Here is a 55,465-nt window from a genome sequence, read left to right as displayed (position 1 = left end):
TGACCGTCCGGGGCGCCGCGGCGGCCCACGGTGCCAGCGTCGGGGCCGGTGCCGCGGCGGCCCACGGTGCCAGTGCCAATTCCGGTGTCGCGGCCGGTGCCGGGGCCAGTGTCGGGGCCGGTGTCGGGGCCGGTGTCGGAGGGCGGGCGGGACTCGTACGGGCCGCCCTGCGCGGGCACCCCGCCGCCGAAGACGGCGTCCAGCAGCCCTTGGAGCAGCTCACCCAGCTCCCCCGGGCAGCCCGGCTGCTCACGGTCCAGATCGTCGGCCAGAGCGCCCGCGTTCATGCCGCGGCTCTCGGCCCGGTTGGCGAGCAGGGACATGATCATGGGCGCGACGAGGGGCAGCAGCCTCATGATGATCCCCGGGTCGACCCCGGCGAACCGCGCCAGCCCGTCCGCGGCATCCTCCGTTCCCTGGCCGCCCAGGACGTGGCCGAGGATGTTGTGCCCGTCGCGGGTCAGCGAGGCCACGTCGCCGGTGAACGGATCGGTGTCCACGTGGTCGTCCAGGGCCGCGCGCAGGGCGTCGGCGCCGTCCGGGTGACGGGCGTTGCGGGCCATGCCCCCGACGATGACGCCCGACACAGCCTCGACCACGTCGCGGGCCATGGTCGTGTCCGTGCCGAGCATCCCTGCGATCTGCTCCAGCCCTGAGTCTCCGAGCTCGGTGAGGAGCTCGTCCGTCAGTGTCACGACAGTCCCCCGATCGTTGTTCCGGGAGAGCTGCCCTGATCAGGGCCGGAGCAATGCCCGATTTGCGCTAATTCTCGGAAAAGCCGCTCACGGGGACGGGAGTGGCCGACGAGGTCAGGCCCGCCGCCGTGTAAGCGCCGGCCTCGTCGAGCGTCTCGTGTTCGAGCAGGGCCTTCACGATGGCGTCGAGCTTGTCGCGGTTGTCGGTGAGGATCTGGATCGCGCGCTCGTAGCACTCGTCCACGATCCGCCGCGCCTCCTCGTCGACGGTGGCGAGCGTCGCGGGCGAGGCCTGCGGCTGCTGTCCGTCGTTGGGGAGGATGGTCAGCGGACCGACCTTCTCCGACATGCCCCAGCGGCCGACCATGCCCCGGGCGATCATGGTGACCTGTTCCAGGTCGTTCTCGGCGCCCGTGGTGATGACCCCGTACACGACCTGCTCGGCCGCCATGCCGCCGAGCGCGCCGGTGATGCGCCCGCGCAGGTACTGCTCGTCGTAGGCGTACCGGTCGGTGTCGGGGGTGGACAGCGTGACCCCGAGCGCCCGCCCGCGCGGGATGATCGAGATCTTCCTGACCGGGTCGGCGCCCGGCTGGAGCATGCCGAGCAGCGCGTGACCGGCCTCGTGGAAGGCGGTCCTGGTGCGCTCCTCCTCCGGCATCACGATGCTGCGGGCCGCGCCGAGCTGCAGCTTCTCCAGCGCGTCGGCGAAGTCGGACATCGTGACCTTCTCCTTGCCGCGCTTGGCGGCGAGGAGGGCGGCCTCGTTGACCAGGTTGGCCAGGTCGGCGCCGGTCATGCCGGGGGTGGTCTTGGCGAGCTGGTCGGGGCTGACCTCGCCGTCCAGCGGCACGCCCCGCGTGTGCACCTGCAGGATGGCGGTGCGGCCGGCCGCGTCCGGCAGCCCCACCTGGACCGTACGGTCGAAGCGCCCGGGACGCAGGAGCGCCGGGTCGAGCACCTCGGGACGGTTCGTGGCCCCGATGACGATCACGCCCTCGGCGCCGGAGAAGCCGTCCATCTCGGTGAGGATCTGGTTCAGCGTCTGCTCGCGCTCGTCGTGGCCGCCGAGGCCGCCGGCACCGCCGCGGGCCCGGCCGATGGCGTCGATCTCGTCGATGAACACGATCGACGGCGCCACCTTCCGCGCCTCCTCGAACAGGTCGCGCACCCGCGAGGCGCCCACGCCCACGATCATCTCGATGAACTCGGAGGCGCTGGCCGAGAAGAACGGCACCTTGGCCTCGCCCGCGACCGCCCTGGCCAGCAGCGTCTTACCGGTGCCGGGAGGGCCGGCGAGCAGCACGCCCTTGGGCAGCTTCGCGCCGAGACGACGGTATTTCCCGGGGTCCTTGAGGTAGTCGACGATCTCGACGAGCTCGTTCTCGACCTCGTCGATGCCGGCGACGTCGTCGAACGTGACCCGCACCTGCCCGGCCTCGACCGGCTTGGCGGCCTTGGACCTGCCGAGCCCGCCCAGGCCGCCGCCCATCATGCTCGCGCCGCGGCGCATGACCCAGATCCACAGCCCGGCCAGCAGCAGCACGGGCAGCAGCGAGAGCAGCAGGTTGGAGAAGAAGCCACGGGTGATCGGCTTGGAGGTGATCTCGACCTGGCCGGTGGACAACTGCTGGTCGAGCTGGTCGGTGTTGGCGAAGGCCGGGATCTCGGTCGCGAACTTCGTGTAGGACTCGTTGCTCTCGGGGTTCTTCGCCGCCGACCGCAGGTCGCCCTCGACGGACAGGCCCTGGGCGTAGATGTCCTTGACGTTCTTGGAGTTCACCTGCTTGGTGAACTCGGTGTACGAGATCGTCTCGACGGATCCGCTGTCTACGAACGACGACACGACGAAAAAGCCTGCGTACACCACGAGCAAGGTGACGACGAAGCGCCACCAGTTGATCTTGGGCCGGCCTCCGGGTGTGCCGGGCAGGCCCTCCGAACGCCAGGGCGGCTTGCCCTTGCCGTTCTTCGGTGCCTGCGGCTGTCCCGAGCGTTCCACGGCGTCACTCCCCACATCGCCGCATACATGATCCTTTTAGCCTAGAACACGCACCCCGGCGACCACGCGGCTGATGTCACGCCACTGCTTGCGCTGCGAGTCAGGCACTGTGACGAACGCCAGCCCCGGCTTACTCATTCCCCCGTCCATCACGACGACGGCCGCCCGCGACTGATGCTTTCCGTATTCGACGCGATATACGAGCATCCAGCCGCGCTTGACCGGTTGCGAGGCGAGCCAGGTGATCCTGGAGCCTTCGGGGTGGTGGTTGAGCGTCCAGCGGGCCGCGAGCAGCGCCGTGTCACGTGGGGACTTCTGCCGCATGGTCGGGAGCGGACATGTGACGAACATCCCACGCAGGCCGGCGCGCGTCTTGGGGAGCACCTGCTTGGAGGTGAACGGCGCCGCGCCGTACGACTTCCACGGCTTGGAGAGGTTCGGTACGGCCAGCCCGATGCGCCTGTCCTTGACGACCTTCCTGGACGGGGAGGCCAGCGACATCCGCTTGATCCGGCCTGTCAGCTTGGGGACGCGCGGGTCGGCGTACAGGGCCTGCATGGCCGTGTAACCGGGCGCGAGCGACGGGCCGGGCGAGGGCGTCGCCTCCGCTGTGGGAGTTACAGACGGAGGGGCCGCAGACGGAGGAGCCGCGGTGGAAGGCCCAGTGGAAGGCGCGGTGGAAGGCGCGGTGGAAGGCGCGGGGCCGGACGAGGACGGTGCGGCCGGCGGCGCGGTTACCGGCCCCGCCGCGACCTCGTCCGGCCCTGACGGGAGCACCACGGCCAGCGTCGCGGCCGCGGCCACGACCAGGCCGATCGCGGCGAGCCCCCGGTACACCACCCGCATCCGGATATCTCCGATACGGGAGCGTTTGGGCGGAGAAGCAGGGGTTCCGGGCCTCGCCGCGGTCCTCACTTGGGAACCCATGATCTCTTCTTCCCCATCGAGCACGAGCGGAGCGTACGACATATCCAGCCATTGCGCGTCGGAAGCTACCGAAGTGCAATCATGGACGACGTGGAACAGGTTGAGCTGCGATTCGACCATGCCGCGCGAGCGGCCCAAACGCACACGAACCTCTCAGCGATCCGGCAGGGCTCCGCCGGTCTCTGGGTGGCCGGCGACGAGACCGCGACCTTCGAGCACCTGACCTGGCTGGGCGACCATTTCGGCGACCAGCGCACGTTCCCGCTGGCCGACTACGTCGAGCTGCCCGCGGGCCCCGAGGACGAGGCCGACATCGAGGGGCTGGCCCGCGCGAACGGCTATCTCTGGCTGGTCGGCTCCCACAGCCTCAAGCGCAAGAAGGTCAAGTCGAAGGACCCGGAGAAGGCCGCCGACCGGCTGGCCACGGTGGTCAGGGAGGAGAACCGGTTCATCCTGACCCGGCTGCCGCTCCACGACGAGACTCCGGGCCCTGGAACGATCCTCGCCGGCCGGGACAACCTGACCACGCACATGCGCGACGACCGGCACCTGGCGCCGTTCCTGGAGCTGCCAGGCAAGGACAACGGGCTCGACGTCGAAGGCATCGCCGTCGTGTCCGAGCGGATCTACCTCGGGCTGCGCGGCCCCGTGCTGCGGGGCTGGGCGGTGCTGCTGGAGCTGCGGCTCGAGGAGGCGGGCAGGTCACGGCTGCGGCTGCGGGAGCCGTACCGCAAGCACTTCCTGGACCTGGGCGGGCTGGGCGTGCGGGACCTCTGCCCGGACGGGGACTCGCTGCTGATCCTCGCCGGCCCGACCATGGACCTCGACGGTCCCGTACGGATCGTGCGCTGGCGGCCCGGCACCAGGCAGGGGGTCGTCCCCGAAGGGGAGCTGGAGACGGTGATCGAGCTCCCCTACGGCGTGAAGTCCGACCACCCCGAAGGGCTGGCGCTGCTGGACGACGGCAGGATCATGGTCGTGTACGACAGCCCGTCGCCCGCGCGGATCACCCCGGCGGGAGGCGTGCTGGCGGACGTCTTCACGATCTAGCGACGCGTCCGCGCAACCAGGGCGCCTCGGCCACGAACGTGCACGAGCCCGGCTCGATCTCCGTGAACCCGGCATCGCGCACCACGGGCAGCCCCGCGGCGGCCATGGCGTCGAAGTCGCCCTGGGAGGCCGCGGTGCGCACGGACACCGCGAGCCCGCGGGCGCGCCAGGCCTCCCGCTCGGCCGCGTCACTGGCCCACCAGGCGAGCTGGGCGGCGTGCCCGGCCTGCGCCATGGCCTTGCCCGCGGACATGGCCAGGCCCGGATTGGCCCACAGGACCGGCGGCTCCGCGGGCGGCGGATCGGCGGTGTCGCTCAGCTCGGTGCCGCCCACCTGCAGCCGCGCGAGGTCGCGCGGCCAGCCGTCGAGCGGCACGGGCGGATGTACGCGCACCTCGGCCGTGCGGTGCTCGACGGTGCGCCCCGGCAGCGCGACCGCCCTGCGCCACTCGGCGCCCCTGGCCCGGCGGACCACCTTGCGGATCTTGCCGGTGGACTGCCAGGAGTGCAGCTCGGCGGCCCACTCGCCGGGGTCGTCCAGCAGGCTCAGCACGGCCATGGCGGCCGCTTCCAGCGCGTCGGTGCGTTCGGGAGGCGCGGCTCTCTCGATCCTGACGACCAGCGGCAGGACATAAAGCTCAGAATTCATCGCCCTCTAGCATGCACGATGGCCATGGACATGCCCGCGGCGAGGAGGCACAAGGCGCCGGCGCCGTACCAGGCGAGGTCGTAGTTGCCCAGGTGGTCGCGGGTGAGCCCGGCGGCGACGGCGGCGAACGCGGCCCCCACCTGGTGCGAGCCGAACACCCACCCGAACACCACGGCTCCGTCTGCCCCGTAGATCCGCCGGCACAGCGCCACCGTGGGCGGCACGGTCGCCACCCAGTCCAGCCCGTAGAACACGATGAAGATCAGCATGCTGGGCTCGGTCGTGGCCGCGAACAGGCTCGGCAGCACCATCAGAGAGAGCCCGCGCAGCGCGTAGTAGACGCCGAGCAGCACCTTGGGGTCGACCCGGTCGCTGAGCCAGCCGGACGCGATCGTGCCCGCGATGTCGAAGATCCCGATGACCGCCAGCAGGCCGGCGGCCACGGGCTCGGCCATGCCGTGGTCGTGCGCGGCGGGGATGAAGTGGGTGCCGACCAGGCCGTTCGTGCTGGCGCCGCAGATCGCGAAGCCGCCGGCGAGCAGCCAGAACGGCCGGGTCCTGGCCGCCGAGGCGAGCACGGTGACCGCTCTGACCGCCGCGTTCACCTTGCTCGGCGGCGCGGTGCGAACGGCTTCCGGCTCCGCGCCGAGCGCCGTCGTGCCCACGTCGGCGGGGTGGTCGCGCAGCAGCCACCACACGAACGGCACCACCGCCAGCGCCGCACCGGACACGGTCAGCGAGGCGAAGCGCCACCCCGGCCCCTCGGCGAGCTGGGCCAGCACGGGCAGGAAGATCAGCTGCCCGGTGGCGCCGGCCGCGGTGAGCACGCCCGTGACCAGCCCGCGGTGCCGGACGAACCAGCGGTCCACCACGGTCGCGGCGAACACCAGCGCCATCGAGCCCGTCCCGAGCCCGACGAGCACGCCCCAGAACAGCAGGAGCTGCCAGCTCGCCGTCATCAGCACGGTCAGGCCGCTGCCCGCGGCGATCAGCAGCAGCGCGAGGGAGACCACGCGGCGCATGCCGAAGCGGTCCATCAGGGCGGCGGCGAAGGGGGCGGTCAGGCCGTAGAGCACCAGGTTGATGGAGACCGCGAGGGAGATCGTGCCGGCCGACCAGCCAAACTCCTCCTGCAAGGGGGTGATCAGTACGCCGGGGGTGGCGCGGAACCCGGCCGCGCCCAGGATCGCCACGAAGGCGACGGCCGCCACGAACCAGGCCCGGTGCAGGCGGCGCGTGGGGGCGGTGGTGCTCAACGTCATGCGCCAATCCTGCTTTATCTCCTTACAAGGTCACGAGTGGCCGGATGGTCAATATGTGAAAGAATTCGGCCATGACACATCGCGTGGCAGTCGTCGTGCTCAACCACTTCGCCACGATCGACCTCGGCGTGCCCGGCCAGGTGTTCGGGACGGCCGAGACGGCGGACGGCGAGAAGTTGTACGAGGTGGTGACCTGCTCGGAGGGGCGGATGCCGGTCCGCTGTTCGGCGGGCTACAGCGTGCTGCCCGACCACGACCTCGATGTCCTCGACACCGCCGACACGGTCGTGGTGCCCGGCATCCACGCGGGCCGGGCGCTGCTCGACGGGACGATCTCGGACACGCTGGCCGCGGCGCTCCAAGGACGGCGCAGGATCCTGTCGATCTGCACGGGGGCGTTCGTGCTGGCGGCGGCGGGCCTGCTCGACGGGCGTCCGGCCACCACCCACTGGCGCGAGGCCGACCGGTTCGCCCGGCTCTTCCCGCAGGTCAAGCTCGACCCCGACGTGCTGTACGTGGACGACGGCGACGTGCTGACCTCGGCGGGCGTGGCGGCCGGGCTCGACCTGTGCTTCCACGTGATCAGGAACGACCACGGCAGCGAGGTGGCCAACCGCGCGGCCCGCCGCTGCGTCATGCCGCCGTGGCGGGACGGCGGCCAGGCCCAGTACATCGACCGGCACCTGCCGGAGGCGGGCGGCGGCACGGCGGCCACCCGCGACTGGATGCTGGCCCACCTGGAGCGCCCGCTCGACCTGACCGCGCTGGCCGAGCACGCCAGGATGAGCGTGCGCACGTTCACCAGGCGCTTCCGCGACGAGACCGGCGTGAGTCCGGCCAGGTGGCTGAACGGCCAGCGGGTCCAGCACGCCAGGCACCTGCTGGAGACGACCGAGCTGGGCGTGGAGGAGGTGGCCAGGAAGGCGGGGTTCGGGACGGCGGTCTCGCTCCGTCAGCATCTGCACGCGGCCGTGGGGGTTTCGCCGCTGGCGTACCGGCACACGTTCCGGCGACTCTGATTCCACCGGCAAAAGCCGCATTTCGGCCCTACAATCGGCCCCAGGAAGATCGACTAGAAAGGGTCGTCACATGGCCGAGGCGGATCGCGTACCCGCCGGGATCAACCCGAACGTGCCCAGCGTCGCCCGCATGTACGACTACTACCTCGGGGGCCGCGACAACTTCGCCGCCGACCGCGAGGCGGCCGAGAAGATGATGGAGATCGGCCGGCGGATGGGCAACGACGCCCGCGAGATCGCCCTGGCCAACCGCGCCTTCATCGGTCATGCCGTACGCATGCTCGCCGAGGCCGGGGTGCGCCAGTTCGTCGACATCGGCGCGGGCCTGCCCACCCAGGACAACGTGCACCAGGTGGCCCAGCGGCACGCCCCCGGCTCCCGCGTCGTCTACGTCGACAACGACCCCATCGTGCTGGTCCACGCCCGCGCGCTGCTGGCCAGGGACCCGGACGTCCTGGCGATCGAGGGCGACCTCAAGGATCCCGACGCCATCCTGGACGACCCGCGCGTGGCGGAGCACCTCGACCTCTCCCAGCCGTACGCCGTGCTGCTGGTCGCGGTGCTGCACTTCATCCACGACGACGCCGAGGCCGACCGGATCGCCGCGCGCATCCGCGAGCGCCTGCGGCCCGGGGGCCACCTGGTGCTGTCGCACCTGCTGTACGCGGGCCACGACATGGACGACGTCGCGACGGCCGGCCAGCAGGTCTACTCCAGCACGACCTCGGGCGGCCTGGCGCGGCGCGGCTACGACGAGATCGCCTCCTACTTCGACGGGCTGGAGCTGCTCGGCCCGGGTGTCGTGCCGGTGGCCGACTGGACGCCCGACGCCTCCCCCGGCGGCTCGTACGACCTCTCCAAGGGCGGCATCCTGGCCGGGGTGGGCCGCCGCCCGGCCTAGGCCGCCACCTCCAGACCCTCGCCGAACCAGGTCCTCAGGGCCTCGTCGAGGGTCTCGTCGGGCTCGCCCGCCCAGGCCACGTAGCCGTCGGGGCGCACCAGCACGGCGCCGTCGCCCTCGAAGGGCACCACGTGCACGCGCCCGTGCCGCACCCGCAGGCCGCCCGTCCCGTCGAGCAGCACGGGCCACGCGCGGGCGGCCGGCTCGGCCGGCAGGTCGGCCAGGAACCGGCCCGCCAGCGGATGCGCCGGCGCGGGCACCGGGTAGGCCAGGTCCGCTCCGGCCATCATGGCGGCGATGCGGCGGCGGGCGTCGTCGTCGCCCAGCAACTCGCCGAACACCTCACGCAGGGCCGTGATCTCGGGCCCCGGCGCGGCCAGCGCGAGCTGCGCCTGGGTGTGCACGGCGACCCGCAGGGCGGCCGGGCGGCGCTCGGCGTCGTAGGTGTCGAGCAGCCCAGGCGGCGCCCAGCCCCGCACCTCGGCGGCCAGCTTCCAGGCCAGGTTGGCGGCGTCCTGCAGGCCGAGGTTGAGGCCGGGCGCACCCATGGCCGAGTGGACGTGCGCGGCGTCGCCCACCACGAAGACCCTGCCCTCCCGGTAGCGGTCGGCGACGCGGGTGTTGCGGCCATTGAGTCGCCTGAGCAGGTGCGGGCCCTCGCCGGTGGGCTCGGCGAGCGGCAGGTCGGCGCCGAGCACGCGGGCCAGACCGGCGCGCAGCTCGCCGACGGTCATCGGCACGTCGTCGTCGGGCGCGGAGGCGTCCCATTCCATGGCGCTGACCAGCAGCGTCCCGTGGTCCGCGGGGAGGATCGCGTACGCGCCGCGCTCGGTCCTGTGCCAGGCGTACATCACGTACGTGCCCAGCCCCGGCACCTCCAGCTCCACCGTCCCGGGCCGGATCACCGCGCCCGGCACGGTGACGTGGGCGCTGCGGCTCACGACGTCGGTCGAGGTGACGCCGGGGAAGCCGATGCCCGCGAGCTTCCTGACCGTGCTGTGCGCGCCGTCGCAGCCCACCAGGTAGCGGGTGCGCAGCTCGTAGGCGCCCTCGGGCCCCCGGAGCTCCACCGAGACGCCGTGGGGGTCCTGGGTGAAGCCGAGCAGCTCGTGCCCGCGCCTGATCTCCACACCCAGCTCGACCGCCCGCCGCTCGATCAGCTCCTCCAGGGCGGGCTGCTTGATCCCCATCCCGTACAGCGGGTTGTCCTCCAGTCCGGCCAGGTTCAGCGGCAGCGCGCCGAACACGAACCCCGGCATCGGCGCGTCCCCCACGGCGAGGCCGCGCTGGTGGAGCAGCCTGACGACCTGGCCGACGATCCCGTTGGCCTTGGGCTGGTCGCTGCGCCGGGGCAGGCGCTCGACGACGGTCGGGCGCACTCCGGCCAGGGCCAGCTCGCAGGCCAGCATCAGCCCGTTGGGGCCGCCGCCGATGATCACGATGTCCATGCGTTCTCCTCAGAGGGAAGGGTCGGGCAGCCCCGCCGCCAGCGCGCGCAGGGCCTCGCGCAGCAGGGGCACGAGCGGCACCGGCGGGTCGGAGCGCAGCCAGTGGGCGACGGCCGCCTGCACGGCGGAGCCCACGGCGACGGCCACGAGGTGGGGGTAGAGGTCGCGGGCGGCGTCGGTGCCGGTGCGCTCGGCCACGGCCGCGGCCAGCTCGTTGTTCCCGGCGAACACCATCTGCAGCGACTCGGCCCGCAGCGCGGGCTCTTCCGCCAGCATCCTGATGCTCGCCAGCACTTCGGGGTCGGGCGCCACGTCCGTGCGGGCCAGCGCCCAGGGCTCGACCATGGCCTCGGTCAGCGCCTCCCACAGCGGCTCCGCCGGCGGCCGGGCCCGCAGCGCCGCCACCGAACGCGTGATGCGGTCGATGTGGCGGGCGGCGATCGCCTCGTACTTGCTGGAGAAGTAGTTGTTGAACGTGCGGGGCGAGACGCCGACCTCGGCGGCGATGTCCTCGACGCGTACGCGCTCCAGCCCGCGCTCGTGAGCCAGCCGGAGGGCGGCCGTCATCAGCGCCTCGCGCGTGGCCTGCTTCTTCCGCTCTCTCAGTCCGCTCATGGACTCACCGTAGGCAAAAAGTGCGGAGTCCGCAAATTTTCTGACTACGCATGTTTTGGTCTAACGGATGACAGAGTCCAAACGCGTTAGATTGGGAGCATGTCCCTGACCCTCGAATTCGTCAGCACGATCAGGGCCGAGCGGTCCGGATTGGTCGACAGGCTGGCCGACACGGACGGCATGACGGCCTGGGTGCGGACGCACGCGCCCGACCTCGGCGACCTCACCGTCACGGAGGAGCTGCGGCAGGAGACGGTGCGCCTGCGCCAGGCCGTACGCGCCCTGTTCGCCAAGACCGTGGCGCCGGGCCCGCCGAGCCGGGCGGACGCGGCGAGCCTGCCCGGGTTCGAGGAGTCGCTGGCCCTGATCAACGCCACCGCCCTGGCCGCCCCCACCGCACCCCAACTGCACTGGAACGGCGAACCGTCCCTCGCCACCGCGCCCGCGACGCAGGCCTCCCCCGGCACGCGACTGCTGGCCAGGCTCGCCACGGCGGCCGTCGAGTTCCTCGCGGGGCCGGACCGCGTCCTGGTCCGCACCTGCCAGGCCCCGCGCTGCGTGCTCTATTTCGTCAAGGAGCACCCCCGCCAGGAGTGGTGCTCGACGGGATGCGGCAACCGAGCCCGGGCGGCCAGGCACTACAGAGAGCACAAGAAAATCTAACGCTTGCAAGACCGAGTTGCCGTTATAGTGTTTCTAACGGCAACTCGGCCGCGCATGCGTTAGAGGAGTGGGAATGTCCTTCCAGACCGGGCACGTCGGGCTCAACGTCACCGATCTCGACAAGTCCAAAGAGTTCTACACGCGGGTCTTCGGCTTCGCGGTGGCGGGCGAGTCGCACGAGGACGGCCGCCGGTACGCGTTCCTGACCCAGGACGGCACGCTGGTGCTGACGCTCTGGCAGCAGAGCGCGGGCCGCTTCGAGGCAGGCCGGCCGGGCCTGCACCACCTGTCGTTCCAGGTGGCGGACCTCGACGCGGTACGCCGGGCGGAGACGGTGATCAGGGAGATCGGCGCGACCCTCTTCCATGACGGCGTCGTGCCGCACCGCGAGGGCGCCTCGTCGGGCGGCGTGTTCTTCGCCGACCCCGACGGCATCCGGCTGGAGATCTTCGCCCCGGACGCCGCGGGTGACCGGCCCGCGCCCAGCTCTGACGCGCCGACCTGCGGGTTCTTCTAATGAGGCATCCGGGCGAGGTCGCCGTGCAGCGCCGGACGGGGGTGCGGCTGGAGGACCACGGGAGCTCGCGGACACGCCCGGAGATCCCGGAGCCGGCCGCCGAGTTCCTGCGGAACCAGCACATGATCGTCCTGGGCGCGGCCGACGACGGCGGGCGCGTGTGGGCGGGCGTGCTCACGGGCCCCACGGGGTTCGCCTCCGCGGCGGACGACCGCACGATCGTGCTGCACGCCTTGCCGGGCGCCGACGACCCTCTCCACGGGCTGTTCGAGCGGGAACGGGACGTCGGCCTGATCGCCATCGAACCGCACACGCGGCGCCGGATGCGCGTGAACGGCACCGCCGTACGGGCCGGCGACACCCTGGTGGTGTGGACGGAGCAGGTCTACTCCAACTGCCCCAAGTACATCCAGACCCGCTCCCCCACCTCCGCTCCGGGCGAGCCGGCGGGGCTGGGGCGCGGGATCGCGCTGCCGGACCGGCACCGTACGTGGATCGCGGAGGCGGACACGTTCTTCATCGCCACGCGGGCCGAAGGGCTCGGGGCGGACGTGTCGCACCGGGGCGGCAACCCCGGATTCGTCCGGGTGACGGGGGCGCGCTCGCTGGAGTTCCCCGACTACCAGGGCAACGCGATGTACATGACACTGGGCAATCTGGAGCTGGACCCGGCGGCCGGGCTGCTGTTCGTGGACTGGGAGCGTGGGGAGACGCTGCAGCTCACGGGCCGGGCCCGGGTCGAATGGGGGGACCGGCGGACGGTGCGCTTCGAGCTGGACGAGTACGCGCACCTGGGCGGGACCATGTCGGCCGGCTGGACCGCCCCCGGCTATCACCGCTTCAACCCCCCGGTCGAGGCAGGCGCTTCTCGAACCAGTGATGCGCGTACGGCTCGTCGCTGAACGCCGCCACCTCCCGGTAGCCGCTCGCCCGATAGAGGGCGACGGCTTCCGTGAGCGCCCGGTTGGTCTCCAGCCGTAGTGTGCGGACGCCCTGGGCGGCCGCCTTCCCCTCCGCCTCGGCGAGCAGCCGCCGCCCCAGCCCCAGCCCGCGCACGGCCGGGTCCACCCACATCCGCTTGATCTCGGCGGACCCGGCCTCCGGATGGAGCTTGAGCGCCACGCACCCGACCGGCTCGGCGTGCAGCGCGGCGACCAGCAGCATCCCGGCCGGCAGCCGCAGCTCGGCGTCGGTGGCGGAGATGCTGCGGGCCGGGTCGAAGCCGCCCTCGAACCGGCGGGCCAGCTCGTCGGCGTAGGCCTGGAGGCAGCGGCGGGCGCCGGGATGGCGCGGGTCGAGCACGTCGATGGCGATCATGGAGGCGAGCAGCAGGCGCTCGACCTCGGACATGGCGGCCACGAGGCGGTCGCGCTGCGCGTCGGAGAGCGGCTCGAGGAGGTCCGCCGCCGCCTCGTCGGACCGGCGGTCCAGCTCCTCCCGCTCGGCGAGCCCCGCCGGCGTGAGCCGGGCCGTGCGAACCCGGCCGTCGGAGCCGCCGTCGTCCGTGACCACCAGCCCGTCGGCCTCCAGCGACCGCAGCAGCCTGCTCAGGTAGCCGGAGTCGAGGTCGAGCCGCGTCCGCAGGACGCGCACCTCGCTGCCCTCCGCGCCGATCTCCCAGAGCACCCGCGACTGCCCGAGCGCCCGATCCCTGGCCAGGAAGCTGTCGTTGAGCGCCCCGATCCGCTGCGTCACGGTCCGCTGGAACCTGCGCACCTGGCCGATCGCCGCACCGTCCATATCTCTGACCTTAGTCAGGGAATCCCTCCTTCGCGAGGTCACAGCCACGGACCGGCGATCGGCACCGCGCTGTAGTCCTCCCCCGTGACCGGGCGGATGTCCTTCCAGTGCACCCATCGCGCGCCCTCGCTCGCCTGCGGCGGCCAGAGCAGGAATCCCCATCGCACCCCTTCGGCGTCGTCGCCCCACGCCAGCAGGTAGCGGGCCGCCGTGGCGTGCTCCACCACGGGCGGACGCCAGAGCTCGGGCAGGTCCTGCGTGTCGGTATCCATACCGATCATTATACGAACACGCATTCGATATCTCCAGAAGTGCTAGGCTATGACTGAATATCCGATCCAGTCATAGGGACACACATGGCTGTGGCATTCACGACCGAGGACCGGGCGCGCATCACCGCGTCCCTGCTCGACACCGCAGAAGAGCTCTTCGCCACCCAGGGCCTGAAGAAGACCTCGCTCGACGAGCTGGTCGCGGCCTCGGGCATCGCCAAGGGCAGCTTCTACGCGTTCTTCGAGTCCAAGGAGGAGCTGTACAAGGAGGTGATGATCCGCAGGGCGCCCATGCTCGGCAAGCGGCTGGCCGCCGCCCTGGACCGGCCGCCCGGCGTCGAGGCGCTCGCCCACATCATGCGCGAGTTGATCGACGTGCTCACCACCGACCCGTTCTACCGACGGCTGCTCACCCGGCCCGAGGAGCTGGAGGCGGTGGCGCGCAGGGTCGGGGCCGAGGAGGTCGCCCGCGTCACGCCCCACCTGCTGACGCCGCTGCTCGACTACCTCGCCCGGGGGCAGGCCGACGGCGTCATCGTCGCGGACGTCCCGCCCGAGGTGCTGGTCGGCGTGCTGCGCACGGCCGGCCTGCTGGTGCTCAACCGCGACAGGTTCGGGCCCGACCACTCCCAGGTGGTCGAGGCCACCGTCAACGCGCTGGCCAGGGGGCTCGTCGCATGAATGTGCTGAAGAAGTACGCGCAGGCCGCGGGCATGACGGACGAGGCGTGGAAGCGGCACGCCAACCCGTGGAGCGTCTGGACCCGGTTCGCCGCCATCCCGCTGATGATCGCGGCCATCTGGAGCAGGGAGTGGCTCGGCTGGTGGGCCCTCGCCCCGGTGGGCCTGGTCGTCGTCTGGCTGGCGGTCAACCCGCACGTCTTCCCGGCGATCGAGCAGCCCGGCAGCTGGTCGGCCCGGGGCATCTACGGCGAGAAGCTGTGGCTGCGCGACCGGTCGCTGGTCACCGGCGACCACCGCAACGTGCAGCGGCTGCTCATCGGTGTCGGCTCGGCGGGGTTCGCGCTGCTCATCTGGGGGCTGATCACGCTCGACATCTGGCCGACGGTGTTCGGCGCCACGCTGGTCACGCTCGGCCAGCTCTGGCGCATCGACCGGCTCGGCCAGCTCTACCTGGCCCACCAGGACACCGCCCGCGAGTAGGAACACCGGGACAACGCGAAACCGCCCCTACCCATCGAAGTGGGGTAGAGGCGGCCAGGTCGGGGTGGAGCTATGGGGATTCGAACCCCAGACCTCCTCCATGCCATGGAGGCGCGCTACCAACTGCGCCATAGCCCCTTGCTGCGTGTACGAGTGTATCCGACTTACGGACCCTTCAAGCACACGTTAAAAAGTAAGCATACGCAGGGTAAAAGCTTGCTACTGTCCGTTGCCGTGCCCAGCGTGCGACCACTACCCCTGACCCCGCGATGCGCCCAGCTCCTCGACCGCCGCGAGCATGCCGTGATCGGCGTCAGCGCGCTCAACGGGTACTTCACCCCCCGCACCATCAGACACCTGCTCGACTGGGCGACCCGGACGTTCGCCCGGGTGCACGTCCTCGTGCCCGGCGTCGAGCTGGCCGGGACGCTGGTCGCCAGGGGGTGTCCGGAGGCCAAGGCCGGGGCCAAGGCGAGGGCGGCGGCCAACAACACGCGCAACCGGGTGATCCGCGCGCTCGACGCCCTCGACCCGCCCAACGCCACCGTGTTCGACTGGAACGAGCTGGCCTCCGTCCCGGCCTACGACGGCGCGCGGACGAGGCTGGAGCGGCTGTTCGCCACCGACCCGGTCTTCAGGGAGCACTGCATGGACGCGGTACGGCCGATCGTCGGCGCGCCGGAGCTCACCCGCGAGCAGGCCGAGAACGCCCTGCCGTTCCTCCTGGCCGAGCTGCCCTTCGTGATCGACACCCCGTCGATCCTCGGCACGGGCTCGTCGGTGTTCTGCTACCCCCGGCCGATGCCGATGGTGGACCTGCTCTACGCCGGCCTGCTGCCGGTGCGGCCGGCATCCGCGCAGGGATTCGTCTCCACCGCATTGACACAGGCAGCCCGCCCCGCCGACCATTTCAGTGACACTCTGTAAACACATCGTCACCAGAAGTGGCAGGCTATGGATGCGGATGCTCGAAATGCTGGACATGCGTTCGACACGAGCGACATGGATCACAACGGCTACCTCGACCACCGCGACATGATCGTGGTCGCCTCCGCGCTGTGCGCCCGGCTCGGGCTCTCCGGGCAGGGCGCGCAGCGGGTCTCGGACGCGTACGAGCGGGTCTGGCAGTACGCCGTCCACAACATCGGCACCGACCCCGAGGGTCGCATCAGCAGGGAGTCCTACATCGGCTACGCGCTGGCCCCGGAGCTCGACCGCGCCGAGTTCGTGGCCAACGTGGTCAGGCCGATCACCGACGCCCTCTGGGACGCGCTCGACGACGACGGTGACGACCGGCTCGACCGGGCCGAGTTCCTGCGCCTGTGGTCGGCGTACGACGTGGCGGGGGCGGCGTCACGGGCGTCCTTCGATCGGCTGCGCGGCAACAAGGTGGCGCACGTGTCGAAGGACGGGTTCGCCCAGGCGATGTACGACTTCTACTACAGCTCCGCCACCGCCGCCCCCATACTCGGCTGAAGCCCCTTACCCCACCGACCGGGCCTGGTCGATGAGCTGGACCAGCTCCGTCACCATCGGGTCCTCAGTGGCCGGCGCCAGCCGGGCGGCCCGCTCCTTGAGCTCGGGCAGGTCCATGCCGAACGCCTTGCGGTCCCGCAGGTAGACCGCGAACGCGGCCACCACCACGTCCACCTGGAACCTGACCGGCGCCTTGTCCAGCGACGCGGCCAGCTCGCCGGCCCGCAGCGACTCGCTCGCCTCGGAGGCGGACCGGGTGTCGGGGTCCTGCCAGCGCACGGTGGCCTGGGCGAGCTGCCCGTCGGCGCCCGGCTTGAGACGCAGCGAGTAGAGCGCGGTGACCGAGTGGCCGGGGCCGATCTCGCCGCCGTCCTGGGTGTCGTCGCGGAAGTCTTCCGTGTTCAGCGCGCGGTTCTCGTACCCGATGAGCTGGTAGCTCTCCACCACCGACGGGTTGAAGACCACCTGCGCCTTGGCGTCGCGCGCCCGCAGCTCGATGTTCGCGGGAAGCTGCGTGGTGAAGACCTTGTCGGCCTCCTCCTGGCTGCTGACGTACACGGCCATGCCGTCGCCGTTGTCGGCGAGCTGCTCCATCAGCTCGTCGCCGTAGTCGCGGCCGACGCCGACGGTGAGCAGCGTGACCTGCTTGCCCGCGTACTCCTTGACCTGGTCGAGGATGGTACGCCACTCGGTGGAGCCCTGGTTGGCCAGGCCGTCGGAGAGCAGGATGACCCGGTTCGTGGCGGCGGGACGGAACGCCTTGGACGCCTCCTGGTAGCCGGTGACGAGCCCGGCCGAGAGGTTCGTGCCGCCCGAGACGGTCAGCTCGTTCACCGCGTCGCGCAGCTCCTGCCGCGCGGTCAGCGGGGTCATCGACGCCAGCACCTCGGCGTCGTCGCTGAAGGACACGATCGACACCTGGTCGCCGGGCGCGAGCTGATCGAGCAGTTTGAGCAGGGCAGACTTGACCAGGTCCAGCCGCCCGGTCTCGGCCATCGAGCCGGACACGTCCACGACGAACGTGAGGTTGGCGGGCCGCCGCGCCGCCGCGTCCGAACCGCGCGTCTGCAGGCCCACGCGCAGGATCGCCTGGTCGCGCTCCGGCAGCTTCGCGCCGTCCACGTGCACCGCGAAGCCGTCGTCCGACGGCGGCGCGTAGTCCTGCCGGAACGCGTTGATCCACTCCTCCGGGCGGATCTCGCCGGGCGCGGGCCAGCGGCCTCCCTGGAGGGTCTGCCGGGCGTAACCGTACGAGGCCGTGTCCACGTCTAGGGCGAACGTGGAGATCTGGGCCGTGGTCGTGTCCTCCTCGCCGTTCGTCTTGGCGGGTGACGCGGACGGGCGGACCGGGGCCGGTTCCGCGTTCGCCGGGGCTTTCGCCGCGCGTTCACCGCTGGTCGAGCTTCCGGAGCCGCCTCCGCACGCAGAGAGGGCGAGCAGCGCAACAATGCCGATTCCCGCCGCTAAAGGGCGAAATTTCATTGCAACCACCTCCATGCCCTACGACGGAACTTGATCTGCCCAGGCCGAGCCGGTGACGTAAGCGAGCACAAACCGCGATCGACGCGTGATCAGTCGTGACAGCCGCGACAGCCGGGGTGACGAGGAGTGCGTCCGGGCCGTCGGGCTGTGGCCCTAGCGTGACAATGCCGCGTCCTCGACCCGCACCCGTACGGTGAGCAGCACCGCGTTGGCGGCGGCGAAGGCCGTCGCGGTGAGCCAGGCCGAGTGCACCAGCGGCAGCGCGAGGCCCTCGGCGACCACGGCCACGTAGTTGGGGTGCCGCAGCCACCGGTACGGCCCCCGGTGCACCAGCGGCATCCCCGGCACCACGACCACGCGGGTGTTCCACTGCCTGCCCAGCGTGCCGACGCACCACCAGCGCAGCCCCTGGGCCAGGACGACGACCGCCAGCATCGGCCAGCCCAGCCACGGGACGAAGGGGCGGCCGAGCAGCCACACCTCGGCGGGCGCCGCCCCGAGGAGCGCCGCGTGGGCCAGGACGATCCAGGGGTAGTGCCGCCGGCCGTACTCGACGCCGCCCCTGGACCTGGCCCAGGCCAGGTTGCGGCGGGCCACCGCCAGCTCGGCCAGCCGCTCCAGCGCGACCAGCCCGATCAGGACGAGGTACGCGCTCACCAGTGCAGCAGCAACAACTCGGCGGAGAACCCCGGACCCAGCGCGAGGAGCACAGCGGGCGCGTCCGGCCGGCCCCGCGTCTCCTGGAGCACGTGGAGCACCGAGACCGAGGACAGGTTGCCGTGCTCGCGCAGCGACCGCCAGGTCACGTCGAGCGCCTTGGGAGGCAGGTCGAGGGTGCGCGCGATGGTCTCGATGACCTTGGGGCCGCCGGGATGGCAGACCCAGGTGGCGACCTGCCCGGGGGTCAGGCCGTAGTCCGCCAGGAACGCCTTGATGTCACCGGCCAGCACCTGCTCCACGAACGTGGTCAGGTCCGGGTCCAGCACGATCCGGAACCCGTGCGGCCCGACCTCCCAGCCCATGAGGTGCTCGGTGTCCGGATAGAGCCGGCTGCGGGTGGCGACGACCTCGGGGCCCTGGCCGCGCCCGGTCGCCACGACGGCCGCCGCGCCGTCCCCGAACAGGGCGCTGGCCACCAGGTTCGCGACCGAGGTGTCGTTCCGCTGGATCGTCAGCGAGCACAGCTCGACGCACACCAGCATCGCGACGTGGTCGGGCCAGCCGCGCAGGTAGTCGTGCAGGCGCGACAGCCCCGACGCGCCCGCCGCGCACCCGAGGCCGAACACGGGCACCCGCTTGACGTCCGGCCGCAACCCCACCCGCTGGGCCAGCCTGGCGTCGAGCGAGGGCGTGGCGATGCCGGTGGTCGAGCAGAGCAGCAGGTGATCGACCCGCTCCGGGCGCACGCCGGCCTTGTTCAGGGCGCCCTTGACGGCCTGTTCTGTCAGGTCGAGGGCGGTTTCGAGGTAGATGTCGTTCGCGCGGGCGAAGGAGTCGAGCTTGGTGTAGTCGGCCAGCGGGAGCGCGAGATTGCGGCCCTCCACGCCGGCCGCCGCATGGAATCGGCGCAGCAGCTCCTCGTCGCAGTCGGTCAGCCGGGAGAACGCCTCGGTGATCTCCACCTGCGCGTAGCGATGATCCGGCAAAACGGTCTGCACAGCCGATATATGCATATACCTCTCTTGCCGCTGAAAGGCTGGGGCTAACATGCGAGGCATGCTCCTGCCGTCTCCCTCCCGGCCACACCGGGTGGCCGTGCTGGCGTTCGACGGCATGGCGCCGTTCGAGCTCGGCTGCGTCGTGGAGTTCTTCGGGCTGGCCCGGCCCGAGCTGGACCTCCCCTGGTACTCGCTCGCGGTGTGCGCGGAGACGCCGGAGCCGCTGCGGGTGGTGGGCGGGTTCACCATGCAGGCGGCGCACGGGCTGGACGTGCTGGCCGAGGCCGACACGGTGATCGTGCCGGGGGTGGCGGACGTGCGCGGCGAGGTCTCCGGCGCGCTCGTGTCCGCGCTGCGGCTCGCGCACGCGCGCGGCGCGCGCCTGGTGTCGATCTGCTCGGGCGCGTTCGCGCTGGCGGCGGCCGGGCTGCTGGACGGGCGCGAGGCCACCACCCACTGGAAGTACGCCGAGCTGCTCCAGGAGCGCTTCCCGCTCGTCCGGGTCAACCCCTCGGTCCTGTACGTGGACGGCGGCGACGTGCTGACCAGCGCGGGCAGCGCGGCGGGCCTCGACCTGCTGGTCCACCTCGTACGCGGCGACCACGGGCCGAACGTGGCCAACACTGTGGCCCGCCGCCTGGTCATACCGCCGCACCGGGAGGGCGGTCAGGCGCAGTTCATCCAGGCCGCCGTGACGCCGGTGGCGGACGACGGCGGGGTGGCCAGGGCGATGTCGTGGGCCCTGGAGCACCTGGCCGGGCCGATCGCCGTGGCGGACCTGGCCAGGGTGGCGCACATGTCGGAGCGCTCGTTCATCAGGCACTTCAAGCGGCAGACCGGCACCAGCCCGCTGCGGTGGGTGATCTCGCAGCGGGTGGCGGCCAGCCTGCCGATGCTGGAGTCCACCGGGGCGCCGGTGGAGGAGATCGGGGCTGCGGTCGGGTTCGAGAGCGCGGTGACGTTCCGGCACCACTTCACGCGGGCCATGCGGACGTCGCCGTCGGCGTACCGGCGGGCCTTCAGCGCGTGACCCTCAGGTCGTGAGCCTCCACAGGGAGGTGATCTCGGCGGCGCGGGCCTCGTGCAGCGGGTCCTGCTCGTCCTTCGGCCGGTGGTGCCGGGGCGGGACGTCCAGGCGCCCGGCCACGCGCAGCCCCGCCCGCTCGAACGCGGCCGGCAGGTCCGCCCTGGTGCGCAGGCCGAGGTGCTCGGCCAGGTCGGAGAGGATGAGCCAGCCTTCGCCGCCCGGCTCCAGATGCCCGGCGAGACCGTCGAGGAACCCGGCCAGCATCCGACCGCCGGGATCGTAGACGGCCTGGTCGAGGGGCGAGACCGGCTTGGCGGGCAACCACGGCGGGTTGCACACGACCAGCGGCGCCCGGCCGGGCGGGAAGAGGTCGGCGCGCACGACCTCCACCCGGTCGTCCAGCCCGAGGCGGGCGAGGTTGTCCTCGGCGCACTCGACGGAGCTCTGGTCGAGGTCGGTGGCCACGACCCGGTGCACGCCCCGCCTGGCAAGCACGGCGGCCAGCACGCCGGTGCCGGTGCCGATGTCGAAGGCCAGCCGGCGGTCCTCCGGCAGCGGCGCCCGCGCGACCAGGTCGACGTACTCGCCCCTGATCGGCGAGAACACGCCGTGGTGCGGGTGGACGCGGGCCTCGAGCGCGGGGACGTAGACACCCTTGTGCCGCCATTCGTGGGCCCCGATCAGGCCGAGCAGCTCGCGCAGCTGGCCGACCGCCGGAGGGGCCTCGGCGCCGTACACCTCGGCGCACGCCTCGCGCACGTCCGGCGCCCTGCGCAGCGGCACCACGTGGTCTTCCGCGAACGGGACGAGCAGCATGCCCAGCGTGCGGGCGCGCTGGGACCGGGCCTGGCGGTAGCGGTGGAACCCGGCGCCGGGGGCGGCGGGCTTGCACCGGCGCCCCATGGCCGACAGCAGCTGGCGGGCGTTCTGGAAGTCGCCCTGCCAGAGCAGCGCGGTGCCCTCGCAGGCCAGCCGGTAAGCGGTGTCGGCCGTCATCCGGTCGTCGGCGGTGACCACCCGCCTGGGTGGCGGCGCTCCCAGCGCCGAACGCCAGATCGCCGACCGTTCCTGCCCTGCCTCGGTCCAGTGGATCATCAGAACCCGACCGTTTCACATGCCGTGCCCGCGCGGCCACCCATTTACGGCAACAGTGCCTCCACGAGGTCGTCCTCGGCGACCTGGCCACCGTCCAGGCGGCCATCAGCGCCCCCTGAGCACCCGGAGGTCATTTTTCGCGTTCGGCGGTGACGAGCTCGCGGGTGGCCGGAGCGACCTCGGCCGCGAACAGCTCCACCACCGAGGGTTCGTCCGCCATCAGGATGAACGTGCTGACGCCGTGGTCCAGGGCGAGGCCGGCGAGCTCTTCCGCCCACTGGTCCGGCGGCCCGTCGAGCAGGCCGCGGCTGGAGCTCGCGAAACGGCCCGAGAGGTTCAGCAGCCGGCGTACATCGGCGGGCGAGCGGCCGGCGGACAGCGCGGCCTCGTCGATGTGCTTGTTCCCCTCTGTGATGTCCCCGGGGCCGCCCTGCAGGTAGGACAGCGACGGCAGCCAGCCGTCGGCGGCGCGGCCGGTCAGCTTGAGCATCTTCGGCTTGTAGGCGCCGAGCCAGATCCCGATGTCATGGGCCGGGGCCGGGCCGCGTTTGGCGCCTTTGACCTGGTAGTACTCTCCGTCCACCCGGACACCGCCCGGCTCGTCGGCCGCCCAGATCTCGCGGAAGATCCGGATCGCCTCCTCCAGCGCGTCCACGGCCTGGCCGGGGGACAGCCGCCGGCCGCCCATGGCCTCGATGGCGTCCCAGAACCCGCCCGCGCCGATGCCCAGCTCGAAGCGGCCGCCGCTGAGCAGGTCGAGGCTGGCCGCGCTGCGGGCCAGCACGGCCGGGTGCCGCAGCGGCAGGTTGAGCACGTTGCCGCTGAGCCGGACGCGCTCGGTGCGGGCGGCGACGTAGGACAGCAGGGTCCAGGTGTCGAGGAACTTGGGCTGGTACGGATGATCCTGGAACGTCACCAGGTCCAGGCCGGCGCGGTCGGCCGCCACGGCCACCTCCACCGCGTGGGTGGCGGGCTGCGCCGTGGGGGTGACGAACGCGCCGAACAGCAGGTCGTGCCCGTAGTCGGTCATCTATGACTCCTCAGGTCGGATGTTGAAGTTGTCGCGGAAGACGTTGTCCGGGTCGTACCGTGCCTTGAGCTCGCGCAACCGTCGCAGGGTGCCCGGCGGGAACGCGTCGCCCAGCCGCTCGGGCCGCCCGTCGGTCTCGAAGCTGAGGTAGAGGCCGTTGACGTACGGCTCCAGCCGGGCCCATTCCTTGTCCACCCGCTGCCGGTTCGCCCCGAAAGCGATGACCGAGAAATTGGCGGAGCGGTGGGCGTAGGCGGTGGCCTCCGCGGGGACGTCGGCCACCGCGCCGCCGACCGAGCGGATCTGGAAGAAGTAGACCGCGCCGCTGTGGATCAGCCGCGCCGCGGCGGCGGCGAACTCCGGGGTGAGGTGCTCGACCAGCCCGGAGCGGGTGACCGGCTCCCCCTGGCCGTTGTGGCCGTCGCCGGCCGCGTTGGCCATGACGGCGGCGTACGAGGTGATCACGACCTGCTGGTCGAGCAGCGGGGCGATGTCCGCCATCGGCTGGAGCCGGTCGATGACGGTCTCCGGCACGCCCGCGTTGACCATGGCCATCACGTGCCCGGTCGCCGGACGTCCGGCGCGCGGCGGGCTCACGATGAGGAAGCTCGTGAGGTCGCGCGGGGCCGACTCCTGGACCGCGCCCCATCTCTCGAGGAACGTGGCCGTGTCCCGGGCGTCCATGACGAGCTGCGCCCACCCGACGTCGCCGACCTCGTCCACCTCGAACTCGAACGCCGTGACGACGCCGAAGTTCGCGCCCGCGCCGCGTACCGCCCAGAACAGGTCCGCGTTCTCCGCCTCGCTCGCCCGCACCACCGAGCCGTCGGCGAGCACCATCTCGACGGCGCGCAGGTGGTCGATGGTCAGGCCGTGGTCGCGGGCCAGGAACCCGAGGCCGCCGGCGGTGGCCAGGCCGCCGACCCCGACCCCGCCGTAGTCGCCGGAGCTGAGCGCCCACCCGTACGGCTCCAGGGCCGCGGCGACGTCCGTCCAGCGCGCGCCGGGTCCGATCCTGACCAGGCGGTTCGCCCGGTCGAGCACCTCGATGGAGTCGAGCCCGGACACGTCGACGACGATGCCGCCGTCGTTGGTGGAGCGGCCGCTGATCCCGTGCCCGCCGCTGCGCACCCCCAACGGCAGGTGCGGGTGGGCCCGCGCGAACGCCAGCGCCTCGGCCACCTGGCCGGCGTCGCCCGGCCGGATGACCAGCCCCGGCGCCCCGCCCCGCAGGTACGTCGACCTGACCCGCGAATACCCCGGGTCGCCCGGCTCGATCACCGGGAGGGACGCGGGCACCAGGTCGTAGTCGATCCCGGCTCGCCGCACGGCGCGCACGGAGGCGCGGCGCAGCTGACGGCCGGTCGGTCCCACGGCCTCGCGCAGCGCGGGCGCCACCTCCAGGGCGAACCGCTCGACGGCCTCCGGGTCGTCCGACATGAGGATGAACGTCCCGATCCCGTCCTCGACGGCCAGCGGGAGGAGGTCTGCCACACCGGACTGCGCCGGGACGTTGACCAGCCGGCGGATCTCCCGGGGATCGCGCCCGGCCGCCATCGCGGCCTCGTCGATGAGCTTGTTCCCGGCCCTGATCCGATCCGGTCCGCGTTCGTCGAGGGACACCAGCCAGCCGTCCGCCCGCTCCCCCACCAGCCGCAGCGCCCGCGCGTCGCCCGCGCCCAGCCAGATCGGCACGTCGTGCGCGGCCGGCGGCCCCGGCTGCGCGCCCCCGAGCCGGTAGTGCTCGCCGTCGAACCGCAGCGGCCCGCCGTCCTCGTCCCACATGCCGCGGATCACGTCGATCGCCTCGCCGGTCCCCTGACCGGCGCCCAGCGCGAGCGACAGCCGGCCGCCGGACAGCAGGTCGAGGCTGACCGCCGCGCGGGCGAGCACGGCGGGCGGGCGCAGCGCGAGGTCCAGGACGTTGGCCGACAGGCCCACCCGCGAGGTCCGTCCGGCCACCCATGACAGAAGCGTCCACGTGTCGAAGGTGTCCGGATGATCCGGAAAGGTGACCAGGTCGTACCCCAGTTCCTCACTCCGGACCGCCAGCGACACGGCATCGGCTCCGGGGTCGGCTCCGGGGGTGATGAACGTGCCGAACGTCAGTGGATGGCCGTAGTTCATCCGAGCCTCTCGACAGAATTAGGTTGATGCATCAACCATACTAGACTGTCGACATGTCCACGCTCTCCACCCGTCAGGCGGCCCAGTGGGCCAGCTATCAGCGCATGCGCGTGCAGCTCACCGGACGGATCAACCGGGAGCTCGCCGGGGCCACCGGCCTGTCGGAGGCCGACTACGAGATCCTCGCCCACCTGACCGAGTCGCCCGACGAGTCGATGCGGGCGCTGGCGCTGCGGTGCGGGCTGGCATGGGAGAAGAGCCGGCTGTCCCACCAGCTACGGCGTATGGAGCAGCGCGGGCTGGTCACGCGCGCCGAGTGCGAGGAGGACAACCGGGGGTCGGTCATCCGGGTCACCGAGGAGGGCCGCCGGCTCGCCGCCGAGGCCAGGCTCCACCACGAGAGGGCCGTACGGCGCTACGTCGTCGACGTGCTGACCCCGGCCCAGCTGGAGGCGCTGGGCGCCATCGCCGAGACCGTGCTGGGCCGGCTCACGGATGAGGAGCACCACGCATAGGACGATCGGCGACTTCCCCTGACCTACGGCTGGCACGCGTGGCGCTTCAGAGGGTGAAGTCGAAGGTGTAGGAGTGCGAGCCGTCAGGGGCGATGATGATGTCCATCTCGCCCCTGAGCCCCCGCAACTCCCCCGTCGCCGAGTCGGGGACGACCGAGATTCTCAGCGACCGCTCGCCGCGGTCGCTGACCGCGTTGTGCTGCACGACGAAGGCCCCCGCGAGGCCGTCGAGGGTGCCCTCGATGCGCTCCAGCGCCACGTACGACCTCGAGTCCTCGACCTGCGTCGAGGCCGTCAGCAGGTGGACGACGCTGGTGGCCGTCAGGTCCCCGTGGAAGGTCTTGGACATGGTCACGAGCCCGATCGAGACGCCGTCACGCTCCACGAACGGTGCTTTGGCGTCCCAGCCTGCGGTGTCGAAGGTTCCCTTGGCGGTCATGGCTCCATCGTGCCGGTCATACCTGTCAGGTCCCGTCAGGTACCGGTGAGGCGTTCCACCACCGGCGCGAACTCGTCCAGGTACTGGGCGTTCACCGACACGTACGAGACGCCGAGCCGGTCGCGGCGCCTGCGGAGCGTGTCCGCCATCTCGTCCGCGGTGCCCAGCAGGACTCCGGTGCCGCCGGCCGGGACGTTCAGCCAGGAGGGCGGCTCGGCTCCGGCGGCCGCGAGGTTCATGCTGAGCTCCAGGTCGTGGAAGCGGTCGCCGGCCAGCTCGTACAGCTCGTCCAGCTTCGCCGCCACCTGATCCTCCGTGTAGTGCGGCGGCAGGCCGAGCGCCACGGTGTCCGCCTTCTGGGCGGCGAGCTTGAGGAGCCTGGTCCCGGACGCGGCGACCAGGACGCGTACGTCCTTGACCGCTTCGATCGTCCGGGCGACGCGCTCGATGCGCTGGCCGGGCGTGCCGTACCCGACGCCGAGCGCCGCGGCGTCCCGCTCCGCGTCCGGGCGGCCGGCGCCCAGGCCGAGCTCGAAGCGCCCGTCGGTGAGCGCGTGCAGGGTGGCGGTCTCCCACGCCACGGCCTCGGGAGTCCGGTTGGCGGCGCTCAGCACGAACGTGCCGACGCGCAGGGTCGTCGTGGCCGTCGCGGCCACGGCGGCGGCGACGAAGGGCGACAGCGTGCCGAGCGTGTCGGGGACCAGCAGCGTCGAGTAGCCGAGGCTCTCCGCCCTGCGGGCCAGGCCGGTCCACGCGCCGGCGTCGGTGGCATGTCCGGCGACCGCGCCGAACCTGAACGGGTGATCGGTCATGCCACCAACGATCGCGGATCCGCGTCCCGGCGACATCGTCCCCCGGACCGGTGGTCTCCTACATCCGGGGGCGCACGCCCGCGCGAGAGTGCTACTCCTGCAGCAGTATCCGCGTGAAGTCGTTGGCGAACTTGCCCTCGGGGTCGAGCCGCCGTGCCAGCGAGCGGAACTCGCCGGGGCACTCGGGCCGGCGGGTGAACAGCTTGCCCCAGTGCGGCCTGGGCGCGAACGGCGCCAGCGTCTCCTCCACCAGCTCCAGCACCGGCAGCACCGCGGCCACGTCCCTGATCCAGGTGAAGTGGATGCCGACGCTGTCGCGACCGCGGAAGGGACTCAGCCACAGGTCGTCGGGCGCGATCGAGCGCACCTCGGAGATCTGCAGGACGGGCCGGATCCGGTCGCCGATCGCGTACAGCTCGCGCAGCGCCTTGACCGCGTGCTCCCGGGGCAGGATGAGCTCCGACTGCAGCTCGTTGCCCGCGCCGCTCGGCTCGGCGTCCGGCCGGAAGTGCGGCAGCCGCTCGTGCCACGGCCCGGGCACGCCGAGCTGGACCGTGCAGTTCTCCGCCGACATCGCGGGCAGGGGGTGGCGGGGGCCGTCGGCCGGGGTGGTGCCGTGCCAGTCGGCGTCGGTCAGCTCCTCGGTGCTCTTCAGCCAGACGCGGGTGTCGCGCCAGTCGGTGAAGAGGCTGACGCTGTAGGCGGCGGACATGATCTGGTCGAAGTCGGCGAGCGCGGCCACGGTCAGGCCCTCGCGTACGTACTGGCGCAGCTCGAAGGCCGGCACCAGGTCGAGGGTCAGCGAGGTGACGACGCCGAGCGCGCCGAGGGCCACCACCGCGCCGGGGAAGTCGGCGTCGCCGCGGGAGAGGGTGAGCACGGAGCCGTCGGCGGTGACGAGGTCGAGCGAGGACACGGCCGAGGCCAGGCCGGGGATGGCATCGCCGGAGCCGTGCGTGCCGGTCGCGACCGAGCCGGCCACGGAGATGTGCGGCAGCGAGGCCATGTTCGCCAGCGCGAACCCGGCCCAGTGCACCTGCGGCGCGAGCCGCGCGTACGTCATGCGCGCGGGGACCCGCGCCGTGGCCGCCGCGCTGTCGATCTCCACCGCGTCCGGCATCCGGTCGAGCACGACGAGGTCGCCGTCGGTGTCCGCGACGTCGTTGAACGAGTGGCCGCTCCCCAGCGCCCGCACGCGGGAGCCGGCCGAGACGAGCCGCTGGAGCTCGTCGAGCGAGGTCGGGTGATGGACATTTTGCGCCCGAAATGCGGTGTTTCCCGCCCAATTGGTCAGCGTCACGGCATTACCTTCCCACAAACCACCTTGTCAGCCCTGCCCGGGTGCCGCTAGCTTTCGTGAGCCGCTGACGGAGGTGTCCGTGCTCTACCTGTCCGAGGCCATCGGCCTTGTCACGCTCGTGCTCTGGCTCTACTGCCTCTTCGACGCGATCACCACGCCCGACGTGCTCTGCAGGAACCTGCCGAAGATCGTCTGGGTGATCGTCGTGCTGCTGTTCCCGCTGATCGGCTCCATCGCCTGGCTGGTGGCGGGCCGCCCGGACCGGTCGCAGTCAGCCACACGGCCGAGCGCGTTCCCCGAGTACGACCGCCCGGGCCGCTTCGCCGCCGGCAACCCGGACGACGACGAGGAGTTCCTGCGCCGCTGCCGCGAACGCGCCGAGGAGCAGCGCAGGAACGCCCCCAAGAAACCGCCCGAGGACTAGAAGCCCTGGGCCAGGCGGTAGTACGCCTGGTTCCAGCGGATCTCCTTGGTGAACCGCTCGGTCGTCGTGTCGGCGTCGATGATCAGCAGCTCCACGCCGAGCATGTCGGCCAGGTCGGTCAGCTCCGCGCGGCCGATCGCCGTGGAGAGCACCGTGTGGTGCGGCGCGCCCGCCGTGAGCCACGACTCCGTGGACGTACGCAGGTTGGGACGGGGGTTCCAGACCGCGCGGGCGACCGGCAGCTTGGGCAGCGGCTGGGGCGGGGCCACGAGGTCGATCTCGTTGGCCACCAGCCGGAACCGGTCACCCATGTCGGCCAGGCCCACCACGATGCCGGGGCCGGGCTCGGCGTCGAACACGAGCCGGACCGGGTCCTCCCGGTTGCCGATGCCCAGCGGGTGGATCTCGCACGACGGCGTGCCGGAGGCGATCGAGGGGCAGACCTCCAGCATGTGCGCGCCCAGGATGAGCTCCTGGCCGGGCGACAGGTCGTAGGTGTAGTCCTCCATGAACGAGGTGCCGCCGGGCGCCATGGACTTCAGGGTGCGCAGGAGGACCGAGGTCTTCCAGTCGCCCTCGCCGCCGAAGCCGTACCCGTCGGCCATGAGCCGCTGCACGGCCAGGCCGGGGAGCTGGCGCAGGCCGCCGAGGTCCTCGAAGTTCGTGGTGAACGCCTTGAAGCCGCCCGCCTCCAGGAAGCCGCGCAGGCCCAGCTCGATCCTGGCCGCGTAGCGCAGCGACTCGTTGCGCTCGCCGAGCAGCTCGGGAGCGACGTTGTACTGCTCGGCGTACTCCTTGACCAGCGCCGTCACGTCCGCGTCCGAGGCCGCGTCCACGGCCTCCACCAGGTCGTTCACGCCGTACGTGTTGACCGAGACGCCGAAGCGGAGCTGCGCCTCGACCTTGTCGCCCTCGGTGACCGCCACGTCGCGCATGTTGTCGCCGAAGCGGGCCAGCTTCAGCGTGCGCACCTCGGCCAGGCCCTTGGCGGCCCGCACCCAGGTCAGGATGCGCTCGCCCACGGACGGGTCGCTGACGTGCCCGGCCACGGTCTTGCGCGGCACGCCCAGCCGCGTCTGCACGAACCCGAACTCGCGGTCGCCGTGCGCCGCCTGGTTGAGGTTCATGAAGTCCATGTCGATGGTGCTCCACGGGAGCTCCACGTTGGCCTGCGTGTGCAGGTGCAGCAGCGGCTTGCGCAGCGCGTCGAGCCCCGCGATCCACATCTTGGCCGGGGAGAACGTGTGCATCCACGCGATCACGCCGGCGCACGAGTCGTCGGCGTTGGCCTCCAGCATCACGCGCCTGATCGCCGCCGCGTCAGTGAGCACGGGCTTCCACTCGACGGGCATGGGCAGCTGCTCGGCGATCCGCTGAGACTGCTCGGCCACCTGGCGCAGCGTGTCCTCGCCGTACAGCCCCTGGCTGCCGGTCAGAAACCAGATCTTCAACGCGGGCTCCTCTGTCCGTAGACGTTCTGATAGCGGTCGTACAGGCGGTCGATGTCGTCCTGCGGGATCGGCAGCGGCTCGCCGAGCTGCCTGGCCACGTGGACGGTGCGGGCCACGTCCTCGCACATGACGGCGGCCTTCACGGCCGCCTTCGGGTCCTTGCCGATGCTGAACACGCCGTGGTTCTGCATGAGGACGGCCTTGGAGCGGTGGCCCTTGAGCGTCTCGACGATGCCCTGGCCGATCGAGTCGTCGCCGATCAGCGCGAACGGGCCGAGGGGGATCTCGCCGCCGAACTCGTCGGCCATCGCGGTCAGCACGCAGGGGATGGCCTCGCCGCGCGCCGCCCAGGCGGAGGCGTAGGTGGAGTGGGTGTGCACGACGCCGCCGACGTCGGGCATGTTGCGGTAGACGTACGCGTGCGCGGCGGTGTCGCTGGACGGCGAGTGCTCACCCTCCACGAGGTTGCCGTCGAGGTCGCACACGACCATGTTCTCCGGGGTCAGCTCGTCGTACGAGACCCCGGACGGCTTGATGACGAACAGGTCCTCGCCCGGGACCCGGCCCGAGACGTTGCCCGCGGTCCAGACGACCAGGTTGTAGCGGACCAGCTCCGCGTGCAGGTCGGCGACGATCTTCCTCATGCTCATGCCTGGGCCTCGTTCCTGATCGCGCGGAGGGTGTGCAGCATCTTTCCGTCCCCGAAGAAGTCGTGGAGCCTGTGGTACTCGGCGTAGAGCCGGTCGTAGGCGTCGGCACTGGCCTCGTCGGGCACGTACGCGGCCTCGGTGCGCTTGCCCATGGCCGCGGCGGCCTCCTGGATGCCCGGGTAGGCGCCGGCGGCGACGGCCGCGTGGATGGCCGAGCCGAGCGCGGGGCCCTGGTCGGAGCCGATGACCGACAGCGGGCGGCGCAGCACGTCGGCGTAGACCTGCATGAGGAAGCGGTTCTTCAGCAGGCCGCCGGCGACCACGAACTCCTCGACCGGCACGCCCGACTTCTCGAACGTCTCCACGATCATCCGGGCGCCGAACGCGGTGGACTCGATGAGCGCCCGGTAGACGTCCTCGGGCTTGGTGGCCAGGGTCTGGCCGATGATCACGCCGGAGAGGTTGTGGTCCACGAGCACCGAGCGGTTGCCGCCGAACCAGTCGAGCGCGACCAGCCCGTGCTCGCCGACCGCCTGCTTCTCGGCCAGCGCGGTCAGGCTCTCGTGGTCGAGGTCGCCCCCGAAGTTGTCCACGAACCAGGCGAAGATGTCGCCGACCGCGGACTGGCCGGCCTCGTAGCCCCAGAGGCCGGGCACGATGCCGTCGCGTACGACGCCGCACATGCCGGGCACCTCGGCGAGCTGGTCGCTGGGCATGATGTGGCAGGTGGAGGTGCCCATGATGGCCACCATCTGGCCGGGCCCGACGGCGTCGGCGGCGGCCGAGGTGACGTGCGCGTCCACGTTGCCGACGGCCACGGCCGCACCCTCGGACAGGCCGGTCCACTGCGCGGCCTGCGCGGTCAGGCGCCCGGCGAGGCCGCCGAGCGGGGCCAGCGTGGTGCCGTTGACCTGGTCGCCGACCTGACCGGTGGCGAGCTTGCTCGCGAACCCGGCGAATCCGGGGTTGAGCTCGGCGAGGAACTCCTCGGACGGGTAGGAGCCGTCCTGGAAGATCCCCTTGTATCCCACAGTGCAGATGTTGCGGCTCTCGACGCCGGTGAGCTGCCAGATGATCCAGTCGGCGGCCTCGATCCAGCGCTCGGCCCTGGCGTACACCTCGGGGGCCTCCTCCAGGACCTGCAGGCCCTTGGCGAACTCCCACTCCGAGGAGATCTTGCCCCCGTAACGCGGCAGCCAGCTCTCCCCCCGGCGAGCGGCCAGCTCGTTGATCCGGTCGGCGTGCGACTGCGCGGCGTGGTGCTTCCACAGCTTCGGCCACGCGTGCGGCTCGGACGGGGTCTCGACGCACAGCGGCGTGCCGTCCGCCGTCGTGGGCAGCACGGTGCAGGCGGTGAAGTCGGTGCCGATGCCGATGATCTGCTCGGGCGCGACGCCCGAGGCGGCGACCGCCTGGGGTACGGCGATCTTCAGCACGTCGATCCAGTCCTGCGGCGACTGCAGCGCCCAGTCCGGGCCCAGCCTCTCGTCGGATCCCGGCAGGCTGTGCTCGATGACGCGGTGGGCGTACTCGTGGACGGCGCTGCCCAGCTCCGCGCCGTCACTCACGCGGACGACGACGGCACGCCCCGAGAGCGTGCCGAAGTCGACTCCGACCACGTAACTGTTAGCGTTCACATTGCACTCCAGGGGATTTTCTTCTGTGGCATGCACATCATCTACCGCCGCTGCGAGGTACTCGACCTCACCACGAAGCTGGGAGGGACGACCAGGCGCTCGTACGCGGTGGGCCCGGCGTCGATCTGGCGCAGCAGCACCTCGATGCAGTGCCTGCCCACCACGTCGAAGTCCTGCCTGACCGTGGTGAGCGGCGGCGAGAAGAACTCCGACTCGGGGATGTCGTCGAAGCCCACCACGCTGATCTGGTCGGGCACCCGCACGCCCGCCTCGCTGAGCGCGCGCAGCACGCCGAGCGCCATCTGGTCGTTGCCGGCGAACACGGCCGTGACGCCCTCCATCGCCGCCAGGCTCTTGCCGGCCTCGTAACCCGCGCGCGGGCTCCAGTCTCCGGCCAGCGGCTCGGGCACCGGACGGCCCGCCTCCTCCAGAGCCGCACGCCAGCCCTCGATCCGGCCCTCGGTCTCCAGCCAGTCGGGGGCGCCGCTGACGTGCCAGACGGTCTCGTGGCCCAGCTCCAGAAGGTGGCGGGTGGCGAGCCTGGCACCTTGCACCTGGTCGATGCAGACCACCGACACGTCGGCGGCGTGAGTGCCCTCGACCGCGACCGCCGGCATGCCGCTCGGCAGGTTCTCCAGTGCGCGCCCGGCCGAGCGCTGCGGCGCGACCACCACGACCCCGTCCACGCCCTGCTCGGCGAGGTAGTCGATGGCGTCGCGCACGCTGGCCGCGTCGATCGACTTCAGGCTGACGATGCTCACGAAGTAGCCCGCGGTCCTGGCCGCCTGCTCGATGCCGTAGATCGTGCTGGCCGGGCCGTACAGCGTGGTGTCGAAGCTCACCACGCCGAGCGTCCTCGACCGCTTGGTGACCAGGGCGCGGGCGACCAGGTTACGTCGGTAGCCCAGCCGGGTGATCGCCTCCTCCACCCGGGCGCGGGTGTCCGCCCGGACGTTCGGGTGGTCGTTGAGCACCCGGGAGACCGTCTGGTGCGACACGCCCGCCTCCTTGGCCACATCGGCCATGACCGGCATGCGGCGCTTGGGGGTCGTCACGGTCTCTCCTTTCGCTGGGCTCAGGGGATCTTACTAACGCGCGGCACCTGCCCTGCGCTTGGTCCACACGTCGAACGCGACGGCCGCCAGGAGGACCGCTCCCTTGACGAGCATGACCCGCTCGCTGGGCGAGCCGATCAGGGACATGCCGTTGTTGATGACCGCCATGATCAGACCGCCGGTGATGGCGCCGACCACCTTGCCGACGCCGCCCTGGACGGCCGCGCCGCCGATGAAGGCCGCGGCGATGGCGTCCAGCTCGAAGCTGTTACCGGCGGTGGGACCCGCCTGGTTGAGCCGGCCGGCGAAGATGATGCCGGCGATGGCCGACAGCACGCCCATGTTGACGAAGATCCAGAAGACCACCGACTTGACCTTCACGCCGGACATGACCGCCGCCTGGAGGTTGCCGCCGATGGCGTAGATCTGCCGGCCGAAGACCGTGCGGTTGGCCATCAGCGAGTAGCCGAGCACGAGCACCGCCAGCAGCACCAGCACCCACGGGAGGTTCTTGAAGCGGGCGAGCTGCACGACCAGGAAGAGGATCAGCGCGGCCCCGGCCGCCAGCTTCAGCACGAACAGCGCCATCGGCTCCACGGCCTGCCCGTAGCCCTGGCGCGCGTTGCGGGTGCGCCACTGGGAGACCGCCATGCCGGCGATGGCCACGATGCCGATCAGCAGGCTGAACAGGTCGGCGCCGCCGAGCGGGCCGAGGCCGACGTTCTTGAGGTAGCCGTTGGTGAAGCCGTTGGCCAGCGTGCGGACCTGGTCGGGGAACGGGCCGATGCCCTGGTTGCCCAGCACGGTCAGGGTCAGCGCCCTGAACAGCAGCATGCCGGCCAGCGTCACGATGAACGCCGGGATGCCGAAGTACGCGATCCAGTAGCCCTGCCAGGCCCCGATGAGCGCCCCGGCCACCAGCGTGACGAGCAGGGCCAGCGGCCAGGGCCAGCCCATGTTCACCATGAGCACGGCCGCCAGGGCTCCCGTGACGGCCACCACCGAGCCGACCGACAGGTCGATGTGCCCGGCGATGATGATCAGGATCATGCCGATCGCGAGGATCAGGACGTAGGAGTTCTGGACGATGATGTTGGAGATGTTCTGCGGCGTGAGCATCGCGCCGTCGGTCAGCACCGAGAACAGCACGACGATCAGCGCGAAGGCGATGTAGATGCCGCTGGATCGCAGGTTGAGCGACACTCCGCCGAGCGACACCCGGCCCGGCTGCCGTGGAGCTCCCCCGTCGCCCTTGGCGCCGACCTCCACGTCGGTGGGCGTGATGCTACTCATTTTTCCTGTCCCTTGGTCATCAGGTACATGAGGTGTTCCTGGGTGGCCTCCTGGCGCGGCACCTCGCCGGTGATCCGGCCCTCGGAGAGGGTGTAGACGCGGTCGCACAGACCGATCAGCTCGGGCAGCTCAGAGGAGATCACGAGCACGGCCTTGCCCTGGTCGGCCAGCCGGTTGATGATCGTGTAGATCTCGTACTTGGCGCCGACGTCGATGCCTCTGGTGGGCTCGTCGAGGATGAGCACGTCCGGCTCGGTCAGGATCCACTTCGAGAGCACGACCTTCTGCTGGTTGCCGCCGCTCAGCTTGCCCACGATGCTGTTGACCGTGGGCGCCTTGATGTTCATGCTCTTGTGGAACTGCTCGGCGACCTTGTACTCCTCGTTCTCGTTGACCCAGCCGCGCTTGGACAGCCCGGTGAGCCCGGCCGCCGAGATGTTGCGCTTGATGTCCTCGATGAGGTTGAGGCCGTACCGCTTGCGGTCCTCGGTGGCGTAGGCGATGCCGTGCTTGATCGCGTCCTGCACGTTGCGGATCTCGATCGGCTTGCCGTCCTTGAAGATCTTGCCGGAGATGTGCACCCCGTACGCGCGCCCGAACACGCTCATCGCCAGCTCGGTGCGCCCGGCGCCCATCAGCCCCGCGAGGCCGACGATCTCGCCCCGGCGCAGCGTGAGGGCGGCCCCGTCGACCACCTTCCGGCCCGGCTGGCTGGGGCTGTAGACCGTCCAGTCCTCGATGCGCAGCACCTCGTCGCCGATGGTCGGCTCGTGCGGCGGGAAGCGGTTGTCGAGCGCCCGGCCGACCATGCCGGCGATGATGCGGTCCTCGGTGACGTCGTCGGTGGCCATGTCGAGAGTCTCGATCGTCTGCCCGTCGCGGATGATCGTGACGGAGTCGGCGATGGCGGTGACCTCGTTCAGCTTGTGAGAGATGATCACGCAGGTGATGCCCTCGTCCCGCAGGCCGCGCAGCAGGTCGAGCAGGTGGGCCGAGTCGTCGTCGTTGAGGGCGGCGGTCGGCTCGTCGAGGATGAGCAGCCTCACCTCCTTCGAGAGCGCCTTGGCGATCTCGACGAGCTGCTGCTTGCCCACGCCGATGTCGGAGATCGGCGTCGTCGGGTTCTCGCGCAGGCCGACCCGCTTCATCAGCTCGCCGGCCTCGTAGTTGGTGCGGTTCCAGTCGATGAAGCCGCGCTTGGCGCGCTCGTTGCCGAGGAAGATGTTCTCGGCGATCGACAGCTGCGGGCTGAGCGCCAGCTCCTGGTGGATGATGACGATGCCGGCGTGCTCGCTGTCGCGGATGCCGCCGAACTCGACCGTCCTGCCCTCGAAGGTGATCTCGCCCTCGTACTCGCCGTGCGGGTAGACCCCGGAAAGCACCTTCATCAGCGTCGACTTGCCGGCGCCGTTCTCGCCGCAGATCGCGTGGATCTCGCCCCGCCGGACCGACAGGTTGACGTTCTGCAGCGCCTTGACACCGGGGAACGTCTTGGTGATCCCGCTCATCCGCAAGATGTGCTCGGTCATATATCCCTCGCTCAGAGAGGAAGCCCCGGGGACTTCTGGGGTCCCCGGGGCTCTGGCCCTTACTTGAGCTGGTCCTCGGTGTAGTAGTTGCCGCCGATGATGACTTCCTTGTAGTTGCTCTTGTCCACGATCACCGGGTCGAGCAGGTACGACGGGACGACCTTGTTGCCGTTGTCGTAGTCCTTCTCGTTGTTGACCTCGGGCTTCTGGCCCTTGAGCACGGAGTCGGCCATCTTCACCGTCTGCTCGGCGAGCTTGCGGGTGTCCTTGAAGATGGTGGAGTACTGCTCACCGGCGATGATCGACTTCACCGACGCGAGCTCGGCGTCCTGGCCGGTCACGATCGGGTACGGCTGGCCGCTGGTGCCGTAGCCGGAGCTCTTGAGCGCCGACAGGATGCCGATCGATAGACCGTCGTACGGCGACAGCACGCCGTCCACCTTCTTGCCGCCGTAGGTCTTGGTGAGGATGTCCTCCATGCGCTTCTGCGCCGTGGCGGGGTCCCACCGCAGGATGGCGGCCTGCTTGAAGTCGGTCTGACCGCTCGCGATCTTCAGGGTGCCGTCGTCGATCTTCGGCTTGAGCACCGACATGGCGCCGTTCCAGAAGAACGTGGCGTTGTTGTCGTCGGGCGAGCCGCCGAACAGCTCGACGTTGAACGGGCCCTTCTTGCCGTCCTCGACGCCGAGGCCCTTGAGCAGCGAGGTCGCCTGCTGCACGCCGACCTTGAAGTTGTCGAACGTGGCGTAGTAGTCGACGTTCGGGCTGTTGCGGATCAGACGGTCATAGGCGATGACCGGGATCTTGTTGTCGGCGGCCTGCTGGAGCTGGGAGGTGATGGCGGTGCCGTCGATCGAGGCGATGATCAGGAGCTTGGCGCCCTTGGTGATCTGGTTCTCGATCTGGTTGGCCTGCGTCGGGATGTCGTTCTCCGCGTACTGGAGGTCGACCTTGTAGCCCAGCTTCTCCAGCTGCTGCTTGACGTTGTCGCCGTCGTGGATCCAGCGCTCCGACGACTTCGTGGGCATGGTGACGCCGATCAGGGCGCCCCCGCTGCCGGCGGAGGCCGAGGCGGAGGCCTGGGCGTCGACGGTCTTCGTGCTCGATCCGCAGGCCGTCATCGTCGCGGCGAGCGCGATGACGGATACCACGCCCCCGATTCGTCCCAACCTCATGTCATCTCCTTGCGATGGGGGTCCGGCAGCGCTGGACGCGGCGGCTGCCGGTAGAGCGAGGGATTCGATTACACAAAGTAACGAATCAGAACATAATTCTCGTTCACTTCCGCCGATTGTTATCGCTAACAACGCTCGTGTCAACGGGCGCGCATAACCTACCGGAAACTTTCGAGTAACTTTCCCCGGCAGGTCAGCGCCTCGATCGGGCTGAAAACAGGCGCTGCAGCAAGATGAAGACGAAGAGCAACATTCCGATGAAGATCTTGGTCCACCATGAGGACAGTGTCCCCTCGAAACTGATGATCGTCTGGATCAGGCCCAGCACGAGCACCCCCAGGACCGTGCCCAGCAGGAAGCCGCTGCCGCCGGTCAGCAGGGTGCCGCCGATGACGACCGCCGCGATCGCGTCCAGCTCCATGCCCACGGCGTGCAGCCCGTAACCGGAGAGCATGTAGAACGACAGCAGCACGCCGCCCAGCGCCGAGCAGAACCCGCTGATCGTGTAGACCGCGATCTTCGTCCGGCCCACGGGCAGCCCCATCAGCAGCGCGGACTGCTCGCTGCCGCCGGTCGCGTACACCGCGCGGCCGAGGCGGGTGTAGTGCAGCACGTACGCCGCCACCAGCACGACCACCACGGCGACGATCACACTGGGTGATATCCACATGTCGGCGAACAGGTCGATCCTCGCCTGCGCGAACGCCGTGAAGGTGGGATCGTTGATCGGGATCGAGTCCGTGCCGATCGTGTAACACAGCCCCCGCGCCAGGAACATGCCCGCCAGCGTCACGATGAACGGCTGGATGTCGAAGGCGTGCACGATGTACCCCATCACCAGCCCCAGCCCCGACCCGATGACCAGCACCAGCGGGATCACCAGGTACGGCGGCCACCCCGGCCCCGCCATGAGGCTGGCCGAGATCATCGTGGACAGCGCCACCACCGACCCCACCGACAGGTCGATGCCCCCGGTCAGGATCACGAACGTCATCCCGACGGCCACCACCAGCAGGAAGGCGTTGTCGATGAAGACGTTGAGCACCACCTGCCCGCTGGCGAACCCCTCGTAGCGGATCCCGCCGACCACGAACATGGCCAGGAACAGGCACCCGGTCACGAGGACCGGCAAATACTTGGCGGGCACGCTCGCCCGCCCGATCGTCAGCGTGCTCATGTGGTCACTCGCACCTTCTCCTCGGCCACCGGACCGGCGGGCGCGGCGCGGCCGCGTCTGCGGAACGCCTTCTCGCGGAAGGACGGGGACTGGATGAGGCAGACCGCCGTCACGACCAGCGCCTTGAACAGCAGCGTGGTCTCCGGTGGCACGCCGATCGAGTAGATCGTCGTGGTCAGGGTCTGGATGATCAGCGCGCCCAGCACGGTGCCGCCGAGCGAGAACCGGCCGCCGGACAGCGACGTGCCGCCGATCACGACGGCCAGGATGGCGTCCAGCTCGATCCACAGGCCGGCGTTGTTGCCGTCGGCGCTGGAGACGTTCGAGCTGATCATCAGCCCGGCCACGCCCGCGCACAGCGCGGCGAACGCGTACACCATGATGATGATCCCGCGCGCCCTGATGCCCGCCAGCCGGCTGGCCTCGGCGTTGCCGCCGACCGACTCGATCAGCATGCCCAGCGCCAGCCGCCGGGTGAGGAACGCCGTGATCGCCAGCACGCCGAGCACGATGATGATGCCGAACGGCACGGTCAGCCAGTAGCCGCCGCCGATCACCTTGTACGCCGGGCTGTTGACGGTGATGATCTGCCCGTCCGTGATGAGCTGGGCCAGGCCGCGCCCGGCCACCATGAGGATGAGCGTGGCGATGATCGGCTGGATGCCGACGGTCGCGACCAGGAACCCGTTCCAGGCGCCCAGCACCAGGCAGAGCCCCAGCGCCGCCGCCACGGCGGTGAACACGCTCGCGTCCTCGCTGATCTGCAGGCAGGCCAGCGCCCCCGAGATCGCCACCACCGAGCCCACCGACAGGTCGATGCCGCCGGTGGCGATGACCAGCGTCATCCCGAGCGAGACCAGGATCAGCGGGGCGCCGAAGCGCAGGATGTCGATCAGGCTCCCGTACAGGTGGCCTTCCCTGACCTGGATCGAGAAGAAGCTGGGCGTGAAGAACACGTTCAGCGCCAGCAGCAGTACGAGGACCACCACCGGCCAGAGCAGCCGTCTCATGAGGTCCGGCCTCCGCTCGCGATCGTTTCCATGAGCACGTCCGTGGTGAGCTCGTCGTCGTTGGGCAGCTCGGCCACCAGCCGCCGGTCGCGCAGCACCTCGACCTTGTGGCTGAGCCGCAGCACCTCCTCCAGCTCGGCCGAGATGAACAGCACCGCCATGCCGCCGTCGGACAGCTCGGCCACCAGTCGCTGGATCTCGGTCTTCGCCCCGACGTCGATGCCCCGGGTGGGCTCGTCCAGGATGAGCAGGCGCGGCTCGAGGATGAGCCATCTGGCCAGCACGACCTTCTGCTGGTTGCCGCCGCTGAGGTTGCGTACGAGGTGCTCGGGGTTGGGCGGGCTGATCTTCAGGGCCTTGACGTACCTGCCGACCAGCTCGTCCTGCTGCTCGCGCGGCACCGGCCTGGTCCAGCCCCTGGTGGCCTGGAGGGCGAGGATGATGTTCTCGCGCACGGTCAGGTCGGGGATGAGACCGTCGGCCTTGCGGTTCTCGGAGCAGAACGCGATCTTGTGGTTCATGGCCGCGCGTGGCGTGCGCAACGACGCCGGGGTCCCGCCGACCGCGATCTCGCCCGTGCCCGCGTGGTCGGCGCCGAACAGCAGCCGCGCGATCTCCGTACGGCCGGAGCCGAGCAGCCCGGCCAGACCCACCACCTCGCCCTCGTGGATCGTGAGCGTGAACGGCTCGATGGCCCCCGGCCGGCCCAGCTCGCGCGCCTCGACCAGCGGCCGGTCGAAGACCTTGGCCTCGCCGTGCAACCGCTCCAGCGCGGCCAGCTCCTGGCCGATCATCTTGGCGACCAGCTCGACCTGCGGGAGCCGATCGGTGAGGTACTCGCCGACGAGCCTGCCGTTGCGCAGGATCGTCATGCGGTCCGAGATCTCGTAGATCTGGTCGAGGAAGTGGGAGACGAAGAGGATGGCGATGCCCTCCTCCTTCAGCCGCCTCATCACCCGGAAGAGCTGCTCGACCTCGTCGGCGTCCAGGCTGGAGGTGGGCTCGTCCAGGATGAGCACCCTCGCCTCGATGTCGATCGCCCGCGCGATGGCCACCATCTGCTGGACGGCCAGCGAGTACGTCGACAGCGGCGCCGACACGTCCACGCTCAGCTCCAGCCGGGACAGCAGCTCGGCGGCCCTGGCGCGCATCCGTTTCCAGTCGATGCGACCCCTTTTCCGGGGCTCGCGGCCGATGAAGATGTTCTCGGCCACCGAGAGGTTCGTGCAGAGGTTGACCTCCTGGTAGACCGTGCTGATGCCGGCCTGCTGCGCCTCCAGGGGGCTGCCGAACGCGACGGGCGCGCCGCCCAGCTCGATGGTGCCCGCGTCGGCGGGGTGGACGCCGGTGAGCACCTTGATCAGGGTGGATTTGCCCGCGCCGTTCTCTCCCATGAGCGCGTGCACCTCGCCCGGTAGCAGCCGCAGGTCGACGCCGTCCAGGGCCTTCACGCCAGGGAACTGCTTGCCGATCCCGCTCATCGTCAGGACCGGCGCGGGTGTGACCATGTCTCTCCTCATATGGCAGGGAAACCGCCGCCTTGCCTCGTCACTACGCCTCCCCGGTGCCCCGGTCCAGGGCCCGGGGGCGTCCAGAAGGACGACCGCGCCCCGCACACTCCGGCTGGCGGGAGCACCCAGCCCCCAGCCGGAGCACGTGAGGCGCCGTCGCCTCTCCCCATCCCAGGACCCCAGCCGGAGTACGGAGGCGCGCGGCCGGCAGGCGGGTCAGTACTGGCGGGAGGAGAGGACCTGCTTGGCCTGCTCCTGCGTGAACGTGGTCTCCTCGGTCACCACGCGGGCCGGCACCTGCTCACCCTTGACGACCTTCTTGGCCAGGTCCATGAGCTGCGGGCCGAGCAGCGGCGAGCACTCGACGATGTAGTTGATCTTCCCGTCGGCGAGCGCCTGCATGCCGTCCTTGACGGCGTCCACGGTGATGATCTTGATGTCCTTGCCGGGCACCTTGCCCGCGCCCTCGATGGCCTCGATCGCGCCCAGGCCCATGTCGTCGTTGTGGGCGTAGAGGACGTCGATGTCCGGGTTCGACTTCAGGAAGGCCTCCATGACCTCCTTGCCCTTGGCCCTGGTGAAGTCACCGGTCTGCGAGGCGATGATCTTGAACTTGGGATCGGCCCCGATGACCCCCTGGAAGCCGGACTTGCGGTCGTTGGCCGGGGCCGAGCCCGTCGTGCCCTGCAGCTCGACGATGTTCACCGGGTCCTTGGTGTCCTTGTACTCGTTCACCAGCCACTGGCCGGCCTTCTTGCCCTCTTCGACGAAGTCCGAGCCGAGGAAGGTCTTGTAGAGGGAGGTGTCCTTGGAGTCCACGGCGCGGTCGGTCAGGATGACCGGGATCTTCGCGTCCTTGGCCTCTTTGAGCACCGTGTCCCAGCCGGACTCCACCACCGGCGAGAAGGCGATGATGTCCACCTTCTGCTGGATGTAGGAGCGGATGGCCTTGATCTGGTTCTCCTGCTTCTGCTGGGCGTCGGAGAACTTGAGCGTGATGCCCGCGGTCTTGGCCGAGTCCTGCACGGACTTGGTGTTCGCGGTACGCCACCCGCTCTCCGCGCCCACCTGGGAGAAGCCCATGGTGATCGAGCCGCCGCCACCACCGCCGCCACCGCCGCTGCCGCAGGCGGTCATGGACATCGCGGTCAGACCGGCGAGAACTAAAGCCGAGATCCTCTTCAACACGTGGGGGTTCCCTTCTCATGTGAGCGCTAACATCCCCATGCGGGATGCCGGCGCCTTCCTGCCTTGCGCCACGGCCTACGCACCGGCCGCACCGGCCCCCGAGGGCGTCGCCGACGCCTACTTTTCGATGTGCTGAGGATGCTTGAAGTGCTTGGTGAGCTCGCCCCGACTGTGAACGTTAACAACGGGTCTCGTCAAGGGGCCGCCTGATTACGGTCGGATCACACGGGCCGGGCCTTGACGAGGGTCTGGGCCAGTCCTTAACTTGTCGCGGATCGCCGTTGTTAACGCTCACTTGCCCTGTTAACGCTAACAACCTTGAGGAGCCCCCCACTCATGACGCGAATCGCCTTATCCGCCCTGCTCCTGGCGGCCTCGCTGGTGGCGCCACCGCCGACGACCGCGGCGGCCTCGCTTGCCGAGCCCATCCCGGACGGCGCCGTGGTCGACCAGTTCGACGGCACCACGCTCGGCGAGGACTGGACGGTGTTGTCGCCGGACAGCTCCCGCTGGTCGCTGTCGGGCGGCGCGCTGCGCGTGGAGAGCCTGACCGGCGACACGTACCAGGGCACCAACACCGCCAGGAACCTCTTCCTCGTGGACGTCCCCGCCGGCGACTTCGAGGTGGTCACCAAGCTGAGCGCCCCGGTCGCGCTGGACTACCAGAGCGCGGGCCTGCTGGCCTGGCAGGACTGGGACAACTACGTACGCGCCGGGCTCGCCCACGTCGGGTCCGCGGGCGGGCCGGTGATCGAGACGGACACCGAGGTCGGGGCCTCGTTCAACGCGAGCTTCGCGGCCCGGCCCGGCTCGACCGGCGAGATCGTCAAGCTGGCCAGGACCGGCGACGAGTTCGTCTCCTCGTACTGGGACGGCTCGGCCTGGGTGCAGGCGGCCAAGGTGAGCGCGAAGCTGGACGTCAAGCAGCTCGGCCTGTTCGCGCTGTCGGCGCAGAACGGCACGTCGATGGCGGCGGCGTTCGACTACATCGCGATCAAGGCGAGCGAGGGCAGGCCGGTGGTGCCGTCCGGGGCGTTCACGCTGCGCTCCGGCTCGCTGCCGTACCTGTCGGCCGGCCCGTCGGGGGTGGTGCGGGCTTCGGCGAACGCGGGGATGACCAGCCTGGCCCTCACGGCCACGGCCGCCGGTGACGGCGTGACGCTGAAGAACGTGGCGAGCGGCGAGTTCCTGCGGGTCGCCGCCGGGAAGGTGCGGCTGGGCGGGACCGCGTCGGTCTTCCGGCTCGAGGACGCGGGCGGCGGCAAGGTCGTGCTCTCCTCGGGCGTCCAGAACGTCTCCGTCGGCGACGGCACCCTCGTCGTGGGGAGCGCGATCACGAAGTTCAGGGTCGAGGGCTACAGCTCGGGCAAGCTGACCGTGGACACCGGGGCCAAGGGCACCGAGGTCAGCCCCGACCTCTACGGGGTCTTCTACGAGGACATCAACCACGCCGCCGACGGCGGGCTCTACGCCGAGCTGGTGCAGAACCGCTCGTTCGAGTTCAACAGCGTGGACGAGCGCTCCTACACGGGCCTGACCGCGTGGTCCAAGGCCGAACGCGGCGCCACCGCCGAGCTCGCGATCGGCACCGACCGGCCGCTGAACGCCAACAACCGCAATTACCTGCGGCTCGACGTGACCGGCGACGGCACCGCGGGCGCGAGCAACGCCGGGTTCAACCGCGGCATCCCCGTGAAGCAGGGCAAGCGGTACGACGTGTCGCTCTGGGCCAGGCGTGACGCGGCGGGGCCGCTGACGGTCTCGGTGGAGAGCGGCTCCACCGTCCTCGGCACGGCCACGCTGCGGGTGAAGGCCGGCGGCTGGGCGAAGTACACCGCGTCGTTCACGGCCTCGGGGACGACGGACGCGGGGCGGCTGGTGGTGCTGGCGCCGGGCGGCCGGACCGACCTGGACATGGTGTCGCTGTTCCCGCGCGACACGTTCAAGGGGCACGGCATGCGGACCGACCTGGCCAGGATGGTCGCCGGCCTGAAGCCCAGGTTCCTGCGCTTCCCCGGCGGGTGCGTGACGAACGTCGGCACGTACGACCCGTACGCGGACAACCAGGACCGGCGGCGCATCTACCAGTGGAAGGAGACGATCGCCCCGGTCGAGGAGCGGCCGACCAACTTCAACTTCTGGGGCTACAACCAGTCCTACGGCCTCGGCTACTACGAGTACTTCCAGTTCGCCGAGGACATCGGGGCCCGGGCGCTGCCGGTGCTGTCGGTGGGTGTGAACGGGTGCGGCGAGAACCGGCCGCTGACCGACGAGGCCAAGCTGGCCCGGTGGGTGCGGGACACGCTCGACCTGATCGAGTTCGCCAACGGGCCGGTCACCTCGGAGTGGGGCGGGAAGCGGGCCCGGCTCGGGCATCCGAAGCCGTTCGGGCTGGAGTACATCGGGCTCGGGAACGAGGAGATCTACCCCGAGTTCTTCGCGAACTACCCGAAGTTCGCGGACGCCATCAGGGCCAGGTACCCGGAAGTCAAGATCATCAGCAATGCGGGGCAGACGTCGCAGGGCGCCTGGTTCGACCGGATGTGGCAGTTCGCCCGCGACCAGAAGGCCGACCTCGTCGACGAGCACTACTACAACAGCCCGGAGTGGTTCCTGACCAACAACCACCGTTACGACGCCTATGACCGCGGCGGGCCGAAGGTGTTCGTGGGCGAGTACGCCTCGCGCGGCAACACGTGGCACAACGCGCTGGCGGAGGCGTCGTACATGACGGGCCTGGAGCGCAACTCCGACGTCGTGCGGCTGGCGTCGTACGCGCCGCTGCTGGCCAACGTGGACTACGTGGACTGGACGCCGGACCTCATCTGGTTCGACAACGACCAGGTCTACGGCTCGCCGAACTACTACGTGCAGCGGCTGTTCTCCGCCAATGTCGGCGACCGGGTGCTGCCCAGCGCCTTCACGGGCGAGGGCAGGACGGTCGAGGACATCGGCGGCGCGGTGGGGCTCGGCGCGTGGAACACCGCCGTCCGGTACGACGACGTGAAGGTCACCGCGGCCGACGGGACCACGCTGCTGGCGGACGACTTCTCGGCCGGAGCCGGCAAGTGGACCCCCGGCCTGGGGACATGGACTGTCCAGGACGGCGCCTACGCGCAGACCGCCCAGGTGACGGACGCCAGGTCCACGGCGGGCTCGGCCGGCTGGTCGAACTACACGATGGAGGTCGTCGCCAGGAAGACCGCCGGGGCCGAGGGCTTCCTGATCATGTTCGGGGTCAAGGACACCGGCAACTTCTACTGGTGGAACCTCGGCGGCTGGGGCAACACCCAGTCCGCCATAGAGAAGGCCGCCAACGGCGCCAAGTCCTCGATCGCCACCTCCGCCACCACGATCGAGACCGGCCGCGACTACCGGATCAAGATCCAGGTGAGCGGGCGGCGGATCACGACCTGGCTGGACGGGCAGAAGATCAACGACTTCGTGGACGACGCCGTCGTGGAGCCGCTGTACCAGGTGGTGTCCAGGGACGGGAAGTCCGTGACGCTCAAGGTCGTCAACGTGCAGGACACGTCCGTCCGCGGCGGCGTGGAGCTCGGCTCGGCGCGGTTCCGGCCGGTCGCCACGGTGACCACGCTGACGGGCTCGCCGTCCGACACGAACTCGCTGTCCGAGCCGGAGCGGGTGGCGCCGGTGGAGCGGCAGGTGCACGGCTTCTCCTCGGCCTTCACCTACGACTTCCCCGCGCACTCGGTGACGTTCGTGCGGCTGACCGAGCGATGACGGCGCGGGCGGGCCTCCTCCTGGAGGCCCGCCCGCGGCTACGCGACGACCCGGTAGTGCGTGGTCATCCGGCCCGTGTCGTCGAGCACATGGAACGCGATCGCCGGCGGGAGGTCGTAGTCCGCGCAGTTGGCGAACGTCGTGCCACCCTCCCACGGCAGCTTCAGCGTGGACACGACGCCGGGGGCGGCCAGCAGCGGCCGGCCGGCGAAGGTGGTGGCGGCGCCCGTGTGGGCGTGGCCGACCAGCACGGCGGGCACGTCCGGATACCGCCCGAGCAGCTCTTCCAGAGGCTCGGACCGGTGCAGTCTGATGCCGTCGACCACCTGGCTGTGCAGCAGGGTAGGCGGGTGGTGGAAGGCCACGAACACCGGCCGGTCCGCGCCCGCGAGCACGTCGTCCAGCCAGGCCAGCGTCTCGTCGTCCAGGTGGCCCGAGTCCTCGCCGGGGATGGAGGAGTCGCACATGGCGTAGACGGCCCTGTCCGTGCGCAGGACCTGGTTGATCGGCCCCTCGCCACCGCTCCGGTCGCCCAGCAGGACGCGACGGAACTGCTCCCGCACGTCATGGTTGCCCGGGCCGACCAGGACCGGGTGGCGGGAGGAGAGCAGCTTGCGCGCCTCCTCGTACTCCTCGGGGAGGCCGTGGTCGGCGATGTCGCCGGTGACGAGCACGGCGTCGAGGTCGGCGGAGAGGTCGGCGGGGAGCGCGTCGAGGTAGCGCATGACGGAGGTGGCGCGGTCGACGCTCTGGGGCGTCGCGCCGATGTGGATGTCGCTCAGGTGAGCGATCACGATCATGTTGACGTCGTCCTTCCGGGTTCTGCCTGCTCACCTACCGTAGGCCCGGGTACCGGACCATGCGTAAGATCCGGTTCCGTGCGGAAAGATTGGGCCGGTTTCGGGGTGGACCTGCATCTGGAGGTCTCCACCGGCGGCGGGCGGCGGCGCGGGCTGGAGGAGGCGCTGCGGCAGGCGGTCCGGGACGGGCGGCTGCCGCGCGGCACGCGGCTGCCTTCGACGCGGTCGCTGGCGGCGGAGCTGGGGCTGTCGCGCGGCACGGTGAGCGCGGCCTACGACCAGCTCGTCGCCGAGGGCTACCTGGCCACCCGGCCGGGCTCGGCCACCGAGGTCGCCGACGTGTCCCCCACCACACCGTCCCGTCCGGAACCGCCGTCCGAGCCCTCCCCAGGGCCGAGGCATGACCTGCGGCTGCCGGCCGGACCCCCTGCGGCGCCGCTCCATGACCTGCGGCCCGGGCAGCCCGACGTGTCGGCGTTTCCGGCGCGGGCGTGGTTGCGGGCCACCCGGCACGTGCTCTCCACCGCGCCCGCCGAGGTCCTCGGCCCGTGCGACCCGCGCGGCCGGATCGAGCTGCGGGCGGCGCTGGCCGGCTACCTCGCCAGGACGCGCGGGGTGATCACCACGCCGGACCTGATCGTGGTCACGACGGGGTTCGTCCAGGCGCTCAACCTGCTCGTCCAGGTGATCGACGGCCCGATCGCCACGGAGGAGCCGGGGCACGACTTCTACCGCGAGGTGCTGCGCCGTGCCGGGCGCGAGACCGTACCGCTGCCCGTGGACGGGCTGGGCGCCCAGGTGGACACGCTTACCGGCGCCACCGCGGCGGCCCTCGTCACGCCCGCGCACCAGTACCCCACGGGCGTGCCCCTGCACCCCGCCCGCCGCCGCGCGCTGCGCGAGTGGGGCGGGCTCGTCGTGGAGGACGACTACGACGGGGAGTTCCGCTACGACCGGCAGCCGGTCGGCGCGTTCCAGGGGACCGCGCCCGATCGGGTCGTGTACGTCGGCACCACCTCCGAGTCCCTCGCCCCGGCCCTGCGCCTGGGCTGGATGGCGGTGCCGCCCTCCTTGATCGGCCCCGTGGCCGAGGCCAAGCTGCACGCCGACACCCACACCGAGGTGCTCGGCCAGCTCGTGCTGGCGAGGCTGATCGAGACCCACGACTACGACCGCCACATCCGCGCCGCCCGCCTGCGCTACCGCCGCCGCCGCGAGCTGCTGCTCGCCCGGCTCGGCCCCGGGCCCGGCCAGCCGCTGCCCGGCGTCGCCCTGCCCGGGGTGGCCGCGGGGCTGCGCGCGCTCCTGCTGCTCCCGGAGAGGGGTCCCTCGGAAGGGGAGCTGCTGGCCGAGTGCGAGCGCAGGGGCATCGCGCTGCGCGCCGCCTCCCCGCTCTGGCGCGGCGACGGCCCCGGCGGCCTGCTCATCGGGTACGCCGCCGCGTCCGAACGCGCCTACCCGCACGCCCTCGAAGCCCTGGCCCGAGTACTCGCCGGAACCTGACGGCGGCCCCGTCCGTTGTCAGGGTGAGCGCAGGAACGGCGAAGGAGGGACATGGGCTGGCACTACCGCAAGACCATCAAGGTGGGCCCGTTCCGGATCAACCTGTCACGTCGCGGCGTCGGCCACAGCTACGGCAACCGCCGCTTCCACGTCACGACCACTCCCGACGGCCGCCGCCACGTCTCGGTGCACCTGCCCGGCGGCTTCCACCTCGGCAAGTCGTTCGGCGGCCGGCGCCACCGCGGACATCACTGACCCAAGGCGGTCGATCGACCGCTCGACATAGACGGGCCGGAGGCGGCAAAGCCTCCGGCCCGTCCCCTTTCCCGACGCCCGCCAGGCGATCAGAGTGGGCGGATGAGCGGTCACATGAGCCCCGAGGAGTTCCGCCGCCACGGCAGGCAGGTCGTCGACTGGATCGCGGACTATCTCGCCGGCATCGAGTCCCATCCCGTGATGTCCCAGGTGAGGCCGGGGGACATCCGCCGCGCGCTGCCGTCCGCGGCGCCCGAGCACGGCGAGCCGTTCGAGGCCGTGCTGTCGGACCTGGGGCGGATCCTGCTGCCCGGCATCACGCACTGGCAGCATCCCGGTTTCTTCGCCTACTTCCCCTCCAACGCCAGCGGCCCGGCCATCCTGGGCGACCTGCTGTCCGGCGGGCTCGGCGTGCAGGGCATGCTCTGGGTGACCAGCCCGGCGTGCACGGAGCTGGAGACGGTGGTGGTCGACTGGCTGGCCGGGCTGCTCGGCCTGCCGGAGCATTTCCGTACGGACCGGGCGGGCGGCGGCGTCATCCAGGACTCGGCGTCGAGCGCCTGCCTGGTCGCGCTGCTGGCCGCGCTGCACCGGGCGAGCGGCGGCCGGGTCGCCTCCGACGGCGTCACCCGGAGGTACACGATCTACGTGTCGTCCCAGACGCACTCGTCGCTGGAGCGGGCGGCGCGGATCACGGGGCTGGGGGCGGCGGGCGTACGGGTGGTGGACGTCGACCCCCGTACGCTGGCCATGGACCCCGGCCACCTGCGGACCCTGCTGGACCAGGACGAAGCGGACGGCGCCGTGCCGGCCATGGTGTGCGCCACCGTCGGCACCACCTCCACCACCGCCGTCGACCCGGTGCCCGCGATCGGCGAGCTGTGCCGCGAACGCGGGATCTGGCTGCACGTGGACGCGGCCTACGCCGGGGTCGCGGCGATCTGCCCCGAGCTCCGGTGGCTGAACGAGGGTGTGGCCGAGTACGCCGACTCCTACTCCACGAACCCGCACAAATGGCTGCTGACCAACTTCGACTGCACCGTGCTCTGGACGGCCGACCGCGCCCCGCTGCTCGACGCGCTGTCGGTCATGCCCGAGTTCCTCAGGAACCCCGCCACCGCGACCGGCTCCGTCGTCGACTACCGGGACTGGCAGGTGCCGCTGGGCCGGCGCTTCAGGGCGTTGAAGCTGTGGTCGGTGATCCGCTGGTACGGGGCCGAGGGACTGCGCGCGCACATTCGCAAGGGAGTGGCGCTGGCGCAGGAGCTGGCGTCGTGGATCTCCGCGGACCCGGGCTTCGAGGTGCACGAGCCGCATCCGCTCGGGCTCGTGTGCTTCCGCCCGGTGTGGCCGGGCCTGGCGGCGGACGAGGCGGACCGGGCCACGATGCGGCTGCTGGAGCTGCTCAACGCCGGCGGGTCCATGTACATGACGCACACCAGGATCGATGACCGGGTGGTGCTGCGGATGGCCATCGGCGGCGTGGCGACGGAGCGGCGGCACGTGGAGCAGGCGTGGGAGCAGATCCGGTGGGAGCACGCGGCCCTGTCGGCCACGCTCCCCTGACGGCTCAGGCCCTCACAGCTCAGACGCGGTAGCGCTCCACAAGCTCGGACCCGATCCTGGCCAGCTGGATCCTGACCTCCTCCGGCTCCACGACCTCCACCGTCGCACCCCATCCGGCCAGCTGCTCGGCGATCGTCAACGCCATCGGCGCCGCCACGCGTGCCCTGACCCGCCCGTCCTCCTCGACGCGTTCGACCTCGCAGTGACGCCCGAACTGGTGGCGCAGCACCGGCAGGAACCGCTCGGGGATGAGCACGGTCGCGGACAGCAGCGAGCGCCGCCGCTCCATCTCGTCCACGACCTTCCCCCACACCTCCGACAGCACGAACCCCTCCGGCCGCTCGAAGGTCAGCTCCGTCACCTCGGCCTCGGCGATCCGGTCCACCCGGAACGTGCGCTGCCCGGCCTCGGTGCCGGCGATCAGGTACCAGACGTCGTCCTTGTCCACCAGGCCCCAGGGGTCGACGAGCCGGTGCGTACGTTCGCCGGAGCGGCCCTCGTACCCGAGCCTGACCTTGCGGCGTCTCACGGTGGCGCTCTGCAGGACCCGCACCAGCTCGGGCCGGTCGGGGTCGCGCTCGCCCCAGCCGGTGGGGTCGATCACCACGGCGTCGGCGGCGGCCTCGGCGTCGTCCCTGAACGTCTGGGGCAGGGCCCGCACCAGCTTGCGCAGCGCGGACTTGACCTCGGGCGTGGCGGCCGCGGCCGGGCCGGCCAGCAGGAACAGCGCCTCGGCCTCGTTGGCGCTGAGGCCGCTGAGGTCGGTCCTGGCGCCGCCCAGCAGGGACCAGCCGCCCCCGCGCCCGGCCTGCGGATATACCGGCACGCCCGCCGCGGACAGCGCTTCGAGGTCCCGGCGCGCGGTGGCCACGGACACTTCCAGCTCCGCGGCCAGCTCGGCCGCGGTCACCCGGCCGCGCGACTGCATGAGCAGCAGGACGGCCACAAGTCGATCGGCTCGCATGGCTGGAAATTCTCCTCCGTAAAGTGCTCATTTGATGAGCACTTTGACCGGAAGAATCATAGACATCACCCGGAAGGAAGGACCACACAGATGCTCCGCGGATTCGCCACGATCAGCTTCTACGCAGCCGACCTCGAGGCGGCCAAGGCCTGGTACACCGAGCTGCTCGGCATCGAGCCCTACTACCAGGTGCCGGGCTACATCGAGTTCCGCGTCGGCGACCACCAGCACGAGCTGGGCATCATCGACGCCCGCTACGCCCCGGCGGGCGCGACCGACGGGCCCGCCGGCTCGATCATGTACTGGCACGTGGACGACCCGCAGGCCGCCCTCGACCGGCTGCTCGCCCTGAGGGCCAAGGAGTACCAGCCGATCACGGAGCGCGGCGAGGGGTTCGTCACCGCGTCCGTGATCGACCCGTTCGGCAACATCCTCGGCGTCATGTACAACCAGCACTACCTGGACATACTCGCCAAGTGACCGCTCAGGAGTTGTCGACCTTCAACCCGAAGGCCGACAGCCCCTGCTCGTGGTGCTCGATCAGGCCCATCCGCCGGTAGAAGGCATGATTGGCGACCCCTTCGGGGGTGGACTCGTGGTCGGTGGTCAGCACGAAGTAGCGGCAGTGCGCGTACCGCTCCTTCAGCCGCTCCAGCAGCAGCCGGCCGATCCCCTGGCCGTGGAACCTCTTGTTGACGAGCAGCTCCTGCACGTAGCAGACCATCTCGTCGTCGGACACCGTCCGGGCCAGGCCGAGCAGCCGCCCGTCCGCGTCCCTGGCGACAAGGACGAGATGCGAGTTCGCCAGGCTCCGGCACACCTTGGCGATGTCGCGGGTCCAGGGCTGCCAGCCGACCGAGTCGTACAGCTCGAAGATCTCGGCCTCGTCGAACGACATCTCCTGAGCGATGCTCACCACTTATGGGACTCCCCTGTATAAAGTCAACGCTTTCCAGCTTATTCGGGCCGCCGGATTCGGGAGGGTGTGGTTAGTTTCAGGATCCGTTCATCGGGTTGACGGTGAAAGCCCAGGTCGGCGCGCAGGGGGCGGAATCAGATCTTGCGGTGTCCGGGCAGGCGCTCGTTACAATCGCCCAGCCGCGAAGGAGAAGCCGTGCGAACTGTGCGTGTGACCGTAGTCCTGGCCGCGTTGACGGGCGCCCTGGTGCTGCCCGGCGTCGCGAGCGCGACCCCCTCGTCCGGCGCCCTCGCCAAGGTGCACACCGCCGGACGCGTCAAGGCCGGCGGGGACTCCCTCCAGTACAGCTGGCCCGGCGTCTACTTCGAGGGCCGCTTCCGCGGCACCGGCGTCGGGATCGTCCTCGACGACTCCGACAACGACTACGAGGTCGAGGTCGACGGCTCGACCGTCGCCACCCTCGTGACCCCGGGCCGGACCACGTACTGGGTCAGCGGCCTGACCCGGGGCGTGCACCGCGTACGGCTGGTCAAACGCACCGAGAGCCCGTGGGCCACGAGCGCCTTCGGCGGCTTCGTCGCCGCCCCGGGCGGCACGATCCTCGGCAGGCCCGCCGCGCGCCACCGGCAGATCGAGTTCATCGGCGACTCCTACACCGTCGGCTACGGCAACCGCTCCGACAGCCGCGACTGCACCACCGACAAAGTCGCCCGCACCACCGACGCGAACCTCAGCTTCGGCGCCCTCACCGCGCGCCGCCTGAACGCCGACTACCAGCTCAACGCCTTCTCCGGCCGCGGCATGGTACGCAACTACAACGGCAGCGACCCCGGCACCAACTACCGCACCTACTACGACCGGGCCCTGCTGAACGTCGCCGGCGACGTCTGGCAGAACCCGGGCACCTGGCGTCCCCAGCTGGTCGTGGTCGGCCTGGGCATCAACGACTTCTCCACCGCCATCAACCCGGGCGAACAGTGGACGCCGGACACTCTGCTGGCCGCTTACCGCACCGCATACCAGGGCTTCCTCGACAAGCTCCGGGCCCGGTACGGCCCCCGCACGACCATCGTGGTCAGCGCCACCTACATGTCCAACACCACCGTGTTCGCCGAGACCGCGCGGCAGATCGTCCAGGAGCGCAACAGCGGGGGCGACGACCGGATCCGTTACTGGTACTACAGCGAATCCGGCCTCGACTACCTCGGCTGCCACTGGCACCCGTCCGTCCACGACCACCGGATCATCGCCGACCGGCTCGGCGAGTTCATCGCCACCCTCCCGCTGCGCTGGTAGCTCAAGCCCTCAGTCGTCGGCGGTGAGCCCTTCGGCGATCTTGATCAGCTCGCGGTCAACGGCCTTGGCGTCGCGGAATTTCTTAGCGAACGTCGGGCTGAACATGATCTCGGCCCTCCGCTGCTCGCCCATGTTCAGGAAGAGCGTGGGGGTGCCCTTCGTGCCGTCCTCGCCGACCCCTTCGACGATCAGGTACCCGGTCCGGTCGCCGATGGTCACCTCCTCCCCCTCCTCCTCGTCGCGGTGCACCTGCACGCGGTCGTCGACCTGCTGGACGGTCTTGCCCTCGTACACGTAGATCTGGACGCAGTAGAAGCCATTCTTGTCGCCGTCGTAGTTCCACGAGGTCGTGTAGCTCTCGCCGAAGTCCAGCGACCAGTTGGACCACCGCAGGCCGTCGGGCAGGTAACCCACTCTGACGTGCTTGAACGCCCTTCCGTCGCCCAGGTCCCCGAGGTTCGGGGGCTCGGACCGCACCGGCGGGGTGTCGTCGATGGCGGGCGGACCCAGCGTCTCGGAGGCGGATGGGTCCGGCGTCTCGGAGACGACGGACGTCTGCACGGCGCCCGGGGCCGCCGTCAGGTAGAGGGGCACCGCCGCGGCCACGGCCAGCGACGTGGCCACCGTCGCGATCCGGCCGCGGTTCCGCTTCCGCCGCGAGGACCGGACGACCCGCTCCACGAGGTCGGGCGCGGCGTGCAGCCGTGCGGTCTCCTCCGCCATGATCTGGCGGAGCTGGTCCTCAAGCATGGGCATTCCCGATCACTCCTTCCACGGCTTCCTCGCCGAGTGCCGTCCGCAGCTTGGCCATCGCCTTCGACGCCTGACTCTTCACCGTGCCGAGCGTGCACCCGAGCACCTCCGCGGTCTGCGTCTCGCTGAGGTCCTCCCAGTACCGCAGGACGACCACCGCGCGCTGCCGGGGAGGCAGGCCGCGCAGCGCGTCCATGAGCACGTGACGCAGGTCGACGTCGGTCGAGCGGGCCGCTCTCTCCGGCGGCACGCGCATCGGGATGATGTTCAGGATCGCCCGGCGCCGGGCCCGGCTGATGGCGGTGTTGATGATGACGCGGCGCACATAAGGCTCGACGGTCTCGCGCCGCACCCGGTCCCAGTTCTTGTACGTGCGCTCCAGCGCCGTCTGCAGCAGGTCCTCCGCCTCCGCCTCGTCTCCGCAGGCGAGGTAGGCGACCCGCAGCAGGGTCGTGGCCCTTGCGGCCACGAACGCGCCGAAGTCATGCTCCGCGCCGCTCACGGCTGTCTGTCCAGTTTCACGCCTCCTAATACGCCTCGGCCGCTCCAAACAGTTGCCAGGCGCCGCGGGCAACCTTGCCCGGCGCCCAGGCGTATTGGGGGACATCGAATCGGAATTCTGGAGGAAGCACATGAAGCGCGCGACCGCACCGGCCCGGCCGCTGATCGCCCTCGGGGCCGGCCTGGCCGCCGTGGGCACCGCCGCACTGCTGGGTCTGCCGAGCCTCACCAAGGCACCGGAGGCACGGCTCACGGCCGCCGCGTCGGCTCCGCCGGAGGGTGCGTACTGGCATACGAGAGTGCTGCTGAAGCGGCCCGAGCCCCGTCAGGTCGGCAGCGGCGCGAACCGCTACTCGCTGGTCCAGCAGTCGCTCACCGAGGAATGGACCGCGCCCGACGGCAGACGCTGGGTCGGATCGCGGGAGCTGGGGGCGTACCCGCAGAGCGCGGCCGACCGCGCGGCGTGGCGCCGCGACGGCTCCCCCACCAAGTGGACCCGCACCGCCAACGGCCAGACCGTGTCGCTGTCCACCACGCCTACCCAGGGCCACGTCACCCCCGTACGAGGTGACAACACGTTCTTCCTGGCCGGGCAGCGGCTGACGTACGACGAGGTCCAGCGGCTGCCCGCGAACCCGGACGCGTTGAAGTCCTGGCTCGCGCAGGCCGCGCGGGTCTCACGGGTGTCGGAGAACGCCGTGGACAGGTACGTCACCTCGGCGCTGCCCATGCTGCTCCACCAGCTCCCGGCGCCGAAGGAGGTCCGCGCCGCGGCCTACCAGGCCCTGCTGACGATGCCCGGCGTCAGCTCGCGCGGAAAGTCCGTGGACGGCGCCGGCAGAACCGGCGCGGTCGTCTCGATCGGCTATGAGCCGGCCGGCCAGAAAGAGGAGGCAATCAAGGTCACGACCGACCTGGTCGTCGACACCGGCACGATGCTCCTGCTGTCCGAGAGCCAGACGACCCTGAAGGACGGCAAGGTGTTCCCGAACAAGACCATGACCCAGACCGTGCTCCAGGCCGGCTGGACCAACGCCGAGCCGGCCGTGCCCGCCCTGCCGTAGGGCGGACAGAACAGGCGCGAAGGCCCGTCCGGACGGGCCTTCGCGCCTACGCCGGGCTACGCACCGCGGGGGCACGCCCTGGGGGCACGCCATCACCCCCCCCCCCCCCCCCCACG

53 protein-coding genes, 1 tRNA gene and 1 pseudogene (1 of these 55 cut by a window edge) are annotated in these 55,465 nt (G+C 70.8%); 20 read left to right on the top strand and 35 right to left on the bottom strand.

Going from position 1 to position 55,465, the window contains the following annotated elements; translation table 11 throughout:
- The 3 genes from AB0L65_RS43435 to AB0L65_RS43425 all read right to left on the bottom strand — a co-directional run.
- On the bottom strand, positions 1–695 hold the 5' portion of the coding sequence (locus tag AB0L65_RS43435) for a DUF937 domain-containing protein (protein WP_364258586.1). It extends 55 nt beyond the left edge of the window; only the first 695 of its 750 coding nucleotides appear in the window; the start codon lies at positions 693–695; its stop codon lies off the left edge, out of view.
- Positions 696–762: 67 nt separating this feature from the next.
- Positions 763–2,697 carry an ATP-dependent zinc metalloprotease FtsH gene (gene ftsH, locus AB0L65_RS43430; RefSeq protein WP_364258583.1) on the bottom strand — a complete coding sequence of 645 codons (1,935 nt, stop codon included), beginning with the start codon at positions 2,695–2,697 and terminating at the stop codon, positions 763–765.
- 36 nt (positions 2,698–2,733) lie between these two features.
- Entirely contained in the window at positions 2,734–3,543 is an 810-nt protein-coding gene (locus tag AB0L65_RS43425) for a hypothetical protein (protein WP_364258580.1), read from the bottom strand.
- 162 nt (positions 3,544–3,705) lie between these two features.
- Here AB0L65_RS43425 and AB0L65_RS43420 point away from each other — a divergent pair, with 162 nt between their 5' ends.
- Positions 3,706–4,674 (top strand): DUF3616 domain-containing protein, encoded by a 969-nt coding sequence (locus tag AB0L65_RS43420; protein WP_364258577.1) that lies wholly within the window; start codon positions 3,706–3,708, stop codon positions 4,672–4,674.
- Here AB0L65_RS43420 and AB0L65_RS43415 read toward each other — a convergent pair.
- Both AB0L65_RS43415 and AB0L65_RS43410 read right to left on the bottom strand, forming a co-directional pair.
- Entirely contained in the window at positions 4,664–5,323 is a 660-nt protein-coding gene (locus tag AB0L65_RS43415; RefSeq protein ID WP_364258575.1) for an aminoacyl-tRNA hydrolase, read from the bottom strand. The genes AB0L65_RS43420 and AB0L65_RS43415 overlap by 11 nt on opposite strands.
- Complete coding sequence (locus AB0L65_RS43410) at positions 5,320–6,585, bottom strand: MFS transporter (protein WP_364258572.1); 1,266 nt, start codon at positions 6,583–6,585, stop codon at positions 5,320–5,322. Before AB0L65_RS43410 ends, AB0L65_RS43415 begins: the two co-directional genes overlap by 4 nt.
- A gap of 71 nt (positions 6,586–6,656) precedes the next feature.
- Between AB0L65_RS43410 and AB0L65_RS43405 the strand changes: the two genes are divergently transcribed.
- Together AB0L65_RS43405 and AB0L65_RS43400 are read left to right on the top strand one after the other, a co-directional pair.
- Positions 6,657–7,604 (top strand): helix-turn-helix domain-containing protein, encoded by a 948-nt coding sequence (locus AB0L65_RS43405; protein WP_357748180.1) that lies wholly within the window; start codon positions 6,657–6,659, stop codon positions 7,602–7,604.
- A gap of 70 nt (positions 7,605–7,674) precedes the next feature.
- Positions 7,675–8,505: an SAM-dependent methyltransferase gene (locus AB0L65_RS43400; protein ID WP_364258569.1), complete on the top strand. Its 831-nt coding sequence runs from the start codon at positions 7,675–7,677 to the stop codon at positions 8,503–8,505.
- Here AB0L65_RS43400 and AB0L65_RS43395 read toward each other — a convergent pair.
- The gene (locus AB0L65_RS43395; RefSeq protein ID WP_364258567.1) at positions 8,502–9,953 is read right to left on the bottom strand and encodes an FAD-dependent monooxygenase; all 1,452 of its coding nucleotides are present in this window, start codon (positions 9,951–9,953) and stop codon (positions 8,502–8,504) included. The genes AB0L65_RS43400 and AB0L65_RS43395 overlap by 4 nt on opposite strands.
- A gap of 9 nt (positions 9,954–9,962) precedes the next feature.
- Positions 9,963–10,568 carry a TetR family transcriptional regulator gene (locus tag AB0L65_RS43390; RefSeq protein WP_364258564.1) on the bottom strand — a complete coding sequence of 202 codons (606 nt, stop codon included), beginning with the start codon at positions 10,566–10,568 and terminating at the stop codon, positions 9,963–9,965.
- 99 nt (positions 10,569–10,667) lie between these two features.
- Here AB0L65_RS43390 and AB0L65_RS43385 point away from each other — a divergent pair, with 99 nt between their 5' ends.
- From AB0L65_RS43385 to AB0L65_RS43375, 3 genes are all read left to right on the top strand, one after another.
- The gene (locus AB0L65_RS43385; protein ID WP_364258561.1) at positions 10,668–11,231 is read left to right on the top strand and encodes an ABATE domain-containing protein; all 564 of its coding nucleotides are present in this window, start codon (positions 10,668–10,670) and stop codon (positions 11,229–11,231) included.
- Between the two features lie 73 nt (positions 11,232–11,304).
- A complete protein-coding gene (locus tag AB0L65_RS43380) occupies positions 11,305–11,748 on the top strand; it encodes a VOC family protein (RefSeq protein ID WP_364258558.1) in 444 nt (147 codons plus the stop codon).
- On the top strand, positions 11,748–12,650 hold the full coding sequence (locus AB0L65_RS43375) for a pyridoxamine 5'-phosphate oxidase family protein (RefSeq protein WP_364258555.1): 903 nt from the start codon (positions 11,748–11,750) through the stop codon (positions 12,648–12,650). Before AB0L65_RS43380 ends, AB0L65_RS43375 begins: the two co-directional genes overlap by 1 nt.
- Here AB0L65_RS43375 and AB0L65_RS43370 read toward each other — a convergent pair.
- Positions 12,589–13,488, bottom strand: a complete 900-nt coding sequence (locus AB0L65_RS43370) for a bifunctional helix-turn-helix transcriptional regulator/GNAT family N-acetyltransferase (RefSeq protein ID WP_364258552.1) — start codon at positions 13,486–13,488, stop codon at positions 12,589–12,591. The two genes, AB0L65_RS43375 and AB0L65_RS43370, sit on opposite strands and share 62 nt — an antisense overlap.
- Before the next feature lie 38 nt (positions 13,489–13,526).
- Entirely contained in the window at positions 13,527–13,760 is a 234-nt protein-coding gene (locus tag AB0L65_RS43365) for a hypothetical protein (RefSeq protein ID WP_364258549.1), read from the bottom strand.
- 84 nt (positions 13,761–13,844) lie between these two features.
- On the opposite strand from AB0L65_RS43365, the gene AB0L65_RS43360 reads away from it, so the two are divergent.
- Together AB0L65_RS43360 and AB0L65_RS43355 are read left to right on the top strand one after the other, a co-directional pair.
- Entirely contained in the window at positions 13,845–14,441 is a 597-nt protein-coding gene (locus AB0L65_RS43360; protein WP_364258546.1) for a TetR/AcrR family transcriptional regulator, read from the top strand.
- Entirely contained in the window at positions 14,438–14,923 is a 486-nt protein-coding gene (locus tag AB0L65_RS43355) for a DUF6653 family protein (RefSeq protein ID WP_364258543.1), read from the top strand. Before AB0L65_RS43360 ends, AB0L65_RS43355 begins: the two co-directional genes overlap by 4 nt.
- A 65-nt stretch (positions 14,924–14,988) precedes the next feature.
- On the opposite strand, the gene AB0L65_RS43350 is transcribed toward AB0L65_RS43355, so the two are convergent.
- Positions 14,989–15,061, bottom strand: a tRNA-Ala gene (locus AB0L65_RS43350).
- A gap of 105 nt (positions 15,062–15,166) precedes the next feature.
- Here AB0L65_RS43350 and AB0L65_RS43345 point away from each other — a divergent pair.
- Positions 15,167–15,850, top strand: coding sequence for a tRNA-dependent cyclodipeptide synthase (locus tag AB0L65_RS43345; RefSeq protein ID WP_364258540.1), 684 nt, complete (start codon positions 15,167–15,169; stop codon positions 15,848–15,850).
- 75 nt (positions 15,851–15,925) lie between these two features.
- Complete coding sequence (locus AB0L65_RS43340; protein ID WP_364258537.1) at positions 15,926–16,399, top strand: hypothetical protein; 474 nt, start codon at positions 15,926–15,928, stop codon at positions 16,397–16,399.
- A gap of 6 nt (positions 16,400–16,405) precedes the next feature.
- On the opposite strand, the gene AB0L65_RS43335 is transcribed toward AB0L65_RS43340, so the two are convergent.
- From AB0L65_RS43335 to AB0L65_RS43325, 3 genes are all read right to left on the bottom strand, one after another.
- The gene (locus tag AB0L65_RS43335; protein ID WP_364258535.1) at positions 16,406–17,881 is read right to left on the bottom strand and encodes a von Willebrand factor type A domain-containing protein; all 1,476 of its coding nucleotides are present in this window, start codon (positions 17,879–17,881) and stop codon (positions 16,406–16,408) included.
- Between the two features lie 153 nt (positions 17,882–18,034).
- On the bottom strand, positions 18,035–18,538 hold the full coding sequence (locus AB0L65_RS43330; RefSeq protein ID WP_355204800.1) for an isoprenylcysteine carboxylmethyltransferase family protein: 504 nt from the start codon (positions 18,536–18,538) through the stop codon (positions 18,035–18,037).
- Positions 18,535–19,554 carry a 3-oxoacyl-[acyl-carrier-protein] synthase III C-terminal domain-containing protein gene (locus tag AB0L65_RS43325; protein WP_364258532.1) on the bottom strand — a complete coding sequence of 340 codons (1,020 nt, stop codon included), beginning with the start codon at positions 19,552–19,554 and terminating at the stop codon, positions 18,535–18,537. The genes AB0L65_RS43330 and AB0L65_RS43325 overlap by 4 nt, the downstream gene beginning before the upstream one ends.
- A gap of 43 nt (positions 19,555–19,597) precedes the next feature.
- Between AB0L65_RS43325 and AB0L65_RS43320 the strand changes: the two genes are divergently transcribed.
- The gene (locus AB0L65_RS43320; RefSeq protein WP_364258529.1) at positions 19,598–20,569 is read left to right on the top strand and encodes a helix-turn-helix domain-containing protein; all 972 of its coding nucleotides are present in this window, start codon (positions 19,598–19,600) and stop codon (positions 20,567–20,569) included.
- 3 nt (positions 20,570–20,572) lie between these two features.
- Here AB0L65_RS43320 and AB0L65_RS43315 read toward each other — a convergent pair whose 3' ends face one another.
- The 3 genes and pseudogenes from AB0L65_RS43315 to AB0L65_RS43305 all read right to left on the bottom strand — a co-directional run bounded on the left by AB0L65_RS43315 (position 20,573) and on the right by AB0L65_RS43305 (position 24,818).
- A complete protein-coding gene (locus tag AB0L65_RS43315; RefSeq protein ID WP_364258526.1) occupies positions 20,573–21,661 on the bottom strand; it encodes a class I SAM-dependent methyltransferase in 1,089 nt (362 codons plus the stop codon).
- Positions 21,662–21,800: 139 nt separating this feature from the next.
- Positions 21,801–22,691 (bottom strand): annotated as a pseudogene (locus AB0L65_RS43310) (LLM class flavin-dependent oxidoreductase); the annotation flags it as partial.
- Positions 22,692–24,818 (bottom strand): LLM class flavin-dependent oxidoreductase, encoded by a 2,127-nt coding sequence (locus AB0L65_RS43305; protein ID WP_364258523.1) that lies wholly within the window; start codon positions 24,816–24,818, stop codon positions 22,692–22,694.
- A 53-nt stretch (positions 24,819–24,871) separates the two neighbouring features.
- Between AB0L65_RS43305 and AB0L65_RS43300 the strand changes: the two genes are divergently transcribed.
- Positions 24,872–25,333 (top strand): MarR family transcriptional regulator, encoded by a 462-nt coding sequence (locus tag AB0L65_RS43300; RefSeq protein ID WP_364258521.1) that lies wholly within the window; start codon positions 24,872–24,874, stop codon positions 25,331–25,333.
- A gap of 46 nt (positions 25,334–25,379) precedes the next feature.
- Here AB0L65_RS43300 and AB0L65_RS43295 read toward each other — a convergent pair whose 3' ends face one another.
- The 3 genes from AB0L65_RS43295 to AB0L65_RS43285 all read right to left on the bottom strand — a co-directional run bounded on the left by AB0L65_RS43295 (position 25,380) and on the right by AB0L65_RS43285 (position 27,884).
- Positions 25,380–25,772 carry a DUF3224 domain-containing protein gene (locus AB0L65_RS43295; RefSeq protein ID WP_350741746.1) on the bottom strand — a complete coding sequence of 131 codons (393 nt, stop codon included), beginning with the start codon at positions 25,770–25,772 and terminating at the stop codon, positions 25,380–25,382.
- A 35-nt stretch (positions 25,773–25,807) separates the two neighbouring features.
- Positions 25,808–26,584 (bottom strand): LLM class flavin-dependent oxidoreductase, encoded by a 777-nt coding sequence (locus tag AB0L65_RS43290; RefSeq protein WP_364258518.1) that lies wholly within the window; start codon positions 26,582–26,584, stop codon positions 25,808–25,810.
- 91 nt (positions 26,585–26,675) lie between these two features.
- Positions 26,676–27,884: an FAD-binding protein gene (locus tag AB0L65_RS43285; RefSeq protein ID WP_364258516.1), complete on the bottom strand. Its 1,209-nt coding sequence runs from the start codon at positions 27,882–27,884 to the stop codon at positions 26,676–26,678.
- Between the two features lie 79 nt (positions 27,885–27,963).
- Here AB0L65_RS43285 and AB0L65_RS43280 point away from each other — a divergent pair, with 79 nt between their 5' ends.
- A complete protein-coding gene (locus AB0L65_RS43280; RefSeq protein WP_364258513.1) occupies positions 27,964–28,308 on the top strand; it encodes a PLD nuclease N-terminal domain-containing protein in 345 nt (114 codons plus the stop codon).
- Here AB0L65_RS43280 and araA read toward each other — a convergent pair.
- The 11 genes from araA to AB0L65_RS43225 form a co-directional block, all read right to left on the bottom strand.
- On the bottom strand, positions 28,305–29,759 hold the full coding sequence (gene araA, locus AB0L65_RS43275) for an L-arabinose isomerase (protein WP_364258510.1): 1,455 nt from the start codon (positions 29,757–29,759) through the stop codon (positions 28,305–28,307). The two genes, AB0L65_RS43280 and araA, sit on opposite strands and share 4 nt — an antisense overlap.
- Positions 29,756–30,403 carry an L-ribulose-5-phosphate 4-epimerase gene (locus AB0L65_RS43270; protein WP_350741736.1) on the bottom strand — a complete coding sequence of 216 codons (648 nt, stop codon included), beginning with the start codon at positions 30,401–30,403 and terminating at the stop codon, positions 29,756–29,758. Before AB0L65_RS43270 ends, araA begins: the two co-directional genes overlap by 4 nt.
- 2 nt (positions 30,404–30,405) lie before the next feature.
- On the bottom strand, positions 30,406–32,028 hold the full coding sequence (araB, locus tag AB0L65_RS43265) for a ribulokinase (RefSeq protein WP_363966628.1): 1,623 nt from the start codon (positions 32,026–32,028) through the stop codon (positions 30,406–30,408).
- 59 nt (positions 32,029–32,087) lie between these two features.
- Positions 32,088–33,071, bottom strand: coding sequence for a LacI family DNA-binding transcriptional regulator (locus AB0L65_RS43260; protein ID WP_364258815.1), 984 nt, complete (start codon positions 33,069–33,071; stop codon positions 32,088–32,090).
- 63 nt (positions 33,072–33,134) lie between these two features.
- Complete coding sequence (mmsB, locus tag AB0L65_RS43255) at positions 33,135–34,394, bottom strand: multiple monosaccharide ABC transporter permease (RefSeq protein ID WP_364258507.1); 1,260 nt, start codon at positions 34,392–34,394, stop codon at positions 33,135–33,137.
- Positions 34,391–35,923: a multiple monosaccharide ABC transporter ATP-binding protein gene (gene mmsA, locus AB0L65_RS43250; protein ID WP_364258504.1), complete on the bottom strand. Its 1,533-nt coding sequence runs from the start codon at positions 35,921–35,923 to the stop codon at positions 34,391–34,393. The genes mmsB and mmsA overlap by 4 nt, the downstream gene beginning before the upstream one ends.
- 59 nt (positions 35,924–35,982) lie before the next feature.
- Positions 35,983–37,098, bottom strand: a complete 1,116-nt coding sequence (gene chvE, locus AB0L65_RS43245; protein WP_363966434.1) for a multiple monosaccharide ABC transporter substrate-binding protein — start codon at positions 37,096–37,098, stop codon at positions 35,983–35,985.
- A 193-nt stretch (positions 37,099–37,291) separates the two neighbouring features.
- Positions 37,292–38,275: a galactofuranose ABC transporter, permease protein YjfF gene (gene yjfF / locus AB0L65_RS43240; RefSeq protein WP_185078126.1), complete on the bottom strand. Its 984-nt coding sequence runs from the start codon at positions 38,273–38,275 to the stop codon at positions 37,292–37,294.
- The gene (locus AB0L65_RS43235; protein ID WP_355204847.1) at positions 38,272–39,285 is read right to left on the bottom strand and encodes an ABC transporter permease; all 1,014 of its coding nucleotides are present in this window, start codon (positions 39,283–39,285) and stop codon (positions 38,272–38,274) included. The genes yjfF and AB0L65_RS43235 overlap by 4 nt, the downstream gene beginning before the upstream one ends.
- Positions 39,282–40,793, bottom strand: coding sequence for a sugar ABC transporter ATP-binding protein (locus AB0L65_RS43230; RefSeq protein WP_364258499.1), 1,512 nt, complete (start codon positions 40,791–40,793; stop codon positions 39,282–39,284). The genes AB0L65_RS43235 and AB0L65_RS43230 overlap by 4 nt, the downstream gene beginning before the upstream one ends.
- Before the next feature lie 219 nt (positions 40,794–41,012).
- Entirely contained in the window at positions 41,013–41,939 is a 927-nt protein-coding gene (locus tag AB0L65_RS43225; RefSeq protein WP_364258496.1) for an ABC transporter substrate-binding protein, read from the bottom strand.
- 381 nt (positions 41,940–42,320) lie between these two features.
- On the opposite strand from AB0L65_RS43225, the gene AB0L65_RS43220 reads away from it, so the two are divergent.
- Positions 42,321–45,728, top strand: coding sequence for an alpha-L-arabinofuranosidase C-terminal domain-containing protein (locus AB0L65_RS43220; RefSeq protein ID WP_364258493.1), 3,408 nt, complete (start codon positions 42,321–42,323; stop codon positions 45,726–45,728).
- 38 nt (positions 45,729–45,766) lie between these two features.
- On the opposite strand, the gene AB0L65_RS43215 is transcribed toward AB0L65_RS43220, so the two are convergent.
- Entirely contained in the window at positions 45,767–46,528 is a 762-nt protein-coding gene (locus tag AB0L65_RS43215) for a metallophosphoesterase (RefSeq protein ID WP_364258490.1), read from the bottom strand.
- A 78-nt stretch (positions 46,529–46,606) separates the two neighbouring features.
- Here AB0L65_RS43215 and AB0L65_RS43210 point away from each other — a divergent pair, with 78 nt between their 5' ends.
- The 3 genes from AB0L65_RS43210 to AB0L65_RS43200 all read left to right on the top strand — a co-directional run bounded on the left by AB0L65_RS43210 (position 46,607) and on the right by AB0L65_RS43200 (position 49,852).
- A complete protein-coding gene (locus AB0L65_RS43210) occupies positions 46,607–48,031 on the top strand; it encodes a PLP-dependent aminotransferase family protein (protein WP_364258487.1) in 1,425 nt (474 codons plus the stop codon).
- Between the two features lie 51 nt (positions 48,032–48,082).
- The gene (locus AB0L65_RS43205; RefSeq protein WP_364258484.1) at positions 48,083–48,286 is read left to right on the top strand and encodes a DUF4236 domain-containing protein; all 204 of its coding nucleotides are present in this window, start codon (positions 48,083–48,085) and stop codon (positions 48,284–48,286) included.
- Between the two features lie 102 nt (positions 48,287–48,388).
- On the top strand, positions 48,389–49,852 hold the full coding sequence (locus AB0L65_RS43200) for a pyridoxal-dependent decarboxylase (RefSeq protein WP_364258481.1): 1,464 nt from the start codon (positions 48,389–48,391) through the stop codon (positions 49,850–49,852).
- 19 nt (positions 49,853–49,871) lie between these two features.
- Here the strand turns inward: AB0L65_RS43200 and AB0L65_RS43195 are convergent, their stop codons facing one another.
- A complete protein-coding gene (locus AB0L65_RS43195; protein WP_364258478.1) occupies positions 49,872–50,816 on the bottom strand; it encodes a WYL domain-containing protein in 945 nt (314 codons plus the stop codon).
- Positions 50,817–50,906: 90 nt separating this feature from the next.
- Between AB0L65_RS43195 and AB0L65_RS43190 the strand changes: the two genes are divergently transcribed.
- Entirely contained in the window at positions 50,907–51,296 is a 390-nt protein-coding gene (locus tag AB0L65_RS43190) for a VOC family protein (RefSeq protein WP_364258475.1), read from the top strand.
- A 4-nt stretch (positions 51,297–51,300) separates the two neighbouring features.
- On the opposite strand, the gene AB0L65_RS43185 is transcribed toward AB0L65_RS43190, so the two are convergent.
- Positions 51,301–51,735 carry a GNAT family N-acetyltransferase gene (locus AB0L65_RS43185; protein WP_364258472.1) on the bottom strand — a complete coding sequence of 145 codons (435 nt, stop codon included), beginning with the start codon at positions 51,733–51,735 and terminating at the stop codon, positions 51,301–51,303.
- Positions 51,736–51,930: 195 nt separating this feature from the next.
- On the opposite strand from AB0L65_RS43185, the gene AB0L65_RS43180 reads away from it, so the two are divergent.
- Positions 51,931–53,031, top strand: coding sequence for an SGNH/GDSL hydrolase family protein (locus AB0L65_RS43180; RefSeq protein ID WP_364258470.1), 1,101 nt, complete (start codon positions 51,931–51,933; stop codon positions 53,029–53,031).
- Positions 53,032–53,040: 9 nt separating this feature from the next.
- On the opposite strand, the gene AB0L65_RS43175 is transcribed toward AB0L65_RS43180, so the two are convergent.
- Both AB0L65_RS43175 and AB0L65_RS43170 read right to left on the bottom strand, forming a co-directional pair.
- Positions 53,041–53,787 (bottom strand): hypothetical protein, encoded by a 747-nt coding sequence (locus AB0L65_RS43175; RefSeq protein WP_364258467.1) that lies wholly within the window; start codon positions 53,785–53,787, stop codon positions 53,041–53,043.
- A complete protein-coding gene (locus AB0L65_RS43170) occupies positions 53,774–54,286 on the bottom strand; it encodes a SigE family RNA polymerase sigma factor (RefSeq protein ID WP_364258464.1) in 513 nt (170 codons plus the stop codon). The genes AB0L65_RS43175 and AB0L65_RS43170 overlap by 14 nt, the downstream gene beginning before the upstream one ends.
- 130 nt (positions 54,287–54,416) lie before the next feature.
- On the opposite strand from AB0L65_RS43170, the gene AB0L65_RS43165 reads away from it, so the two are divergent.
- A complete protein-coding gene (locus AB0L65_RS43165; protein ID WP_364258461.1) occupies positions 54,417–55,349 on the top strand; it encodes a hypothetical protein in 933 nt (310 codons plus the stop codon).
- Positions 55,350–55,465: the final 116 nt, after the last annotated feature.

It is taken from the genome of Nonomuraea sp. NPDC052116 (assembly GCF_040680035.1).
Classification (GTDB): Bacteria; Actinomycetota; Actinomycetes; order Streptosporangiales; family Streptosporangiaceae; genus Nonomuraea; species Nonomuraea angiospora_A.
This window is presented reverse-complemented; position numbering and strand designations above follow the sequence as displayed.

Coding starts and splice junctions, on each gene's coding strand:
- AB0L65_RS43385 (WP_364258561.1), top strand. CDS start 10,668: ATGTCCCTGACCCTCGAATTCGTCAGCACGATCAGGGCCGAGCGGTCC.
- AB0L65_RS43370 (WP_364258552.1), bottom strand. CDS start 13,488: ATGGACGGTGCGGCGATCGGCCAGGTGCGCAGGTTCCAGCGGACCGTG.
- AB0L65_RS43205 (WP_364258484.1), top strand. CDS start 48,083: ATGGGCTGGCACTACCGCAAGACCATCAAGGTGGGCCCGTTCCGGATC.
- AB0L65_RS43410 (WP_364258572.1), bottom strand. CDS start 6,585: ATGACGTTGAGCACCACCGCCCCCACGCGCCGCCTGCACCGGGCCTGG.
- AB0L65_RS43220 (WP_364258493.1), top strand. CDS start 42,321: ATGACGCGAATCGCCTTATCCGCCCTGCTCCTGGCGGCCTCGCTGGTG.
- AB0L65_RS43190 (WP_364258475.1), top strand. CDS start 50,907: ATGCTCCGCGGATTCGCCACGATCAGCTTCTACGCAGCCGACCTCGAG.
- AB0L65_RS43340 (WP_364258537.1), top strand. CDS start 15,926: ATGGATCACAACGGCTACCTCGACCACCGCGACATGATCGTGGTCGCC.
- AB0L65_RS43365 (WP_364258549.1), bottom strand. CDS start 13,760: ATGGATACCGACACGCAGGACCTGCCCGAGCTCTGGCGTCCGCCCGTG.
- AB0L65_RS43390 (WP_364258564.1), bottom strand. CDS start 10,568: ATGAGCGGACTGAGAGAGCGGAAGAAGCAGGCCACGCGCGAGGCGCTG.
- AB0L65_RS43270 (WP_350741736.1), bottom strand. CDS start 30,403: ATGAGGAAGATCGTCGCCGACCTGCACGCGGAGCTGGTCCGCTACAAC.
- AB0L65_RS43425 (WP_364258580.1), bottom strand. CDS start 3,543: ATGCGGGTGGTGTACCGGGGGCTCGCCGCGATCGGCCTGGTCGTGGCC.
- AB0L65_RS43305 (WP_364258523.1), bottom strand. CDS start 24,818: ATGAACTACGGCCATCCACTGACGTTCGGCACGTTCATCACCCCCGGA.
- AB0L65_RS43335 (WP_364258535.1), bottom strand. CDS start 17,881: ATGAAATTTCGCCCTTTAGCGGCGGGAATCGGCATTGTTGCGCTGCTC.
- AB0L65_RS43290 (WP_364258518.1), bottom strand. CDS start 26,584: ATGACCGATCACCCGTTCAGGTTCGGCGCGGTCGCCGGACATGCCACC.
- AB0L65_RS43260 (WP_364258815.1), bottom strand. CDS start 33,071: ATGGCCGATGTGGCCAAGGAGGCGGGCGTGTCGCACCAGACGGTCTCC.
- AB0L65_RS43320 (WP_364258529.1), top strand. CDS start 19,598: ATGCTCCTGCCGTCTCCCTCCCGGCCACACCGGGTGGCCGTGCTGGCG.
- AB0L65_RS43395 (WP_364258567.1), bottom strand. CDS start 9,953: ATGGACATCGTGATCATCGGCGGCGGCCCCAACGGGCTGATGCTGGCC.
- AB0L65_RS43175 (WP_364258467.1), bottom strand. CDS start 53,787: ATGCCCATGCTTGAGGACCAGCTCCGCCAGATCATGGCGGAGGAGACC.
- AB0L65_RS43405 (WP_357748180.1), top strand. CDS start 6,657: ATGACACATCGCGTGGCAGTCGTCGTGCTCAACCACTTCGCCACGATC.
- AB0L65_RS43355 (WP_364258543.1), top strand. CDS start 14,438: ATGAATGTGCTGAAGAAGTACGCGCAGGCCGCGGGCATGACGGACGAG.
- mmsB (WP_364258507.1), bottom strand. CDS start 34,394: ATGAGTAGCATCACGCCCACCGACGTGGAGGTCGGCGCCAAGGGCGAC.
- AB0L65_RS43225 (WP_364258496.1), bottom strand. CDS start 41,939: ATGTCCATGACCGCCTGCGGCAGCGGCGGTGGCGGCGGTGGTGGCGGC.
- AB0L65_RS43230 (WP_364258499.1), bottom strand. CDS start 40,793: ATGGTCACACCCGCGCCGGTCCTGACGATGAGCGGGATCGGCAAGCAG.
- AB0L65_RS43415 (WP_364258575.1), bottom strand. CDS start 5,323: ATGAATTCTGAGCTTTATGTCCTGCCGCTGGTCGTCAGGATCGAGAGA.
- AB0L65_RS43235 (WP_355204847.1), bottom strand. CDS start 39,285: ATGAGACGGCTGCTCTGGCCGGTGGTGGTCCTCGTACTGCTGCTGGCG.
- AB0L65_RS43360 (WP_364258546.1), top strand. CDS start 13,845: ATGGCTGTGGCATTCACGACCGAGGACCGGGCGCGCATCACCGCGTCC.
- AB0L65_RS43215 (WP_364258490.1), bottom strand. CDS start 46,528: ATGATCGTGATCGCTCACCTGAGCGACATCCACATCGGCGCGACGCCC.
- AB0L65_RS43420 (WP_364258577.1), top strand. CDS start 3,706: ATGGACGACGTGGAACAGGTTGAGCTGCGATTCGACCATGCCGCGCGA.
- mmsA (WP_364258504.1), bottom strand. CDS start 35,923: ATGACCGAGCACATCTTGCGGATGAGCGGGATCACCAAGACGTTCCCC.
- chvE (WP_363966434.1), bottom strand. CDS start 37,098: ATGAGGTTGGGACGAATCGGGGGCGTGGTATCCGTCATCGCGCTCGCC.
- AB0L65_RS43400 (WP_364258569.1), top strand. CDS start 7,675: ATGGCCGAGGCGGATCGCGTACCCGCCGGGATCAACCCGAACGTGCCC.
- AB0L65_RS43375 (WP_364258555.1), top strand. CDS start 11,748: ATGAGGCATCCGGGCGAGGTCGCCGTGCAGCGCCGGACGGGGGTGCGG.
- AB0L65_RS43165 (WP_364258461.1), top strand. CDS start 54,417: ATGAAGCGCGCGACCGCACCGGCCCGGCCGCTGATCGCCCTCGGGGCC.
- yjfF (WP_185078126.1), bottom strand. CDS start 38,275: ATGAGCACGCTGACGATCGGGCGGGCGAGCGTGCCCGCCAAGTATTTG.
- AB0L65_RS43315 (WP_364258526.1), bottom strand. CDS start 21,661: ATGATCCACTGGACCGAGGCAGGGCAGGAACGGTCGGCGATCTGGCGT.
- AB0L65_RS43300 (WP_364258521.1), top strand. CDS start 24,872: ATGTCCACGCTCTCCACCCGTCAGGCGGCCCAGTGGGCCAGCTATCAG.
- AB0L65_RS43380 (WP_364258558.1), top strand. CDS start 11,305: ATGTCCTTCCAGACCGGGCACGTCGGGCTCAACGTCACCGATCTCGAC.
- AB0L65_RS43295 (WP_350741746.1), bottom strand. CDS start 25,772: ATGACCGCCAAGGGAACCTTCGACACCGCAGGCTGGGACGCCAAAGCA.
- AB0L65_RS43200 (WP_364258481.1), top strand. CDS start 48,389: ATGAGCGGTCACATGAGCCCCGAGGAGTTCCGCCGCCACGGCAGGCAG.
- AB0L65_RS43325 (WP_364258532.1), bottom strand. CDS start 19,554: ATGCATATATCGGCTGTGCAGACCGTTTTGCCGGATCATCGCTACGCG.
- AB0L65_RS43195 (WP_364258478.1), bottom strand. CDS start 50,816: ATGCGAGCCGATCGACTTGTGGCCGTCCTGCTGCTCATGCAGTCGCGC.